Annotated in this window: 54 protein-coding genes and 1 tRNA gene (2 of these 55 cut by a window edge); 22 read left to right on the top strand and 33 right to left on the bottom strand. The window is 35.5% G+C overall.

Annotated features, from left to right (window positions below; translation table 11 throughout):
* Positions 1 to 631, top strand: partial view of a lipopolysaccharide biosynthesis protein gene (locus tag ACOCEA_RS14525; RefSeq protein ID WP_420756986.1) — the 3' end only. It extends 824 nt beyond the left edge of the window; 631 of the gene's 1,455 nt are visible here — the last part of the coding sequence; its start codon lies off the left edge, out of view; it ends in the stop codon at positions 629 to 631.
* A gap of 58 nt (positions 632 to 689) precedes the next feature.
* Positions 690 to 1,523 carry an RluA family pseudouridine synthase gene (locus tag ACOCEA_RS14520; protein WP_420756985.1) on the top strand — a complete coding sequence of 278 codons (834 nt, stop codon included), beginning with the start codon at positions 690 to 692 and terminating at the stop codon, positions 1,521 to 1,523.
* A 70-nt stretch (positions 1,524 to 1,593) separates the two neighbouring features.
* Here the strand turns inward: ACOCEA_RS14520 and ACOCEA_RS14515 are convergent, their stop codons facing one another.
* On the bottom strand, positions 1,594 to 2,736 hold the full coding sequence (locus ACOCEA_RS14515; RefSeq protein ID WP_420756984.1) for a hypothetical protein: 1,143 nt from the start codon (positions 2,734 to 2,736) through the stop codon (positions 1,594 to 1,596).
* Between the two features lie 150 nt (positions 2,737 to 2,886).
* Entirely contained in the window at positions 2,887 to 5,664 is a 2,778-nt protein-coding gene (gene uvrA / locus ACOCEA_RS14510; RefSeq protein ID WP_420757059.1) for an excinuclease ABC subunit UvrA, read from the bottom strand.
* Between the two features lie 245 nt (positions 5,665 to 5,909).
* Here uvrA and ACOCEA_RS14505 point away from each other — a divergent pair, with 245 nt between their 5' ends.
* The 3 genes from ACOCEA_RS14505 to ACOCEA_RS14495 all read left to right on the top strand — a co-directional run bounded on the left by ACOCEA_RS14505 (position 5,910) and on the right by ACOCEA_RS14495 (position 7,612).
* On the top strand, positions 5,910 to 6,491 hold the full coding sequence (locus tag ACOCEA_RS14505; RefSeq protein WP_420756983.1) for an RNA polymerase sigma factor: 582 nt from the start codon (positions 5,910 to 5,912) through the stop codon (positions 6,489 to 6,491).
* A 74-nt stretch (positions 6,492 to 6,565) separates the two neighbouring features.
* On the top strand, positions 6,566 to 6,709 hold the full coding sequence (locus ACOCEA_RS14500) for a hypothetical protein (RefSeq protein ID WP_420756982.1): 144 nt from the start codon (positions 6,566 to 6,568) through the stop codon (positions 6,707 to 6,709).
* A 321-nt stretch (positions 6,710 to 7,030) separates the two neighbouring features.
* Positions 7,031 to 7,612: an RNA polymerase sigma factor gene (locus ACOCEA_RS14495; RefSeq protein ID WP_420756981.1), complete on the top strand. Its 582-nt coding sequence runs from the start codon at positions 7,031 to 7,033 to the stop codon at positions 7,610 to 7,612.
* A gap of 233 nt (positions 7,613 to 7,845) precedes the next feature.
* Here the strand turns inward: ACOCEA_RS14495 and ACOCEA_RS14490 are convergent, their stop codons facing one another.
* Positions 7,846 to 8,508, bottom strand: coding sequence for an endonuclease III domain-containing protein (locus ACOCEA_RS14490; protein ID WP_420756980.1), 663 nt, complete (start codon positions 8,506 to 8,508; stop codon positions 7,846 to 7,848).
* 51 nt (positions 8,509 to 8,559) lie between these two features.
* On the opposite strand from ACOCEA_RS14490, the gene bcp reads away from it, so the two are divergent.
* Complete coding sequence (gene bcp, locus ACOCEA_RS14485; RefSeq protein ID WP_420756979.1) at positions 8,560 to 9,012, top strand: thioredoxin-dependent thiol peroxidase; 453 nt, start codon at positions 8,560 to 8,562, stop codon at positions 9,010 to 9,012.
* Positions 9,013 to 9,061: 49 nt separating this feature from the next.
* Here the strand turns inward: bcp and ACOCEA_RS14480 are convergent, their stop codons facing one another.
* Positions 9,062 to 10,525 (bottom strand): TonB-dependent receptor, encoded by a 1,464-nt coding sequence (locus tag ACOCEA_RS14480; RefSeq protein ID WP_420756978.1) that lies wholly within the window; start codon positions 10,523 to 10,525, stop codon positions 9,062 to 9,064.
* Positions 10,526 to 10,690: 165 nt separating this feature from the next.
* On the opposite strand from ACOCEA_RS14480, the gene ACOCEA_RS14475 reads away from it, so the two are divergent.
* Both ACOCEA_RS14475 and ACOCEA_RS14470 read left to right on the top strand, forming a co-directional pair.
* Entirely contained in the window at positions 10,691 to 11,467 is a 777-nt protein-coding gene (locus ACOCEA_RS14475; protein ID WP_420756977.1) for an MBL fold metallo-hydrolase, read from the top strand.
* A gap of 2 nt (positions 11,468 to 11,469) precedes the next feature.
* Positions 11,470 to 11,964 carry a hydrolase gene (locus ACOCEA_RS14470; RefSeq protein ID WP_420756976.1) on the top strand — a complete coding sequence of 165 codons (495 nt, stop codon included), beginning with the start codon at positions 11,470 to 11,472 and terminating at the stop codon, positions 11,962 to 11,964.
* Here the strand turns inward: ACOCEA_RS14470 and ACOCEA_RS14465 are convergent.
* From ACOCEA_RS14465 to ACOCEA_RS14445, 5 genes are all read right to left on the bottom strand, one after another.
* Positions 11,961 to 12,620 (bottom strand): alpha/beta hydrolase, encoded by a 660-nt coding sequence (locus tag ACOCEA_RS14465; RefSeq protein WP_420756975.1) that lies wholly within the window; start codon positions 12,618 to 12,620, stop codon positions 11,961 to 11,963. The two genes, ACOCEA_RS14470 and ACOCEA_RS14465, sit on opposite strands and share 4 nt — an antisense overlap.
* A gap of 4 nt (positions 12,621 to 12,624) precedes the next feature.
* Complete coding sequence (locus ACOCEA_RS14460) at positions 12,625 to 12,957, bottom strand: hypothetical protein (RefSeq protein WP_420756974.1); 333 nt, start codon at positions 12,955 to 12,957, stop codon at positions 12,625 to 12,627.
* The gene (locus ACOCEA_RS14455; RefSeq protein ID WP_420756973.1) at positions 12,958 to 14,217 is read right to left on the bottom strand and encodes a dihydroorotase; all 1,260 of its coding nucleotides are present in this window, start codon (positions 14,215 to 14,217) and stop codon (positions 12,958 to 12,960) included.
* A gap of 26 nt (positions 14,218 to 14,243) precedes the next feature.
* Positions 14,244 to 16,163, bottom strand: coding sequence for a BatA domain-containing protein (locus tag ACOCEA_RS14450; RefSeq protein WP_420756972.1), 1,920 nt, complete (start codon positions 16,161 to 16,163; stop codon positions 14,244 to 14,246).
* 95 nt (positions 16,164 to 16,258) lie between these two features.
* Complete coding sequence (locus ACOCEA_RS14445) at positions 16,259 to 17,266, bottom strand: glycosyltransferase (RefSeq protein WP_420756971.1); 1,008 nt, start codon at positions 17,264 to 17,266, stop codon at positions 16,259 to 16,261.
* Positions 17,267 to 17,416: 150 nt separating this feature from the next.
* Between ACOCEA_RS14445 and ACOCEA_RS14440 the strand changes: the two genes are divergently transcribed.
* Positions 17,417 to 17,501: transfer RNA gene (locus tag ACOCEA_RS14440), tRNA-Ser, on the top strand.
* 208 nt (positions 17,502 to 17,709) lie between these two features.
* Here ACOCEA_RS14440 and ACOCEA_RS14435 read toward each other — a convergent pair.
* The 7 genes from ACOCEA_RS14435 to ACOCEA_RS14405 all read right to left on the bottom strand — a co-directional run bounded on the left by ACOCEA_RS14435 (position 17,710) and on the right by ACOCEA_RS14405 (position 26,734).
* Complete coding sequence (locus ACOCEA_RS14435; protein WP_420757058.1) at positions 17,710 to 18,990, bottom strand: DUF3570 domain-containing protein; 1,281 nt, start codon at positions 18,988 to 18,990, stop codon at positions 17,710 to 17,712.
* Between the two features lie 57 nt (positions 18,991 to 19,047).
* On the bottom strand, positions 19,048 to 19,260 hold the full coding sequence (locus ACOCEA_RS14430; RefSeq protein WP_420756970.1) for a DUF4266 domain-containing protein: 213 nt from the start codon (positions 19,258 to 19,260) through the stop codon (positions 19,048 to 19,050).
* Positions 19,257 to 20,237 carry an FAD:protein FMN transferase gene (locus tag ACOCEA_RS14425; RefSeq protein ID WP_420756969.1) on the bottom strand — a complete coding sequence of 327 codons (981 nt, stop codon included), beginning with the start codon at positions 20,235 to 20,237 and terminating at the stop codon, positions 19,257 to 19,259. The genes ACOCEA_RS14430 and ACOCEA_RS14425 overlap by 4 nt, the downstream gene beginning before the upstream one ends.
* 1 nt (position 20,238) lies before the next feature.
* Complete coding sequence (locus tag ACOCEA_RS14420; protein ID WP_420756968.1) at positions 20,239 to 20,682, bottom strand: thioredoxin family protein; 444 nt, start codon at positions 20,680 to 20,682, stop codon at positions 20,239 to 20,241.
* Between the two features lie 86 nt (positions 20,683 to 20,768).
* Positions 20,769 to 21,917: an efflux RND transporter periplasmic adaptor subunit gene (locus ACOCEA_RS14415; RefSeq protein WP_420756967.1), complete on the bottom strand. Its 1,149-nt coding sequence runs from the start codon at positions 21,915 to 21,917 to the stop codon at positions 20,769 to 20,771.
* 7 nt (positions 21,918 to 21,924) lie between these two features.
* On the bottom strand, positions 21,925 to 26,256 hold the full coding sequence (locus tag ACOCEA_RS14410) for a CusA/CzcA family heavy metal efflux RND transporter (protein ID WP_420756966.1): 4,332 nt from the start codon (positions 26,254 to 26,256) through the stop codon (positions 21,925 to 21,927).
* Between the two features lie 79 nt (positions 26,257 to 26,335).
* Positions 26,336 to 26,734: a hypothetical protein gene (locus tag ACOCEA_RS14405; protein WP_420756965.1), complete on the bottom strand. Its 399-nt coding sequence runs from the start codon at positions 26,732 to 26,734 to the stop codon at positions 26,336 to 26,338.
* A 178-nt stretch (positions 26,735 to 26,912) separates the two neighbouring features.
* Between ACOCEA_RS14405 and ACOCEA_RS14400 the strand changes: the two genes are divergently transcribed.
* The 3 genes from ACOCEA_RS14400 to ACOCEA_RS14390 are packed head-to-tail and all read left to right on the top strand — an operon-like array spanning position 26,913 to position 29,291.
* Positions 26,913 to 27,263, top strand: coding sequence for a pyruvate kinase (locus ACOCEA_RS14400; RefSeq protein ID WP_420756964.1), 351 nt, complete (start codon positions 26,913 to 26,915; stop codon positions 27,261 to 27,263).
* A gap of 58 nt (positions 27,264 to 27,321) precedes the next feature.
* Positions 27,322 to 28,074 carry a sulfite exporter TauE/SafE family protein gene (locus ACOCEA_RS14395; protein ID WP_420756963.1) on the top strand — a complete coding sequence of 251 codons (753 nt, stop codon included), beginning with the start codon at positions 27,322 to 27,324 and terminating at the stop codon, positions 28,072 to 28,074.
* A gap of 20 nt (positions 28,075 to 28,094) precedes the next feature.
* Complete coding sequence (locus ACOCEA_RS14390) at positions 28,095 to 29,291, top strand: DegT/DnrJ/EryC1/StrS family aminotransferase (protein WP_420756962.1); 1,197 nt, start codon at positions 28,095 to 28,097, stop codon at positions 29,289 to 29,291.
* A 2-nt stretch (positions 29,292 to 29,293) separates the two neighbouring features.
* On the opposite strand, the gene ribB is transcribed toward ACOCEA_RS14390, so the two are convergent.
* The 11 genes from ribB to ACOCEA_RS14335 all read right to left on the bottom strand — a co-directional run bounded on the left by ribB (position 29,294) and on the right by ACOCEA_RS14335 (position 40,301).
* Complete coding sequence (ribB, locus tag ACOCEA_RS14385; RefSeq protein ID WP_420756961.1) at positions 29,294 to 30,436, bottom strand: 3,4-dihydroxy-2-butanone-4-phosphate synthase; 1,143 nt, start codon at positions 30,434 to 30,436, stop codon at positions 29,294 to 29,296.
* A complete protein-coding gene (locus ACOCEA_RS14380) occupies positions 30,426 to 31,868 on the bottom strand; it encodes an LptF/LptG family permease (protein WP_420756960.1) in 1,443 nt (480 codons plus the stop codon). The genes ribB and ACOCEA_RS14380 overlap by 11 nt, the downstream gene beginning before the upstream one ends.
* 74 nt (positions 31,869 to 31,942) lie before the next feature.
* A complete protein-coding gene (gene lolA1, locus ACOCEA_RS14375) occupies positions 31,943 to 32,587 on the bottom strand; it encodes an outer membrane lipoprotein periplasmic chaperone LolA1 (protein WP_420756959.1) in 645 nt (214 codons plus the stop codon).
* A gap of 7 nt (positions 32,588 to 32,594) precedes the next feature.
* Positions 32,595 to 34,967 (bottom strand): DNA translocase FtsK, encoded by a 2,373-nt coding sequence (locus tag ACOCEA_RS14370; protein ID WP_420756958.1) that lies wholly within the window; start codon positions 34,965 to 34,967, stop codon positions 32,595 to 32,597.
* A gap of 62 nt (positions 34,968 to 35,029) precedes the next feature.
* On the bottom strand, positions 35,030 to 35,395 hold the full coding sequence (locus ACOCEA_RS14365) for a diacylglycerol kinase (protein WP_420756957.1): 366 nt from the start codon (positions 35,393 to 35,395) through the stop codon (positions 35,030 to 35,032).
* A gap of 15 nt (positions 35,396 to 35,410) precedes the next feature.
* A complete protein-coding gene (gene tpx, locus ACOCEA_RS14360; protein ID WP_420756956.1) occupies positions 35,411 to 35,914 on the bottom strand; it encodes a thiol peroxidase in 504 nt (167 codons plus the stop codon).
* 120 nt (positions 35,915 to 36,034) lie between these two features.
* Positions 36,035 to 36,292 carry a DUF6952 family protein gene (locus ACOCEA_RS14355; protein WP_420756955.1) on the bottom strand — a complete coding sequence of 86 codons (258 nt, stop codon included), beginning with the start codon at positions 36,290 to 36,292 and terminating at the stop codon, positions 36,035 to 36,037.
* A complete protein-coding gene (locus ACOCEA_RS14350) occupies positions 36,273 to 36,587 on the bottom strand; it encodes a thioredoxin family protein (RefSeq protein WP_420756954.1) in 315 nt (104 codons plus the stop codon). Before ACOCEA_RS14350 ends, ACOCEA_RS14355 begins: the two co-directional genes overlap by 20 nt.
* Positions 36,588 to 36,661: 74 nt before the next feature.
* Complete coding sequence (locus ACOCEA_RS14345) at positions 36,662 to 37,306, bottom strand: peroxiredoxin (protein ID WP_420756953.1); 645 nt, start codon at positions 37,304 to 37,306, stop codon at positions 36,662 to 36,664.
* Between the two features lie 222 nt (positions 37,307 to 37,528).
* Positions 37,529 to 39,007, bottom strand: a complete 1,479-nt coding sequence (gene nhaC, locus ACOCEA_RS14340; RefSeq protein ID WP_420756952.1) for a Na+/H+ antiporter NhaC — start codon at positions 39,005 to 39,007, stop codon at positions 37,529 to 37,531.
* Positions 39,008 to 39,080: 73 nt separating this feature from the next.
* Positions 39,081 to 40,301, bottom strand: a complete 1,221-nt coding sequence (locus ACOCEA_RS14335; RefSeq protein ID WP_420756951.1) for an aminotransferase class I/II-fold pyridoxal phosphate-dependent enzyme — start codon at positions 40,299 to 40,301, stop codon at positions 39,081 to 39,083.
* A 150-nt stretch (positions 40,302 to 40,451) separates the two neighbouring features.
* On the opposite strand from ACOCEA_RS14335, the gene ACOCEA_RS14330 reads away from it, so the two are divergent.
* Both ACOCEA_RS14330 and lpdA read left to right on the top strand, forming a co-directional pair.
* Entirely contained in the window at positions 40,452 to 40,910 is a 459-nt protein-coding gene (locus ACOCEA_RS14330) for an Lrp/AsnC family transcriptional regulator (RefSeq protein WP_420756950.1), read from the top strand.
* Between the two features lie 48 nt (positions 40,911 to 40,958).
* Positions 40,959 to 42,365, top strand: coding sequence for a dihydrolipoyl dehydrogenase (lpdA, locus tag ACOCEA_RS14325; protein ID WP_420756949.1), 1,407 nt, complete (start codon positions 40,959 to 40,961; stop codon positions 42,363 to 42,365).
* A 55-nt stretch (positions 42,366 to 42,420) separates the two neighbouring features.
* Here the strand turns inward: lpdA and ACOCEA_RS14320 are convergent, their stop codons facing one another.
* On the bottom strand, positions 42,421 to 42,654 hold the full coding sequence (locus ACOCEA_RS14320; protein WP_420756948.1) for a CDGSH iron-sulfur domain-containing protein: 234 nt from the start codon (positions 42,652 to 42,654) through the stop codon (positions 42,421 to 42,423).
* 57 nt (positions 42,655 to 42,711) lie between these two features.
* Positions 42,712 to 43,896, bottom strand: coding sequence for a heparan-alpha-glucosaminide N-acetyltransferase domain-containing protein (locus ACOCEA_RS14315; protein ID WP_420756947.1), 1,185 nt, complete (start codon positions 43,894 to 43,896; stop codon positions 42,712 to 42,714).
* Positions 43,897 to 44,026: 130 nt separating this feature from the next.
* Between ACOCEA_RS14315 and ACOCEA_RS14310 the strand changes: the two genes are divergently transcribed.
* The 6 genes from ACOCEA_RS14310 (at position 44,027) to ACOCEA_RS14285 (ending at position 53,225) form a co-directional block, all read left to right on the top strand.
* Entirely contained in the window at positions 44,027 to 44,566 is a 540-nt protein-coding gene (locus tag ACOCEA_RS14310) for an NADPH-dependent FMN reductase (RefSeq protein WP_420756946.1), read from the top strand.
* Complete coding sequence (locus ACOCEA_RS14305; RefSeq protein WP_420756945.1) at positions 44,563 to 45,876, top strand: anthranilate synthase component I family protein; 1,314 nt, start codon at positions 44,563 to 44,565, stop codon at positions 45,874 to 45,876. Before ACOCEA_RS14310 ends, ACOCEA_RS14305 begins: the two co-directional genes overlap by 4 nt.
* A gap of 44 nt (positions 45,877 to 45,920) precedes the next feature.
* On the top strand, positions 45,921 to 47,237 hold the full coding sequence (gene tilS, locus ACOCEA_RS14300; RefSeq protein ID WP_420756944.1) for a tRNA lysidine(34) synthetase TilS: 1,317 nt from the start codon (positions 45,921 to 45,923) through the stop codon (positions 47,235 to 47,237).
* The gene (locus tag ACOCEA_RS14295) at positions 47,234 to 49,192 is read left to right on the top strand and encodes a protein-disulfide reductase DsbD family protein (RefSeq protein WP_420756943.1); all 1,959 of its coding nucleotides are present in this window, start codon (positions 47,234 to 47,236) and stop codon (positions 49,190 to 49,192) included. Before tilS ends, ACOCEA_RS14295 begins: the two co-directional genes overlap by 4 nt.
* A gap of 103 nt (positions 49,193 to 49,295) precedes the next feature.
* Positions 49,296 to 51,686: a penicillin acylase family protein gene (locus ACOCEA_RS14290; protein WP_420756942.1), complete on the top strand. Its 2,391-nt coding sequence runs from the start codon at positions 49,296 to 49,298 to the stop codon at positions 51,684 to 51,686.
* A 3-nt stretch (positions 51,687 to 51,689) separates the two neighbouring features.
* On the top strand, positions 51,690 to 53,225 hold the full coding sequence (locus tag ACOCEA_RS14285; RefSeq protein ID WP_420756941.1) for a YifB family Mg chelatase-like AAA ATPase: 1,536 nt from the start codon (positions 51,690 to 51,692) through the stop codon (positions 53,223 to 53,225).
* A 216-nt stretch (positions 53,226 to 53,441) separates the two neighbouring features.
* Here the strand turns inward: ACOCEA_RS14285 and ACOCEA_RS14280 are convergent, their stop codons facing one another.
* The 4 genes from ACOCEA_RS14280 to ACOCEA_RS14265 all read right to left on the bottom strand — a co-directional run bounded on the left by ACOCEA_RS14280 (position 53,442) and on the right by ACOCEA_RS14265 (position 55,539).
* A complete protein-coding gene (locus ACOCEA_RS14280) occupies positions 53,442 to 53,846 on the bottom strand; it encodes a hypothetical protein (protein WP_420756940.1) in 405 nt (134 codons plus the stop codon).
* 138 nt (positions 53,847 to 53,984) lie between these two features.
* Positions 53,985 to 54,218, bottom strand: a complete 234-nt coding sequence (locus ACOCEA_RS14275) for a hypothetical protein (RefSeq protein ID WP_420756939.1) — start codon at positions 54,216 to 54,218, stop codon at positions 53,985 to 53,987.
* 300 nt (positions 54,219 to 54,518) lie between these two features.
* Positions 54,519 to 55,079 carry a hypothetical protein gene (locus tag ACOCEA_RS14270; protein WP_420756938.1) on the bottom strand — a complete coding sequence of 187 codons (561 nt, stop codon included), beginning with the start codon at positions 55,077 to 55,079 and terminating at the stop codon, positions 54,519 to 54,521.
* 16 nt (positions 55,080 to 55,095) lie between these two features.
* Positions 55,096 to 55,539 carry a hypothetical protein gene (locus ACOCEA_RS14265; RefSeq protein WP_420756937.1) on the bottom strand — a complete coding sequence of 148 codons (444 nt, stop codon included), beginning with the start codon at positions 55,537 to 55,539 and terminating at the stop codon, positions 55,096 to 55,098.
* A 216-nt stretch (positions 55,540 to 55,755) separates the two neighbouring features.
* Between ACOCEA_RS14265 and ACOCEA_RS14260 the strand changes: the two genes are divergently transcribed.
* Together ACOCEA_RS14260 and pxpA are read left to right on the top strand one after the other, a co-directional pair.
* Complete coding sequence (locus ACOCEA_RS14260) at positions 55,756 to 56,940, top strand: Nramp family divalent metal transporter (protein WP_420756936.1); 1,185 nt, start codon at positions 55,756 to 55,758, stop codon at positions 56,938 to 56,940.
* Between the two features lie 9 nt (positions 56,941 to 56,949).
* Positions 56,950 to 57,671, top strand: the 5' portion of a protein-coding gene (gene pxpA / locus ACOCEA_RS14255; protein ID WP_420756935.1) for a 5-oxoprolinase subunit PxpA. 22 nt of this gene lie beyond the right edge of the window; only the first 722 of its 744 coding nucleotides appear in the window; its start codon is at positions 56,950 to 56,952; its stop codon lies beyond the right edge, outside the window.

Here is a 57,671-nt window from a genome sequence, read left to right as displayed (position 1 = left end):
ATATCCATTGACGGCCGAATTATTAAATAGAAGGGACTTACCAGCGTTAAAAGCTTTGTATCAAAAAAGTTCGCTAACCTTATTGATTGTTTCCGGAATTTTATTCTTGTTGATTGTTTTAAACTTAAAAGATTTATATCAAATGCTTCCGGAAGGATATAATAAAGGATTTTTAATTGTCTTCTGGATTGGACTGGCTAAAGTGTACGATTCTATTTTAGGGAACAACAATTCAATTTTATACAATTCTGATTATTATAGATCAGTATTGTTTTTTGGGGTTTTATTGGCATTATTGGCAATTGGTTTTAATCTTTGGCTTATTCCCGCCTATGGCATAAATGGTGCTGCAATAGCCAGTTTTTCTGCTTTTTTCATCTATAATACCTTAAAATTGTATTACGTAAAATCTAAGTTTAATATTCAGCCATTTACAAACGAAACCGCTAAAGTTATGCTATTGCTCCTAGGAATTGGAGCCATTTTTTACTTCATTAACTTTACTTTTCATCCAATAGTCAATATTATTTTTAAGAGTATGTTAATGTGTATTTGTTACTTGGTTATTTTATATCGATTTAGGATATCTGAGGATTTACATGGATTGATTTCTAAATATTTGGGTAAGTAAGATAAATAAAGAATTAAAAAAAGCCACTACGGAATTCAAGGAGACCCATATTGCCGATATGCAAATAAAACCAATTCGTTTGCAGGAATATGGCGTAGGTATTTTTAATACAATCTCTACCAAGTCCGGATTAAAAAAAGCGATTAATAAAAAGCTTATTCTTGTAAATGATAAGGTGGCAACCACTGCTATTTTTATCAACGGGGGCGAGGAAATTACCCTGCGGGGCGTTTTAGACAATAAAAAGCCATCAAGATTAATATTAGATTTAGAAGTAATTTATGAAGATGAACATCTTGCTGTTATAAACAAGCCTGCTGGACTTTTGGTAAGTGGTAACACATTTAAAACAGTTAGCAATGCTTTACCTCAAAACTTAACTAAAAGCACAGAAGTAGATGCTATTACTCCTAAACCAATCCATAGATTGGATTATCCGACAACAGGTTTATTATTGGTTGGTAAAACCGCGACTAGTATTGTATCACTTGGTAAAATGTTTGAGGATAAGGAAATCTACAAGAAATACCTTGCGGTTACTATTGGGGCTATGCCTGTTGAAGGTATTATAGATTTACCTATAGATAATAAAAATGCAGTATCAAAATATAGGGTTCTAAAAACTACTGTGTCTAAAAGATTTCATTTTTTAAATTTGGTCGAGTTAGAACCACTTACCGGTAGAAGACATCAATTACGTAAGCATTTGTATTCTATGGGCAATCCTATTTTGGGAGATAGGAATTATAATTTACCTGGTTTACTGTTGAAAGGAAAGGGACTCTATCTTCAGGCGAATATGTTAAAGTTTAAGCATCCTGTAACGGGAGAAATGCTACAATTTGAGCTTTCAATTCCTAAAAACTTTGCTAAAATATTCTTGAACAATTAATTAAAATAAAAGCCCTGCAGTAGATAAATCTACTACAGGGCTAAACAACTAACCAACCTAAAAACTATTTTTATTGTCTTCTACTACTTCTAGTAGTGGTAAACCTTGTATTACTTCTTGATGGAGCCTTACTTACGGATCTTGTATCCGTACTTCTTGAAACCGTACTGCTTGGTCTAGTCGGGGCTTTGTTTACAGCCTTACTTGTACTACTCCTGGTTGTTGTTCTTGTTTGTACAACCGTATGGCCATTGTTAGCTGGCTTTCTGTACGTTGTGGTATTTCTTTTTACTGTTGTACTACTTGGAGTTCTTGTTACCTCTCTCTTGGTAACGGTTTTACCTTGGGTAGCTCTTCCATTATTTCCATTGCTACGCGCTACCGTGGTATTGCGTTTTACCGTTGTTGTCCTTGAAACATCATTGCCTCTATTAGAGTGAGTATTGTTATTTACGACAGCCTTTCTTTGTGTTTTGTTACCTTCAGTTCTATTGGCAACGGTTCTATTGCTTCTGTAAGCATTATCACGCACGGCAACTCTTCTGTCATTTCTATAAATGTTTGCTCTTTCTTTACGTACTTGATTGTATCTATGTTCTTTGCCAATTTTCACATAAGCCCTTCTATTATTATATCTATAAGGACTATAATAGGTATATCTCACAGGAGCATAATACCTTCTATATGGTCTATTCAATACTAAACAAAGGTTTATTGCAGGTCTTGCAAACCATCTGTGATAAGGACGGTAAACATAATTCCTATTATAAATATTTATATATCCGGTGTGGTAGTCATAGAAACCATTGTTGTTGTAGTACACATACATGCCACCAACTCTACGGACCCTACCATTTCTGTAGTTGATATCCACATCACCAATTTGAGAAACACGACCGTAGTAATCATAAAAAATGGGAACATTCTCTACTTGTATTACAGCACCGTAATCATCATATTGTGCATAGGGACTATAGTCATAACCAGAGTTGAAGGTTATTCCATTTCTTCTTCCTGTTACATAATCTTCAATGTAAAAATCAAACTCACCATCTGGATAAACTGAAAACGTAATGCCATTTTCAACAAAAATAAATGAGTTGTTGTACCTATAAGCATTGCGTATTGCAACCTTATCTTCGTTTGTACCTGAGGCAAAGACACCTGTTGTGCCTAAAATCATCGCCGTAAAAAGGAGTACTAAATTTTTCATGATATAAGGTTTTAAATTCTAAGTGTAAATATTTACACTCGGTTTACTTATACCAAACAACGTGCCAAAAAAATAAAATTATTTTAACTAATTGATTTTCAATATTTTAAAATGTATTAATAATTCTAAATTAAAAATATGCCTTACATATTAAATCTTTTCTTTCAAATATTTTGCTGTAAATGAAGCTTTGTTTTGTACCACCTCTTCAGGTGTACCTTCCGCTAATAACTGCCCGCCATTCTCACCACCTCCAGGACCAAGGTCTATGATATAATCTGCACATTTTATCAGTTCAATATTATGCTCAATAACCACAATGGAGTGTCCTTTACCAATTAGGGCATTAAAAGATTTTAGTAGTTTTTGTATATCGTGAAAATGAAGTCCCGTAGTGGGCTCATCAAAAATAAAAAGCGCTTTATCCTTGGTAGTTCCCTTAACCAAAAAAGAGGCTAGTTTAATACGTTGAGCCTCACCACCAGATAGGGTAGAGGAAGATTGGCCTAGAGTAACATAACCTAAGCCAACATCTTGTAATGGTTTTAATTTAGATATAATTTTATTCTGTTCACCAGTAGTAAAAAAGTCAATTGCATCATCAATGGTCATGTTCAGTACGGCATCAATATTGGCATTGTTAAAAGTTACTTCTAAAACATCTTTTTTAAATCTTTTACCTCCACAAGTATCACATTCCAAATGCACATCTGCCATAAACTGCATTTCCACAGTTATTTCGCCTTCACCCTTACATTTTTCACATCTCCCGCCATCTACGTTAAAAGAAAAATGTTTTGCTTGGTAATTTCTAATTTTACTAAGCTTTTGACTGGCATATAAATTTCTTATGTCATCATAGGCCTTTATATAGGTAACTGGATTAGATCTTGATGAACGACCTATTGGGTTTTGATCAACAAACTCAACATGCTTTATATGTTTGTATTTCCCATAGACAGAAGAGAATTGTCCGGCTTTTTCACCGTAACCACCAATTTCTTTTAAAATTATAGGATAAAGTAATTTTTTAACCAAGGTACTTTTTCCACTTCCAGAAACACCCGTAACAACGGTTAGCATATCAAGCGGAAAGGTTACGTTGATATTTTTTAGGTTATTTTCACGACAGCCTTTAATTTCTATATAGTTTGTAGAGGTACGTCTTTCAGAAGGCACCTTAATTTCCATACTTCCGTTTAAGTAACTGGCCGTTAATGATGAGGATTTTAAAACTTCTTCCAATGTGCCTTGTGCAACAATATTCCCGCCATGAGTGCCCGCCTCCGGCCCAATGTCAATAACTTCATCCGCAGCTTTCATAATATCCTCGTCGTGCTCAACAACAATAACAGTGTTACCAAGATTACGAAGAGAAAGTAATACCTCAATCAGGTTTTCGGTATCCTTGGGATGTAGACCAATACTCGGCTCATCCAATATATACATAGAGCCTACCAAACTACTACCTAAAGAAGTAGCTAAATTTATTCGTTGACTTTCACCCCCTGATAATGTATTGGATTTACGATTTAACGTAAGGTAACTTAATCCAACTTTGTCCAAGAACCCTAAACGGGTGTGTATTTCCTTTAATAACCTATCTGCTATTTGTGAATCGTTATCACCCAATTCCAAAGCATTGAAAAATGCAATTAATTTTTCAATTGATAATCCTACAAGTTCAGAAATAGATGTGCCTCCAACTTTTACAAAATCAGTTTCCTGTCTTAAACGCTTGCCGTTACAACTATTACATTTGGTTTTACCCCTATAGCGGGACAGCATGACCCTATTTTGTATTTTATAGCTCTTTTCCTCTAGTGTTTCAAAAAACGAATGTAACCCTATGAAATGATCATTCCCGTCCCAAACCAGTTTTTTCTGCTCATCAGATAGCTCAAACCAAGGCTTGTGAATAGGAAAATCAAATTTATAGGCAGCGTTTACTAGTTGGTCCCTGTACCAACCCATACTTTCGCCACGCCATGGAAAAACTGCGTTTTCATAAATTGATAATGCCGTATTGGGTATAACCAAATCTTCATCAATACCTATAACATCACCATAGCCTTCACATTTTGGGCATGCCCCATAAGGATTATTAAAACTAAAAAGATGAATATTCGGTTCTAAAAACTGGATACCATCCAATTCAAATTTATTGCTGAACAATTGTTGTTTACCATTTTCCAAAACTTCTATAACGCATTGTCCCTTACCTTCAAAGAAGGCGGTATCCACAGCATTGGCCAATCTATTATAAAAATCTTCATCGTTTTTGGTTATAATTCTATCGATAACCAAATTAAATTTTTTTCCAATATTCTCTGGAGCCTGGTCTATTCGTATTACGTTGCCATTATATTTAATTCTAGCATAACCCTGCTTTGAGAATAACTGCAATGATTTTAAGGCATCCCTATCCTCCCTTATGGTAACGGGTGCCAATAGTAGTAATTTAGTATTCTCTTCAAATGATTTTACATGGTTAATAACATCGGACACTGTGTGTTTTTTAACCTCGTTACCGGATATAGGTGAAAAAGTATTGCCAATTCTGGCATATAGGAGTTTTAGGTAATCATATATTTCTGTTGTCGTGCCTACAGTTGACCTTGGATTTGTTGAGTTAACTTTCTGTTCAATTGCTATAGCTGGTGCAATACCTTTAATATAATCTACTTTAGGTTTATCCAATTTACCTAAAAACTGTCTCGCATAAGAAGAAAGACTTTCTACATACCTTCGCTGTCCTTCAGCATATAAGGTATCAAATGCCAAACTGGATTTCCCAGAGCCCGAAAGTCCAGTGATTACGACTAATTTATTCCTTGGTATTACAACATCAATGTTTTTGAGGTTATGCAATTTTGCACCTTTAATAATGATGTTTTCCTTTGGGTTTATTTCAGCAATTGAAGGCATAGAATTTTCTAATTTTGCAAAGATACGATAAGGGGCTTTTACGGCCATATAAATCTATTTTAACCATGATTAATCGTAATAAGTTTCACATTTTTTTTAGAGTATCAATTTTTTTTTATCTTTGGTTCCTATTAAAAACGCAATAAGCCTATAGCAAACATTTACTTTTTAAGTTAGAAAATAACCCACAGAGCCCTTATTCTATTGAATATGGGTCAAATTTTTAACCCACAAAAAGTAAAGCTATGGATTCAATTATTGAAGATTCCCAACTTGTTAAAGAATATATAGAAGGAAACGAAAGAGCACTAGAGGCACTTATTAGAAGACATAATGCTAGGTTAACTGGTTTTATTTATTCTAAAGTTGGCGACCGTGAATTAACCGAAGATATTTTCCAAGATACTTTTATGAAAGTTATAAGAACGCTTAAACGCGGTGCTTATAATGAGGAGGGTAAATTTTTGCCTTGGGTAATGCGTATAGCCCATAACTTGATTATAGACCATTTTAGAAAGAACAATAGAATGCCCATGTTTGAAGGTGCGGACAGTTTTAATGTATTTTCACTTATGGGAGATGATCGTCTGAACGCAGAAAAGCAATTGATAAAAGATCAAATAGACATGGATCTTATCAAGATGATCAAAGAACTGCCAGAAGATCAGCAACAAGTTTTAGAAATGCGTATATATAAGGATATGAGTTTTAAAGAAATATCCGACAATACCGGTGTAAGTATCAATACTGCATTGGGAAGAATGAGATATGCACTTATTAACCTAAGAAAGCTAGTTGAAGCCAATAGTATAGTTTTAACGAATTAATTGGCAGCAGGTCGACTGGTTTTATTATTTTTATTTCCTTTCCGTTCTTTAATTGAACCAAAAAAGAAGGTAATATGGAAAAAATTTACGCCAAGCAAAATGACCATTGTAAAATTGTAGAAACCAGACCAGAGACCATACAATTTTTATTGAATTATTCTAAATCATTGAAAATTACCGAAGTTGACGGTCACCAGTTTGAAAGCAACTTGAATTAGAAATAAACATAACTAATTATATAAGTCCACAAGGAAATCTTTTTCTTGTGGATTTTTTTTGGAATTAACCAGTAGCAAGAAAATTAGTGGGTAACCTTAATAAGCTTAAACACACTATTTCATAATCCCATGCAACTAGTTAAATAATCATTTATTGTACTGTAAATTATGTTTTCGTTGTTTCACATCAAAATAATGCGGTTTTACAACATACTTTTTCCTACAGGACTCCTTTTATATAGTTTTACTTCAGAATCAACAAACTAATAACAGGTACAAACCAAAACACCCAATCTATAACCGCCAAAGAAAATAACTATTATGGAATTACAAATTGAAGACTCAGAATTAGTAAGGGATTATATCAGTGGTGATGAAAAAGCACTGGAAGTTTTAATCAACCGTCATAATCAACGAATTACAAGTTTTATCTATTCTAAAGTTTTAGATAGGGATATAACAGAGGATATTTTTCAAGATACTTTCATAAAAGTTATCAAGACCTTAAAAAAGGGTACGTATAGTGAGGAAGGTAAATTTCTTCCTTGGGTAATGAGAATATCGCACAACTTGATTATTGATCATTTTAGAAAGAATAAAAGAATGCCAATGTTTGAGGGAAGTGATGATTTTAATATATTTTCTGTAATTGGTGATGATAAGTTAAATGCTGAAAAGCAGCTTATAAAGGATCAAATTGATACAGATCTAAGATATTTAGTAGAAGAATTACCAGATGATCAGAAAGAAGTTTTACTTATGCGTATCTATAAGGATATGAGTTTCAAGGAAATTTCAGAAAACACGGGTGTTAGCATAAATACGGCATTAGGTAGAATGCGTTATGCACTTATTAACCTTAGAAAAATAATTGAGAAAAACAATATTGTGCTTACCAATTAGTATTCTTAAAAATACACTCTGACAATATTTCCAATTTTGTTGCGTTAATTTAATGTAACAACATTGGAGATATGGAAAAAATTTACTCAAACAATTACCAAGAACAAACAGAGTTCAATAGAGTATGCCCAAAAACAATCAATTTTTTATTGAGTTTTTCACAGGCACTTTACGATATTGAATATAAGAACATGAGGTTTGAAACCTTTTTAAACTAAAATTAAAGTCTCGCTTTAGCGAGACTTTTTTGTTTTATAGTAGTCTGAAATTACAGTTTTACGGCCAATAGTTTTGGTAATGATATCTTTTTCTAAATTCCAGCCTCTTGCTGGGGAGTATTCCCTACCGTACCATATAATCTGTAAGTGTAAATCATTCCAGAGTTCTTTTGGAAACAGTCTTTTTGCATCCCTTTCTGTTTGTACTACGTTTTTTCCGTTGGTAAATCCCCATCTGTACATAAGTCTGTGAATATGGGTATCTACAGGAAATGCAGGAATGCCAAAAGCTTGCGATACGACTACGCTTGCCGTTTTATGACCAACGGCAGGTAATTCCTCCAATAAGGAAATAGCTTTTGGTACCTCGCCATTGTACTTGTCAATTAATATTTTTGAAAGTCCATATATTCCTTTAGATTTCATTGGGGATAGTCCTACTGGTCTTATAATATCCCTAATTTCGTCAACCGAAAGCTTAACCATATCAAAAGGATTATCCGCTTTTGAAAAAAGCAAGGGCGTAATTTGGTTTACTCGAACATCTGTGCTTTGTGCAGACATTAAAACGGCAATTAATAAGGTATACGGGTCTTTATGATCTAAAGGAACGGGTATTTCTGGATATAGTTCATTTAACTTTGAAATTGTAAAGGTTACTTTTTCCGCTTTAGTCATTATTTGTTTAATTTTACGTTAATTTACTTAAACACAATATAAAATACTACTATGAACACTTTAAAAGTTAATGATAAAGTACCTGAGTTTGCAGCAATAGATCAAGATGGCAATACTATTAATTTATCTGATTATTCTGGAAAGAAATTAATTGTTTTTTTCTATCCAAAGGCAAGTACTCCTGGTTGTACGGCAGAAGCTTGTAATCTTAGGGACAATTATGGGCAATTGCAAAATCAAGGTTACGAACTGTTGGGCGTGAGTGCAGATGCACCCAAAAAACAATTAAATTTTAAAAACAAGTACAATTTTCCGTTTCCTCTGCTGGCTGACGAAGATCATACGATACTAAATATCTTTGGTGTTTGGGGACCTAAAAAGTTTATGGGAAGGGAGTATGATGGTATACACAGAAAAACATTTGTTATTAATGAAGATGGCGTAATAACCAAAGTAATAGATAAGGTTAAAACTAAAGATCACGCAGCTCAATTACTAGATTAGGCAATTAAAAAAGCCCCATTATGGGGCTTTTTATATTTTTTTTATAGAATTAAGATTTGCTTTCTTCTTTGGTTACCAGTTCTTTCTTTGTAAAGAGTTTCTTCTCCTTAATGATCTCGGCAATACCTTCTGGGAGCATCGCTTCCCATCCTTCTTCATTGTTCATTATTTTCTTAAGTACATCCCTAGAGAATATATGCATAATCTCAGGTTCATAATCAATAATGTCCATCACCTTTCCGTTATATTTAAAGAACTTGTACAATTCCTTCATTCTTGGGTGCACCTTTACATTGTTGCTGGTCATCACTTGTCCTGTCTCAGGATTTTTCATCGGATAGAGATAAACTTGCAGGTCTTTGAAGAAGAGTTTACCAAAAGCCTCCAATATGCCACCACTTAAATGGCGATAGTATTTTTCATCGAAAATATCCACAAGGTTGTTTACACCCATCGTAAGCCCAATCCTATTCTTGGTGTAGTTATTAAAATATTCCACCAATTTGTAATACTCCTGGAACTTGGAAATCATTACAGAATGGCCAAGGGAACATAATAGCTCTGCCCTGCCCATAAAGTCTTCCTCATCTATTTCTCCGGATGCTTTAAGATTTGACAATGTAATTTCAAAAATTACAATACTATTAGCTTGATCTACTTGTGGATCTCGAATGAAAATATCATACGATTTTTGGAACATGTCCAAATTCACCTTGGTTACGGGTCTAAAACTACCTCTTAGGGCCAAAATATTCTTTTTATAAAGTACTGCTGCCGGTAAAAGGTTATTGCCATCTGGTCCAAACATAACCGCATCGGTCATATCATTTCTAATCAATTGTAGACTCATTAATCTATTGTCTACATCTTTAAAGTTAGGTCCAGAGAAATTGATCATATCTATCTCTAAGGTGTCCTTGTCTATATGGTCATACAAATATTTAAGCATTTTTTTAGGCTTATGATATTTGTAAAAAGCACCGTATATAAGGTTTACGCCAAGTATTCCTAATGTTTCTTGCTGTAGTCTCGCTTCATTTTGTTTAAAACGGATATGAAGAATTATTTCGTCAAATTCTTTTTGTTTGGGATCAAGTTGATATCGTATACCAACCCAGCCATGGCCTTTGTATCGTTTAGAAAAATCTATTGTTGCAACCGTATTGGCATAAGAAAAGAAAAGCCTATCAGGGTGATGTTCCCTGCTGATCCTTTCCTCCATCAACTCCATTTCGTACTTTAACATGGTCTTTAACCTAGCCTGGGTTACGTATCTACCATCTTTTTCCGTACCATAAATGGCATCGCTAAAATCTTTGTCATACGCACTCATGGCTTTGGCAATAGTGCCAGAGGCACCACCAGACCTAAAAAAATGCCTTGCAGTTTCCTGTCCTGCACCTATTTCCGCAAAGGTCCCGTAAATATCCGGATTCAAATTTATTCTTAAGGTTTTTGCCTTAATTGACGGAATATTTTCAAAAGCGCTTTCTCTTTTTAAAACTGAAGCCATTAGTATGTTTTTATTTAACAAATTTATAAAGAATGGATTACCTAGATAACAATAGGACTAAAAAAATACCATAAGTTTTTGTTCTTTCCATTAGCACCCCAAGAATATGTCTTTCTAATAAAATACCGTATTATTTTTTATGAAATAAGGATTACTTTTGAATACATGAAATCTGGATTGAAAATTACATTTTTAGGAACCGGCACCTCACAAGGTATACCAGTTATTGGAAGTACACATCCGGTTTGTTTAAGTAATGACCCGCGTGATAAACGCTTAAGGGTTTCTGTATTGTTGACATGGGAAGATTATAATTATGTAATAGACTGTGGTCCAGATTTTAGACAGCAAATGCTAACCAATAAGGTAGATAAGCTTAATGGAATTCTTTTTACCCATGAACATTCTGATCATACTGCGGGAATAGATGATATTAGGCCTTACTTTTTTAGACAAGGCGATATTCCAATATATGCCCATGAGCGTGTTATTAATTCCCTAAAAAGACGATTTGATTATATTTTTGAGGATGGAAATAAATATCCTGGTGCACCTTCTGTTGCCATAAACCAAATAGACAAGGACCTTATATTTGAAATAGGAAATAAGCAAGTAGTTCCCATTGAAGCTTTACATAATAGGTTGAAGGTATTGGGATACAGAATTGATAATTTCACTTATTTAACCGATGTGAAAACAATTGATAAGGAAGAAATTGAAAAAATAAAGGGAACCAAAATACTGGTAGTCAATGCACTACGACTAGACCCTCATCATTCCCATTTTAATTTAAAGGAAGCCTTGGAATTTGTGGCATTGATAAATCCGGAAAAAGCTTATTTTACCCATATTAGCCACCTACTTGGATTCCATGCAGAAGTTGAGCAGTGTCTTCCAGAAAATGTACATTTGGCATACGATAATCTGATAATTGAAATTTAATAATGAAAAAGAATATATTTCTTTACCTATTTGTTTTTACATCTCTTATTTGTCTTTATTTATTCGTTAGCAGTGATAAAATGGCAACCACAAATTATGAACAAATAGGTAGGCTACAAACTGAAAATATCAAGCTTAAGGATTCCGTTCAAAATTCTGAATTGAAAGTATTGGAAATGCAATATTTTTCTTTGGAAAATAATGATGATGCACTGGCATATTATGAGCATTTGGATTTGGAGAGCCCTGCCAGGTATATTGCGGATAAGTTATTGGAAACTAATGAAACCCAAGGCGATAATCCATTGGTTCCTTATGATGGAATGCAAAATGATTTTAAGATCAATAAAATTAAAGTATTGAACCATAAATGGATATTGGCTGATTTTTCTGATGGTAAATATTGGGGTGAATTGCTTATTAAATATGAATTAAAAGATGATTTAGGGGCAGATTTTACCTTAATAGACCATCTTCTTTATACCAGAAATAACTAAAGTTTATCGGACAACCATTTTTTAAAGGAATAAAAATTTTGAGGTATTACACCATGTCCGGAAGGGAATTCCTCATAGACATGGTCAATATTTAGATCACTTAAAATTTCAGGTGTTTTTTCCGCCCATTCTATAGGTATTACTTGGTCTACTTGCCCGTGGGAGGTATATATATGTAAATTGGTAAAATCATTATTTCTATAACCATCCTTTAAAATCCGTTCATTAATATAACCGCTTAAACCTATTACATTTTTTATTTTTTCAGGGTAGGATAGGGCAACAGCAAAACTTAAAATCGTACCCTGGCTAAAGCCTAATAAGGTGATTTTGCTCTCATCCAAATGATACGTAGCACATGCTTCATCAATAAAGGCTAGTATTTTATCCCGAGAAGAAATGGCTTGGTTGTCATCGCTCCATTTACCTTTTCCTTCGTCAAAATTTATGGCATACCAAGCATAACCAAATGGTTGAAGGGGATAGGGAGCCCTAACAGATATTATGCAAAGTTCTTTCGGAAGTTCTTGTGCAAAGGAAAAAAGGTCTTCTTCATTACTACCATAACCATGCAACATAAATAAAACTGCTGGTTTTTTATCGGTTACTGAAGATGGCTTAATGATATGTTCTAATGAAAGTGGGGCTAGGGTCATTTGTTTATTGAATAAATGTGAACCATTTTTGAAAATAAGGACCTACTATGGGCACCACTTGTTTTTTATTGTTAATAGCTCCTAAAAAACCATAAACCCATAATACTACGTAACACAGATAAAGTCCGTATAACGCATACTGACTATACCAAACGCTAGAAAATAAGGCAAAAGCGTGAAACATAAGGTGAAGACCAAAGGCTTGCCTAATATGAAAACGGGCAAAATCATTTTTAGGCTCTAAATTCATGAATATGGCTATTATGGCACCAATCATGGTCATATAAGCAACAAGACCTGTGGTTTTGCCTGGTATTGTATTTTGTTCCTGCATCATTTAAAAATTTAATTCGATCTTAGCATTAGAAATACATCCTAAAACTTTTCCTTTCATTTTTTCACCAAGAAATAGGCTGTTCTTAGAACTACTAAGAATTTCTTCTTCTGAAAACACATATTCCATATCTGGCTCAAATAGGGTTATGGAAGCTACAGTTCCTTCTTTAAGTTGTGGTTCCTGAAGTCCGAACATTTCTCGTCCGTTTGTTAATATGGATATGGTCTCCTCTATTGAAAAGATGGTGTTTAAAGCTCCAAAGCTACTTTCCAAGCCTATAGTGCCATAAGAAGCATGATCAAACTCTATTTGTTTTAATTCGATGTTGAGTGGTGTATGGTCTGTGGTCACAAAATCAATTGTACCTGCTTTTATACCCTTTATAAGCTCCTTGTTGTCCTTTGCAATACGTAAAGGTGGGAGAACCTTATATTTTGTGTCAAAATCTTCCAAAACATCATCGGTAAATATAAGGTTGTGCAGGGCAACACTACAGGTTACATTTAAACCTTTTTTCTTGGCGTCTGCAACTAATTTTACTGAATTGGCAGTACTAACGGTAGGGATATGCAATTTACCTCCCGTATATTCCAATATAAATAAATCCCTTGAAATTTGAAGTTCTTCAGCAAGAGCCGGAATACCTTTAAGTCCTAATTTAGTGCTGTTGACACCCTCGTTTACAATGCCTTTACCAGTAATGTTTTGATTTTGGGGAAATGAAAAAACAATACCGTCAAAATTTTGGGCATACTGTAATGCTATTTTTAATAGGTTGGCATTCTCTATGGGATGTTTAAAGTCATAAAACCCCACTGCACCTGCATTTTTCATGTCATAAAGTTCTGCAAGTGCCTCGCCATGACCACCAACAGTTAAATTACCAAGAGGATGTAAATTGGTGAGTTGGTCCTTGGAAGCATTCTTAAAATATATGATATCTGAACTTGTATCTGGTACGGGAAAGCTACTAGGGTTTAACACTACATCTGTATAACCACTTTTTGCCGCACATCTTAAACCATTCGCTATAGTTTCCCTTTCTTCGTATCCCGGTTCACCAAAGCTAACTCCAGAATCAAACCAACCTAAGGAAACATGAAGGTTTTTATGGGTTATTACTTTTGTTTTTGAAGGTGCCTCAATAGATGGAGCAATTTTTTCTATAATGCCATTTATTATTAATATATCCCTTTTTTTTAAATGAATATCCTTGTTGGCTACATTTATGATTTTGGCCGATTTTAAAAGTATGTTCATTTGCCTAGTTATTGTTCATTAGAAGGTTATTTTAATAAGCGCTGTAACAGTGTTTCAATTATCACAAATGTTAATGCTAAAATAGCAAACCATTTCCAAAACTCCTTTATGCTGTTCGCTTTTAAGGTTTCATCAAAATAGTCGTTGACCGTTTCAAAAGGTCTTCCGGTATTTGAATCGCCTATAGTTAAATACGTTAAATCACTTTCAGACCTGTTATAATTAAAACTAATGTCCTTTAAAGAGGTGCTATTATTTTTAATGGTGTAAATACCATCCAAGGTTGGAATTTCAGTAAAGGTCAATTGTACTTTTTTTGACATGGACCGTTGTTCTGGTATGAACTCTACTTCGTTATTGGATAGTTTTAGGATATTGTCCTTAGGCAATGTAATGGGAATATCTATGGATACCTTATTGCCTATGGTATGATAAATTTCTGATTGTTTTAAACTACCAATCGCCATATTATAAAAAGTAGGCACTATTAAAGGGGAATTTTTAAAATTGCTATTTTCAGTTGATAATGAAGCCGTGAAAATAAATATATCGTCATTGCCAAGTAAAAAGGGTTCATTATTTTGAAAGCTAATAGCTGCTGGTGCCAAAGAGCTCGTCCTGTAAAAATAATTTACTTCTGGAAATTGAAAATTGCTCACACTTTTTTCAAAGACATTGCTAAACAATGGATGCTCAAAATTAATATTGGCGATAGCTATTTCCTGATTAATTTTGTCCGTGTATTTCGTGGAAAAATATGAAGTTAATAAGTAGTTGTAGCTACCATTTTCAATGTTGGCACCGGGAATAACTACCAAACTGCCACCATTACTATGAAAAGATTGTAATGCAGCAACCAATCCTGTTGGGACAGATTCTAGTTCGTTCAAAATAATGATATTGTAGTTTTCTAACGCGCCATAATTTAATTGTGGTAAGCTAACATTGGTATAGGTGAATTCGTCACTACCATATATTTTTCTTAAAAATGTATTATCAACGCTTCCAACGGATAACACCTTTATTTTCTCTGTTCGGCCTATGTTAAAGTAAAATTGATTATCATATGCCAATCCTTTATCTGAAATAGCAATTCTGCCATGAACAGCTTCATTATGTGGCAAGGTAAAAAGTACGTTCGCTTTTTTGCCATTATTGAAATTGGCGGCGGTCTTGGCTATTAATTTCTCTTCATCGTAAAGCGATACTGCTATTGTTTCTAAATTTTTATTACTCGATAATAGGGCAACCAAATCTAGGTTCTCGCCACTATTGGTATTAAGATATACAGAATCAATGGCAATGTTGGAAATATCAGGAACTGACACCTTAATAAAATCGGTAATATCACTGGTTGGGTCTGTAGGGGTATCACCTATATAGCGCTGAAAATCACTAATAACAACGGTATTTTTTATAGACTGGTTATCCCTCGTAAATAATGTGTTTGCCTTTAGCGTTATTTGCTGTAGCGTAAGTTGGTTCACAGAATGTTCTAGGGTAATAAGATCGTTCTGTATATCTTTAATGCTAATATCTTTGTAAACACTGTTGTTGGTAAAAAGAGTGAACGTTTCGTTTTTAGGTACTCCTTTAATGAATTCTTGAACTGTATTTTGTAGTAGGGTACCGTTTTCGGTTTTAGCCTCCATACTAAAGGAATTATCTAAATAAAATACGGTTTCCCTATTTTTTAATGCATTAAGATTTGCACTATACGGTTGGGCAAAAGCTATAATTATTGAAGCAAAAATTCCCAAACGGCTTAAAAGCACCAACCATTTTTTAATCGCACTACTTCTTCTTGATTCAGAAAGTACCTTTTTAAGCAATTTTACATTGGTGAAAGGGGTCTTTTTAAACCGTCTTAATTGAAAAAGATGAATAATAATAGGAATTAAGAGTAGTAGAAGGGCCCAAAGAATTTCCGGATGTTTAAACTGCATTCCCATTTATGATTAAGCAAAGATAATTAATTTGGGATTAGAAGGCTGTTGCTTGCCCTATAATCTATAGGATATTTAACAACTCAAAAAAACGACTAACAGAAAAAAAAGTAGTCTAGCATAGGTAGCCTATTTTGCTTTTTAAAATACACCATGATTTCTTCCTGAGCCTCAACATTGGCAACGGTTATAATACTTTGTGATGATTTAATTTCATTTAAGACTTGAAACGATTGCATTTCTTTGCCATAAATCTCTTTTCCAATTTTCTTAGGATTATCACACACCCAATGAAAATCAATGTTTTGTTCCAATAAAACTTTGGCAATAGTCTTTCCTTTATTGCCGGCACCCCAAACCACTAAAGTTTTTAGCGGTTGATAGTCCAGTTTTAGAAAGTAATGTAGTTTAATATCAAGAAAATAATTTTGGGCGTAATGTTCACTCGTTCTTGAGGTCCTGGTGTCGTAATCTCGCCAATGAAGCAAAATAGTATCGCATGGAATCACCTTTAATTTATTGGCATAGAACCTAAATGCAAGGTCATAATCCTCTGGATATCTATCAGATTCAAAAGCATTACAGTAATCCAAATCTTTTCTGGAGACCATCCAACAAGGCGAGGGAATTACACATTCTTTATAAATTTCAGTAAAGTTGTTTCCGCTTATAGTCAAGTTATTTAGCCACATTGCGTAGCGTTCATAACCATTGCTAATCCCTCTATTAGAAAAGTATTTTACCTGACCTACGGCTAAATGACGATTACCTTTTTCTAATAATGCACGCAGCATAATAAGCAGCCGTTCTGATGTCATCATGTCATCAGAATCCATTCTTGTGATATAATCACCAGTACTTAGATTATACGCCGTTCTTAAGGCATTTATTATACCAACGCCATCATTATTGAACACCTTGATTCTTTCATCTTTTGCTTGATATGACTGTAATGTTTCTAAACTGGTATCTGTAGAATGGTCATTTATGGCAATTACCTCCCAGTTGGTATAGGTTTGGACAAGGATTGAATTAATACATTCCGGAAGAAACTTAGCAGTATTCTTGAAAGGAATTAGTATACTGATTAAGGGCTGTGACATAAATTTCCACTTCATTTAGTTCGGCAGAAAATACAGTAGATTATAAGAATACCCAAAAACTATCAGTAAATATTTTACATGTATTTCAAATTAAATTATTGAAAACGCTTTATTAGAAAGAAAAAGCTTTCTATATTTGCAGCCGCATTAGGAGAAATGGCAGAGTGGTCGAATGCGGCAGTCTTGAAAACTGTTGAGGGTCACACCTCCGGGGGTTCGAATCCCTCTTTCTCCGCAAAAAAAACCCGGAACGAAAGTTTTGGGTTTTTTGTTTTTTTAAGCTTTAGCTTTTGCCAAATGAGTAATAAGTGTTCTAAATAAACTCCGTGATTATAGTGTCATTTCTACTATACTCAATGACCTGATTATTCGCAATAATCCTCTAATTGAAATAATGTATTGCTACTGGGTTGTTACTATGATGAAATTAAACTTGTCTTACCTTAATCCATCACAAATTTAAAACCAGTGGTAATAATGCTTGAGCTAAAGGTGGTGTCCCTGTCGTATTTATAGAATTTTAAATCGATGCTCTTTAAACCAAATTTCCAGATATGTGCCTTGGTAAATATATCTGTGTACGAAACACCGAAACCAATTTGATTGGCAGCATATTTAGAAAGGTCATAATCGGAGGTGTAAAATACTTCCGTGGATATATGTGTTTCATACGGAGCAAAGTAGTCTGCCGCTGTTTGATTATAAAATCTATAGGAGGGATATACCGTGAACTTATCGGTTACTTTTACAGGAATCTCTATACTTGCGGTATGGGAGTTTACTCCCCAATTATCAAAATAATAGCGATAAAAAGTTCTTACGGTGATCAGTTCATTCAAAAACCAATTTAACCTACCACCTACCGCCACTTTAAAACGGCTGTCCGGTAATCTTTCTATATCGTCCGCTAGCTGAAAGTTCTCAATAAAGGAATCTGCAATATCGTTAAAATATACACGCTGAAAAGGGGTAGAAAGTAGACCTTGTTGCTGTACGAAATCTACAGCCAAAGAACCTTGAACGTTTTTATGCAAAATCTGTGAGAATCCAAGACCTACCGAATAGGAATTTCTACCTTCACTATCAAACCTATTAAAATTTGGGTTGTAATTAGTGTTGCCCGTTATTTCCGATGGTCTAAACGAACCACTTCCGTTTTGGGCAAAAGGCCTTAATTCCGTTGGATAAATAGCATTCCATGTATCTAGATAAATACTGGCCTTCGCACTTAGTTCTGTGTTTTTCTCATTAAACATTTTGGTAAAGCCCCCACCAAAACCCAAAGAAAAATAATCATATTCCGATGAGATAGATAGATTGGCCGACACAATCGTATTTCTATCATCAGAACTGTGTACATAAGAACCTGATAGGTTGGCCCAAGTATCTGAACTCGAAGCCCCAGAACTGGCTATAAACGCATCTGCTTGCTGACCGCCATCAAAAGGATTTATATTACTGGATGATGCAGAGGTATAGGCAGATACGCCAGCGTCTATGGTAAGTATATCGTCATCATTTAACGGAATGGATACCACAAATGTTCCGGTTACATCTGTAAGTTCCTCTGTGCCAATACCTCCACTAACAGCGGCATTGTCCCCATTTTGGGAATAATAACTACTTAGGAAATCAACTTCTGTTGTCTCCAACACCCGTTTTTTATACCCAGTACCATCGTTGTTGTCTTGTTGGGCAAAAGTGGCAAACGCCATCATTACCATAAAAATTGAGTAAATATATTTTGATGTTTTCATATCGTGTAAAATCAATCTTTATACTTAGTTACAACCACAACCTCCACCGGTTTTACCTCCATTACCTCCAGCTGCAGCTTCCCTATACGAATGCATGGTAGTAACATTTCTGTCACATTTTTTATCTGCTAGAATCATATCAGGGTCATTGATATTTACTTTTTCATATTCCTTAACAACTACGCAGCTACTTAAAAAACCGATAGTTAAGACAAGTATCAGAATTCTTTTACTCATAATTTTTCAATTTCAATATGTTTGGATGTGGTAATATTTCCCTTATCATCAATAATGATACATTCCACATTTGGTAACTGATTAATGCGATCAATTCCAGTTTCCTTACCCATAACAAAAACGGAAGTGGCCAAAGCATCTGCCAGTTCCGCCTTTGGTGCAAATACCGTCACACTTATTATACCGATAGATGGATATCCGGTTCTAGGATCGATAATATGTGAATATCGTTTTCCGTCAAATTCTACAAATTTTTCATAATCCCCGGAGGTTACCACGGCACCATTGGTGATTGGCAACAAGGCAAATACTTTATTTTTATCCATAGGGTTGGTAATGGCAACCTTCCAATCTTCGCCGTTAGGTTGTTTGCCCCAAGTATTCATATCGCCAGAAGCATTTATGATACCTGCCGTTACCCCATGTTGTATTAAAAGTTCTTTGGCTTTATCGGCGGCATATCCTTTTCCTATGGCACCAAAACCAATCTTCATTCCTTTTAGCTCTAAGAATACGCTGGTTTCACTTGCATTTAACAAAATATGTCCTGCCCCAACTTTAGCCACAGAATTTAAGACTTCTTCTTCGGTGGGCATTTTGCTTAAACTGCCATCAAATTTCCAAATACGATCCATGGATGCATAACTAATATCAAAAGCACCATCCGTTAGTTTTGAAATACCCTGAGCCCTCTTAATTAAATCAAAAAGTTCACTGTCAACTATTACTGGTGTAATACCTGCGTTAGCATTAATTTTTGAAGTTTGTGAATTGGGGTCCCAAGATGATATTAATTGTTCTATTCGTTTGATTTCCCCAACCGCAATATCAATAAAGGCATTTGCTTGAGCGGAATCTTTGGCTACCACGGTAAGATCAAACCTGCTACCCATTAGTTTTTGGGTTCGATTATAGGTTTGCTGCGAAATGCCAACCGCAGATATGAGCAAAATAAAAAATGTGAAAAGGTTTTTCAAACTATTTTATAAATCGGTTTAGTTCTTCAACATAGGCTTGGGCACTCATTTTTTTGTAACTGGTTTCGCCTAAAACTTTACCATTTTTATCTAAAACTACAACAAAGGGGAAAATACCATTCTTATTATACATTCCAGCTAATTGTGCATTCGCTTTTGCCTGTGCTTCTGGTAAGGCATTACTTTTTCTCCTAGGGAAATCGGCCTGCAACATAACAAAATGCTCGTTAGCATAGTTTTTGAAAAAATCGGTACTCCATACTTCACGGTCTAGTTTTATGCATGGGGCACACCAATCTGACCCCTGAAAGACCAATATAATGGGCTTGTTTTCGTTAGTGGCAATTTCTTTTGCTTTGCTAATATCTTGTTGCCAGTCTTGTGCAAATAGGGTATTTAAACCCATTAACACAACTAATGTAATATGTATTATTCCTTTGTTCATTTTAAATATTAAATATGATACTACTCATTACTAGTCATTGAAAAATCTAAATCCTTTCAAAAAAGGTAAGTTACTTTTATGGTTTTTTAGTCGCCCAACAAATTATAAACACCTTTAGTCAAGAAATTACTTTCTTTTTCAAAATCCAATGCATTTTCAATCCTTGTATAACCATTGTAGCTTTCTTTTATTTTAACTTCCTTTTGGTTAAAATAATAGGTGTTGTCCAATTTTTTATCGAATTGTAATACAAAAGGTGTGCCATCTACTTCAATAATAGCACTGTCCGGCAGCGCTATGGCACTTGTAGAATCAGTTATGATATTCGCTTCCACGAACATGCCGGTCAAGAAATTAACTTTGGATTCATCTTCTAAATGGCCATGTACCTTAATAGTCCTGTTCTCATCTATTGAAGTACCAACAAGATGGACTTTAGCGTTAAATGTGTTTTTTGAGGCTTCTGGAATACTAAATTCAATGGGTTGCCCTTTGGAGATTTTCATAATATCCTTTTCAAAGACCGATAGCTCTAAATGAATGTGGTCATTGTCAATAATCTCTAGAATAGAGGTAGCTGGTGAAACATAAGTACCCTTGCTAACATTTACCTTTGTGATACTACCCGTTATTGGGGCAGTAATCGTTACCGTTGAGGCTATGTTGCCTGCCTCAACATTGGCCGGAACAATGTTCAACATGCCAAGTTGTTTTTTTAAGCCCTCATGTTTGGCAACAGCGGAGCGATAGTCACTTTCAGCTTTCAGAAAATTTTTCTGGGAGGTAATCTGCTCTGCTTGCATAATCTTATGTCGCTCATATTCTGCCTTTAAATAGGCGAGTTGTTCATGAACCTCTAAATAGTTTTGTTGTAGTGATATATATTCAGGATTTTCCAGTGTAACTAGTATCTGACCTTTTTTTACTTGGTCCCCAATAAGGTATGGTGTGGTTTTAATATAACCACCCATGGTTGCATTTACTACGGCCCTGTTTTCTGGCGGTACATCAATCATACCATTAACACTGATTTTTTTAGAAAATGACTTTTCTTCCAACCCCCCAATTTCCATTTGTAATTGATCAAATTGCTCTTGGGTAATTAAAACTTGGGATGGGGTTTCGTTTACTGTTTCTTTAGTAAGTTCTGCTTTGCTTTTTTCTTTATCGGAACAGCCAAAAAAAATAAAAACAAGGCTTATTAGAGTTATTTTATAGTTATGTATGTACATCATCTAAAGTTTATAATGTTAGGTAATTAATGGAAATGACTGTTTGGTTGTATTCGTTGAGCTTATCCAAATAGTCTAATTTTAGCTCATAAGCGCTTTCAAGACTTTGTATATATTGGAAAAAGTCTATTTCCCCATTCTTGAAAGCACTATTTGCTGTTTTTAATATTTCATCTGAAAGTAATTTTCCTTCATTTTCATAGTATGCCAAAGATTCAGAAAGTGTAGTCCAACTGGCAATAAGACTTTGTAATTTGGAGTTTATTTGAATCTCGTAAGCTGTGGATTCCTCCTTTGAAATATCTTGAGCCATTCGAGCACTTTTTATTCTGGAAGATTGACCACTGAAAAATAAAGGGATTTTAACCCCAAGTTGATAGCCGTATAAATTTCCATTTAATTGGGAGTTGGTACCCTGAAAATAATTTATTCCAATATCAGGCAATAATTTTTGTTTTTCAAGACCACGATTTGCCCTTAAAAAGGATTCTTGATTTTGATAATAAACCATTTCGGGGCTGTTTTCCATATCTGGCAGTTGCATAGGGATTTTTAGCTGCGTTGTATTTGCTATGATTATAGTGTCTTTTGCTTGTATAGAACTAAGAAGCACCTCGCGTGCAATGGTTACATTTTTCTTTGCATCGGAGAATTTTAATTGTATTTGTTTTTGTTTTGAGCTGGCTGTTATTTTTTCCAAATAATTGGTCTCACCTAGTTCAAAACGCCTTTTTGCAATATGGGCAAAGCTCAAATACAGGCTGTCCAAAACCTTATAGACCAATACCTTTTCATTAGCAATCTGATAGGCATAGTATTCATTGGTGACTTGCCGTTCCAATGCTTTTTTCTGAATAAGATATTTGCTTTCTACTAAACTATATTTCGCTTTGTTCACTTTCTTTTCAGAAAAGTAAACCGTGGGAAATTGGAAGTTCTGTTGCACACCAATTACCCGTAAGGGCTCATTGTTTGGTGCTAAATTGTTTTCATCAAACTCATAGTAAATATTTGTTTTTTCAAAGTCAAAAGCACTGTTTATCAAAATACCGGATTGCTCTAATTGTAGTTTATACGCTTTAAGCCCAGCATTATTTTCTATTGCCAATGGCATTAATTCACTTAAATTTTTTGGTGTTTCTTGAGCTTTTAAATTCGGTGACAAGATTAAAATTAACAATCCAATTCCTTTTATCACCTTTGTTTTATGGGCATTTTCTGCTGCTGGTTTATTGTATAAATAGGCATACAAAACCGGTAAAACGACCATTGTTAACAATGTAGCTGTAATTAGACCACCAATGACCACGGTTGCCAACGGCCTTTGTACCTCTGCACCTGCATTTGTGGAAATAGCCATAGGCAAGAATCCCAGGGCAGCAGCAGATGCAGTAAGGAGCACGGCCCGTAACCTATCTTTTGTGCCTTGCTTTATTAAAGTCTCCATATCTTCAAATCCTTCTTTTTTTAATTCCTTAAAATGTTCAATTAGAACAATGCCATTTAAAACAGCTATACCGAACAACGCAATGAAACCTACGCCAGCGGAGATACTAAATGGCAAGTCCCTGATCCATAATAGTAGAATGCCACCTACGGCAGCCAAGGGTATGGCAGAATAGATCATGAGGGCTTCTTTAACAGATTTAAAAGCGAAGTATAATAGAATGAATATAAGCACCAAGGCAATCGGCACGGCAATCATTAATCTGGATTTTGCACTTTGTAGGTTTTCAAATTGTCCTCCGTACGTAATGGTGTATCCCACGGGTAGTTTTACATTATTGTTTATGAGTGCCTGGATGTCATCCACTACCGATTGCAAATCCCTATTACGGACATTGACGCCCACTACTATCCTTCGTCTAGTGTCATCCCTTGATATTTTAGCGGCACCTTTTTTAAGTGTAATTTCTGCTAGTTCGCTTAATGGTATTTTACCTCCATTTGGAAGATCTATGTATAGATTTTTTATATTGTTGATATCCATGCGTTTTGCTTTATCTAACCTCAAGACAAGGTCAAAATTCTTTTCGCCCTCAAAAATGTTTCCCGCAACTTTTCCGGCAAAACCCATGGATATCATATCATTTAAGTGCTGGATATTTAAACCGTACCTAGCAATTTTTGAGCGATTATAGGTGACGTTCATTTCAGGTAGGCCCACAATTTTTTCTACAGAAACATCTGCAGCCCCTGGTACATCCCTTATTAACGCCCCAATCTCATTCCCCTTTTTAGCAAGAATATCTAAATCCTCACCAAATATTTTAATGGCGATATCTGCTCGCACACCAGTGATAAGCTCATTAAACCGCATTTCTATGGGTTGTGTAAATTCTACCTCCATACCCGGAATTACGGCTAATGCCTCTTTAAATTTATCGGCCAATTCATCTTTGGAAGAGGCAGAGGTCCACTCGCTTTTGGGTTTTAAAACAATGATAACATCGCTTTCCTCCATAGACATAGGGTCTGTAGGCACTTCTGCAGCACCAATACGCGTTACCACTTGATTAATTTCCGGAAAATTGTTTAGCAGAATATTTTCTATTTCTGTTGTAATTTCCACGGTATTGCTAAGGGATGTACCCGTTTTTAACACAGGTTGAATTACAAAATCACCTTCATCTAAAGTGGGTACAAATTCTGAACCCATAGTAGCATATAAGTAAATTGAAGAGGCCAATAAGGCGGTGGCAATACCTAAAACAACTTGTTTATGAATTAAGGCCCAATGAATTATAGGTTCATATCGCTTATTTAACCACTTCATTAATCTAACAGAAACATTTTTATCGCTCACTTTTACAGGCTTCAAGAAAATGGATGCTATTACCGGTACATAGGTAAAACATAACAACATGGCACCTAATAGGGCAAAGCTAAACGTAAGTGCCATGGGTTTGAACATTTTACCTTCAACACCACTTAAGGAAAGAATGGGAATAAATACGATAAGAATGATCAGCTGGCCAAAAATGGCCGAATTCATCATTTTGGTAGCACCATTAAAGGTAATCTTGTCTTTTAAAACTTGCTTTTCATTGTTTGTTAAAGCGTCCAATTCAGATTTCTGTCGTGTAATTTGAAAAGCAATAAATTCTACTATAATTACGGCACCATCGATTATTATCCCAAAATCAATTGCACCTAGGCTCATAAGATTTGCATCCACCCCAAAAATATACATTAGGGATAGGGCAAAAAGCAAACAAAGCGGAATAACCGATGCCACCACCAAGCCAGACCTAAAATTGCCTAAAAGCAGTACGACTACAAAAATCACTATCAAACAACCTAAAATTAGATTTTCGGTAACAGTAAATGTTGTTTTGGCAATGAGCTCACTTCTATCCAAGAAAGCATTGATATACACGCCTTCTGGCAAAGATTGAGCTATTGTTGCCACACGTTCTTTTACCGCTTCAATTACTTTTTTAGAATTGGCACCCTTCAACATCATTACCTGGCCAAGTACTTTCTCACCTTCCCCATTTCCTGTAATAGCACCAAACCTTGTGGCGTTTCCAAAGCCCACTTTTGCAACATCCCTTATGTAGACGGGGATGCTACTTGTATTTTTTACAACGATATTTTCAATATCCCTTAAAGATGTTACCAGTCCTTCACCTCTTATAAAGTAGGCCTGATTTACTTTTTCTATATAACCGCCACCAGCAACGCTGTTGTTCTGTTCCAAAGCAGAAAAAACTTCTGTTGCCGTAATGTCCATGGCGTTCAGCTTTTCTGTATTGATAGCCACTTCATATTGTTTTAAAAATCCACCCCAAGTGTTTACTTCAATAACTCCGGGAATACCAGATAACTGCCTTTTTACAATCCAATCTTGAATGGTCCTCAGTTCTTCCGCGTTATATTGGTCCTTATACTCTGGTTCTACATCAAGGATATATTGGTAAATTTCTCCCAAACCAGTAGTAATAGGGCCCATTTCTGGCGTGCCAAAGCCTTGTGGTATTTTCTCAGAGGCAGATTTAATCTTTTCGGCTATCAATTGTCTAGGTAAGTAGGTGCCCATATTGTCTTCAAAGACAATGGTAACCACCGATAATCCGAATTTGGAAACAGAACGAATTTCTACAACACCAGGTAAATTAGCCATCTCCAATTCCACTGGATAGGTTATGAATTGCTCAATATCTTGTGTTGAAAGGTTGCGCGATGTGGTTATTACCTGAACCTGGTTGTTGGTAACATCAGGAACAGCGCCAATAGGAATTTGGGATAAGGAATACAATCCACATCCTATTATAAAACAGGTGAATAACAGAACAATAAATTTGTTCCTTATACTAAAATTGATAAGTTGGGATAACATTTTTCATAAAATAATCAACGTTAATAATCCATACTCAATTACATTGATATGGTGTTTTAAAAAGAATCGTCTAATTTATTTATGATTGCCGGGGGGGCTGCAAAATACCTCGTGTATGTAATGATGAGGAAGGCGCTTGGTAATGAAAGTTAGTAGTGCTTAATTCCAAGTTTACAGGGGACTTAATAGTGGAAGCAATAGCATTTACGTTAAAAACCACTAAAGAGGTTAACTGACAGTGATGTTGAAAAGGCAATTGTTCGTGGTCTTCTTGCTCTTCTTGATGTTCCTGTTCATGGGCAGCCTTCAATTCGCCATAGTGTTTAGAAATAAAAACTATAACATTGTCACCATACTGTTCGCTATGAAATTGGGCATGTTCAATAAACTCATCTATTTGAACAAGGTCATTAAAATGAAGCCCAAAGCTTTGGAGCAATAGGACAAATGAAAATGATATGGCGAAAAGTTTACTCACTGCAACAAATTTAAAAAAATAGTATTGTATTTGTACTCTTTGTCTCATTTTATTTAAAAAACTGGAAATAAGCAGCTTACATCTTGTTTTGATGGTTTTGTTTTTTTGTTGATAATTAGAGGGCATTTTAACGCCGTGATGGGTATACCAACGGTTATTTTTGCGCTTTTTTAAATGTATGGAACAACTTAAGATTGGGGATAAAGTATATAACACAACCCAGAACGGTTTTACAGATTTTATCAGATATTCATTTTCCGAGGTGGTTGGGTTGACTAAAACCATGGCTATTCTTAAAAATGGAGTAAAACTTATTAATCAGCCAAAAGTTTCCTATATCACAGAGGATGTTGGTTATTCCGTATCAAGAAAAAAAGGGATGCACTGGCATTTGGTTTCCCTTTCCGCTATAAGAAAAGCGCAGTTAGAGAATGAAAAAATTAAGGCCCATGATTGGTTTGAATCCAAGGAGTTTACTTTAGGGGAAAAGCAAATAATATATAATTTATTTACGGGTCAAGATAAATAAAGGGTAGGAATCCCATTTTTTACGTATTCATTTCCTGGGCAAGACTTATTTTTACAAGATGGAAGAATGGTACCATTATCTATTGTTGATTGTTGTTGGTTTTGCCGTTGGTTTCATTAATACAGTAGCAGGCGGCGGATCCTTACTATCTCTACCGGTACTCATATTTTTAGGGTTACCCGCTAACTTGGCAAACGGAACAAATAGGGTAGCCATTGTGATACAGACGGCCATTGCGACAGCAGGTTTTAAAAGCAAAGGGGTTTCTACGTATCCTTTCAATGTTTATTTAGGAATTTCCGCATTTTTAGGCTCTATTATTGGGGCATATATTGCCGTAGATATCACTGGGGACTTATTCAAACAAATATTAGCTATCATTATGATCGGTGTAGTCTGTTTGATAGTTTTTGGACCTAAATTAAGCCTTCAAGTAGTGGAAGAAAGACTAACTGGGAAGTACCTTTGGTTGGGGATCATTGTTTTCTTCCTTTTTGGGATATATGGAGGTTTTATAAATGCTGGACTAGGATTTTTAATGATTCTTTTTTTACATTATGTTAATAGAATGTCTTTGGTACGTTCAAATGCGACCAAAGTTGCAGTGGTCTGTATGTATATGATATCCGCCTTAGTGGTTTTTATCCTTAATGACCTTGTAAATTGGAAGATTGGTTTAATTTTAGCCATTGGCAACGGTAGCGGTGCATGGTTCGCAAGTAGATTTTCTGTAAGCAAGGGTGATGGATTTATAAAGACATTTTTAGTGGTTATGGTAGTGATAATGGCTGTAAAATTGTGGTTTTTTTAATTTTAGATAGACAAAAAAATATGCCTGGATTTGAATTATTTGGTGAGCAAGAAAAAAAGGAAGTTCAAGATGTGTTGGATTCCGGTGTTCTGATGCGTTATGGTTTTGATGGAGTGCGTAACGGTCATTGGAAAGCTAGGGAACTAGAGGTTTTGCTAGCCAAACGTATGCAAACTAAATATGCCCAAGTCGTTAGTAGTGGCACTGCAGCTTTAACTGTAGCACTTGCCAGCGCAGGAGTAGGGGCTGGGGATGAGGTCATAATGCCAACCTTTACCTTTGTTGCCAGTTTTGAATCTATTCTAGCAATTGGTGCCGTTCCTATTTTGGTTGATATTGATGATACACTAACCTTAGACCCACTGGCAGTTAAAAATGCCATTACTGATAGGACAAAAGTGGTTATGCCTGTACATATGTGTGGTTCTATGGCCAATTTGAGAGTATTGAGAGCAATATGTGATGAACATAGTTTATTGCTTTTAGAAGATGCTTGTCAGGCAATAGGAGGTAGTTTTGAAGGGAAGCCATTAGGAAGTTATGGTGATTTAGGGTGTTTCTCTTTTGATTATGTTAAGACGATTACTTGTGGTGAAGGTGGTGCGGTAATTACCAATAATAAAGAATATTATACCAACGCAGATAATTACTCAGACCATGGACATGACCATATAGGTAGTGACCGTGGTGCAGAAAGTCATCCGTTTTTAGGGTATAATTTTAGAATATCCGAGTTAAATGCTGCTGTTGGCTGTGCACAAGTGCAAAAATTGGATTCATTTTTGGAAATCCAGAAAAACCATTATCAAATTATTCGAACCGGTTTGGAAAAAGTAAATGGGGTTACCTTTAGGAGCGTTCCTGAAGGAGGAGTGGAAAACTATTCATTTTTAAGTTTCTTTTTGCCAAGTGAAGAATTGACAAGAAAAGTACATGCGGCATTGGGTGAAAATGGAGTCGATGGTTGTTTTTATTGGTTTGATAATAATTGGCATTATTACAGAAAATGGGAACATCTTAGCAACTTGACCTCATTAGGTAATCTTCCAAAAGAGGTAAAAGATCGGTTGCCAGATTATGCTAAAACTAATTTTTCATCCTCAGACCATTGGATGGGAAGGACAATATCTGTACTGATCAAGTTAAACTGGACGAAAGAAGAAGCACGGCAAAGAGCTGATAAAATTGCAAAAACTATTGCAGATTGTTTTAATTGACCTTAATAGGTAACGTAATCGACAATTTCTAGGCCGTACCCAACAATACCCACTCTTTTAGTTTGTTCACTATTGGTAAGCAATCGCATTTTTGTAATGCCTAAATCATGAAGTATTTGTGCGCCAATTCCAAAATCACGATTATCCATCTCAATTTTAGGTGCTTTGTAAATGCCTTTTTTCTGAAGTTCCTCCAGTTCTGCCAATCTGGAAAGTAGATTTAAGGATTCATAATCTTGATTTATGAAAACTATGGCTCCCTTACCCTCGATGTTTATTGCATTGAACATGTTCTCAAGCTTTTTATCTGGACTATTGGTCAAGGTTCCTAAGATATCATTATTGATCAATGTAGAATTTATCCTAGTCAATACCTTTTCCTCTCTGGACCATTTGCCTTTTGTCAAAGCAATATGAATGTGATTATTAGTGGTTTGTTTATAGGCTCTTAATCTGTATTCCCCAAATCGGGTTGTAATTTCAAAATCACTTTCCTTATGAATAAGGCTGTCATGTTCCATTCTATAGGCAACCAAATCTTCAATGGAAACAATTTTCAAATCAAATTTTTTGGCAACTTCAACAAGTTGCGGTAAACGTGCCATACTACCATCCTCATTCATAATTTCAACAATGATCCCAGCTGGCTTTAGTCCTGCAAGTCTAGCAAAATCAATGGCAGCTTCGGTATGCCCTGTTCTTCTTAAAACGCCACCATCCTTTGCCACCAAGGGAAATATATGTCCTGGTCTTGCAAAATCATGTGGTTTTGTAATCTCATCTGTCAAGGCACAAACCGTTTTTGCCCTATCAGAAGCAGATATTCCAGTGGTCACACCTGCACCTCTTAAATCTACAGATACGGTAAAAGCCGTTTCCATGGGGTCAGTGTTATTGCTTACCATCATATGTAACCCTAAATCCTTGCATCGTGCTTCGGTTAATGGGGCACAAATAAGTCCTTTGCCATGTGTGGCCATAAAATTAACAACCTCCGGCGTGGCTAGTTCGGCAGCAGCCAAAAAATCCCCCTCGTTTTCCCTATTTTCATCATCTACAACTATAATAACCTTACCCGCTTTTATATCGGCTATGGCTTCTTCAATTGTATTTAATTTTATGCTTTCCAACTTGCTAGTGATCATCAGTTATAGTTTTATCTTTCTTCTTAAAAAGACCTTTGAAAAAATCCGTTATTACCCCAAAATTCATCATTCCCTTATCCGCGGTAGCCCTTTTGGTTAAAAAGATACCCAAGGGTAACATTATCATTGTTGAGACCCATGCACCAAGCATTGGGTGAATATTTCCTTCTTTGGCATAGTTGCTCGCAAATACACCTATAAAATAGTAAATTAAAAATAGGATTATGGCAACCACCATGGGTAGGCCCAACCCGCCTTTTCTTATAATAGCACCTAACGGTGCGCCAACAAAAAACAAAATAATACATGAAAATGCGAGCGCATATTTATTGTGAAGGGATAAAATATGCATGTTGTATATTTTATAACGCTTTTGCATTTCGTCTTTCTTTCCTTTTACCGAGCCCAAAACTCCTGTAATTGAATTTTTTGCAGCACTCATAATTTGCATTTTCTGCCATTCTGGAAACAAATGTAAAAAGTCTTTATTGATAGAATCCTGTTTTTGCTTATTGGCCTTTATCAATACTATTTTAGCATTCCTTATTGAATCCTTTTGCAGCATGGCAGCACTAAGCACTGTAAGGGTATCTTTTTGTTCCAGTGGTGTAAATACCCCCATTCTGGTCCCAATATTTTTAGAAAAGGCCCTGACTATATTATAATTATCCGTTTTCAAGGAATCTATGTCCTTTGATAAACGTGAAATATTTTTCATTTTATCCGTACTTATATCACGTTCTGCCTCTAAATCTTCCTGATTGAGTTCAGGAATTTCTATATTCATGATGTACGTATCAAAATTTGCTTTTGCAAAAGGATAGTTTAATTTGCTATTTTTTGAATTGACTTCCTCATAATAATGACCATCTGTAAGGACCAATTGGATAATATCGGATTCTTCGCTACTAATTAGCTCCCCTTGATTGGATTTTATGACCGTACTATTTATATTGTTCTGATTTTTAATATGAATAATAACGTTTTTTAAGTACCTATCATTCTCACCATATTTTTCATCCACCTTAATATTCATGCCCTCAAAATCACTAAAAACCCCTTCCGCTACTACAGCGGCAGGCTTCACCTTGGCAATATTTTTCCTTAGGTTGTAGATTTTTCTCTGGGACAATGGTATCACTGTATTTGCAAAGAAAAACGTAACACCCCCAAGAACGGTTACAAAAACAATTAGGCTTAACATGGCTCTTTGTAATGAAATTCCAGAAGCTTTCATCGCAGCAAACTCATAATTTTCAGCAAAAGCACCAAAGGTTAAAATAGAGGATAATAGCACGGTCAAAGGCAAAACCTTTTCAGTTAAATCAGGCATTAAGTAAAAGAGAAATTTACCAATGATAATTACGTCCAAGCCTTTACCTGCCAAATCATCAATAAAAAGCCAGATCGTTTGAAATATGAAGATAAACATCAATATTACAAACGAACTGAAAAAATTAAATACAAACCTTGATAAAATATATCGGTCTAATATTCTCAAACCATCTAATTTCTTATGGTGAAGTAGCCTTCTTCCTCATATTTATTTGCATCAAAAGTAAATAAGGTAGACGACAACGGTTGATTTGTTTTAAAAGAATTAACAGTAATGGTGGTTTTAGTACCATTTTTTCCTATTTCTATTAATTTGTAAATATGTTTTGTGCCTACATCGATTCCTAATAATCTAGATTGGATCTCAGAATTTGAATCTATTGGCGTAAGCTTTACAAACTGTATTTTTCTTCCTTGGACATCTTGTAAAATATCCCAAGCGTACTTATGACCTTCCTTGTAAAAAGTAAGCATTTTAGATGGGGTCATGGCATTTTCATCATCTGATTGGTCTTCAATGGTAACCTCTTCGTTTTCTGGTACAATGGTGTATACTTTTTTGCCATCAAATAGTTGTTTTGCACCTAAATAATTAAAAACATATTTATTGCCAGATAAGGTTACGTCTCCACGTGTTTCTTGGTTTATGCCAGCTTCAGTATTTTTAAGGTCAAACTTAAAATCCACGGCAATGTTGTCATAACTCATTACTTTGTTGTAAACCTCATCTAACAATGCCTTTGCTTTTGCCTCACCTTGTGCCTTTGCCAAGGTTGTTGTGAGTACTAATGCCAATATAAAAACTACTTTTTTCATTTCTTTATTAATTTGTTTCATTGTCTAATAAATGTTGTAGGGCCACCATGTCCGATACCAATACCTGTCTTGCCTTACTGCCTTCAAAAGGACCAACGATACCAGCGGCCTCCAGTTGATCAATTATTCTACCTGCACGGTTGTAACCTAATTTCAATTTACGCTGTATCAATGATGCCGAACCTTGTTGGGCAATGACAATTACCTCTGCCGCTTCCCGGAACATTTTATCCCTATCGGCAATATCATAATCAACACTCGTGCCAGAATCTTCGCCCACATATTCTGGCAGTTCATGTGCTTCTGGATAAGCTCTCTGGCTGCCAATATATTCTGTGATCTTCGCTACTTCTGGAGTATCCACAAAAGCACATTGGATACGTGTAACATCATTACCCTGTGTGTAAAGCATATCACCACGGCCAATTAGTTGGTCTGCACCTTGCGCATCTAAAATGGTTCTTGAATCTATCTTTGAGGTTACCCTAAACGCAATTCGAGCTGGGAAATTTGCCTTAATAATACCTGTTATGACGTTTACCGATGGTCTTTGCGTAGCCACGATCAAATGTATCCCAATTGCCCTTGCCAATTGAGCCAATCTGGCTATTGGTGTTTCTACCTCTTTACCAGCGGTCATGATCAGGTCTGCAAACTCATCAATGACCAAAACGATATAAGGTAAAAATTTATGACCATCGTTAGGGTTAAGCTTACGTGCCTTGAATTTAGTATTGTATTCCTTTAGATTACGAACCATGGCTAATTTCAACAGTTCATATCTATTGTCCATTTCAATACAAAGTGAATTTAATGTATTGATTACTTTGGTATTGTCTGTTATTATCGCTTCTTCGGAATCTGGAAGTTTTGCCAGGAAATGACGTTCAATCTTATTATAAAGTGTTAATTCTACTTTCTTGGGATCTACCAGTATAAATTTAACCTCTGCTGGATGCTTTTTGTAAAGTAAGGAGGTCAGTACAGCATTTAACCCTACTGATTTACCCTGCCCTGTTGCTCCTGCCATTAATAGGTGAGGCATTTTAGCCAGGTCTACTACAAACGTTTCATTGCTAATGGTCTTTCCAAAAGCTATGGGTAATTCCATTTCAGCTTTTTGAAATTTACTTGATGCAATTACGGAACGCATGGAAACTATAGTTGCATTTTTATTAGGTACTTCAATACCAATAGTTCCTTTCCCTGGAATTGGCGCAATAATTCGTATTCCCAGTGCTGCGAGTGACAGTGCAATATCATCCTCTAAATTTTTAATTTTAGAAATTCGGATACCAGCCTCTGGTACAATTTCATATAAGGTTACCGTAGGACCAATTGTGGCTTTAATCTGCGCAATTCCAATTTTATAGTTCTTAAGCGTATCTACAATTTTGTCCTTATTTTCTTCTAGTTCCGCTTGGTTAATTGTAATACCGCCGCTTACCCCATGTTGGTCTAAAAGCTCTATAGTTGGGAACTTGTAGTTACCTAATTCCAAGGTTGGGTCAAATTCTCCAAAATCATCAACCAGTTTATTGGCAAGTAAATCTATTTCTTCAACTTCTTCTACAATTTTTTCTACCTCCATAGCCAGTTGCTCTTCCTCTTCAGGTTCCTCTGGTACGGAAATTTCAAAATCATTAATAGTATCTTGCTTTTTTAAGTGTGGTATTTCGGTCTTGTGGGTATAGGTGTCTATTATTACAGGAGTTTCTTCCTCGGTAGGTACTATAATGTCATCAGATTCGGCTTTATTTTGGCGTTTAAACTCTGATGAGAGCCCCTGTTTTTTAGATTTAACAAAGTTGACGACACTATCGGGAGTCATTTTAAACAGGCGAACCATAATAAAAATCAATCCAAAAACCAATACCAATAAAACACCTATTTTACCAATATAATCTTGAAGAAAATCGTTCATTTCATAACCCACCAAACCACCAAGCAATGGGCTGTTATAAGCGAAAAAACCTAATGTAATGGAAATCCAAATAACGAATATCAGGCCCCATATCCATTTTCTTAATAAGCCTTTTTTATCTAAGCCCAGAAACATATAAATCCCTGTTAGACACAGTAAAAAAGTGAAAATAAGTGAGGCTATGCCAAAACCTTTATAAACGAAAATGTGGCTTATACTTGCGCCAAATTTGTTTAGTAGATTTTTAGCCTCTTCATTCCGATCCTTAAATTCTGTTAGTAGGCTTTGGTCATCTTGCCAAGTGAAATAAAAGGAAACAAATGAAAAGAATAGTGCTATGCTAAAAAGTATTAACAGGCTACCAAGAATAATTTTATTCTGTTTGGATAACCTAAATGGTTTACTTTTTGTTTCTGATTTTGCTTTTGGCTTTGTTTTCCGTGCCTTCTTTGCCATGAAATCTTCTCTTCTAGGGGCTAAAATACAAATTTAGCCATTTTGCCTTGAGCATTGTTGTTTTAAAAAATCTTTGGTAGGTAAATAATACATCCTATAATACTGGCAGCTATGGATACCAACATTACCGCACCAGCCGATATGTCCTTGATAAATCCAATTTTTGAATCAAACTCTGGTTGCACAAAATCTGATATTTTCTCAACCGCGGTGTTCATACCTTCAATACCTAATACTAAGGCAATTGCGAATATTTGAAGTATCCATTCTGTATTGGATATCTCAAAATAAAATCCAGCAAATGTCATTATAACGGTAATGAAAACTTGAATTTTTATACTCGCCTCAGTTTTTATTAATAATATGGCTCCACGTAACGCAAAACCAATGCTTTTAAATCTATTGACCAAGAATGATTCTTTTGGCATTTGTTCAGTGGTTTCTTATTTAATTAATGCCTCTAATGCGGCTTTATAGTTAGGCTCATCTGCAATTTCAGGAACCTGTTCTGAATAAAGTACAAAACCATTTTCATCTAAGACCACAACAGCTCTGGAGTGTAAACCAACAAAAGGTCCATCTATAAATTCAAGATTATAGGATTTGCCAAAACTACCATCCCTAAAATCGGAAAGCATTTCTACGTTATCAATACCTTCAGCGCCACAAAATCGTGTTTGTGCAAAAGGTAAATCCTTAGAAATACATAAAACAATGGTACTCTCCAATTTAGTAGCTTCTTCATTAAATTGTCTTACCGATTTTGCGCAAGTACCCGTATCTACACTAGGAAATATGTTTAAAACCAGTCTAGACCCTTTATAGTCAGAGAGTTTAATAGATGATAAATCTTTCTTGGTGAGCACAAATTCTGGCGCTTTACTGCCAGTAGATGGTAACGTTCCTATGGTATTAATTTCATTTCCTTTTAAGGTAACCGAAGCCATTATCTTATGATATAAAAATTGAAAGCATGAAATTATAAAATATAAAGATGAATAGTTAGCTAATGTCATAAAAAAAGTCCTTCCAATTTTGAAAGGACTTTTCATATTGCGGTGATAAAATTAATTGTCTATAGCACCCATTACCCGTTGCATGAATAGATTCATGGCTTCCTTTTTCGGTGTGCCTTCTTGAATGCTTTTAGCTACATCCAATGCTCCATACATATTAGAGATCAATTCACCAATGACATCTAATTCTTCATCTTTTAAAGAGGAAACTTCTGTTAAGGCTTCTAAAGTCTCAATAGTCTCTATAATGTAATCACTATCGTTCTCCTCAATAAAATTGGTCAAATGTTTAATTATTGGCAACCTCACTTATAAGTTCTTTTAAAAGATCATATTTATTGGTCTGCACTTGATTTTTAAACTTGCCTTGTTCAAATGATGCAAAAGTTGGCAAATTATCTACATTGGCAAGTTTTCTGGACTCAGGAAATTTTTCTGCATCCGCGATAACAAACGTAATGTTTTCATGAGCAGAAGCCTCTTTTTTAAACTTAGGCTTCATAATACGACAGTTACCACACCAACTAGCTGAGTATTGAACGACAACATTGGTGTTGCTGTCTATTATTTCTTGTAAGTTGTCTTTTTCTAATTCCAAGATCATATCAATTTCTTGTATTACGTTATTTAATTGAATATGGAGTGATTGGTTCCATGTTCATTTACTTTAAAATATGATTAGTTGGCGTGTGCAGATAGATAACTAGCCACCCCTTGCCTGTTTGCAGACATGGCCTCTTTTCCTTCTTCCCAGTTAGCAGGGCAAACCTCACCTTTTTCCTGTACGTGGGTATAGGCATCAATTAAGCGAAGGTATTCATTTACGTTTCTGCCCAATGGCATATGGTTAATACCCTCATGGAAAACAGTTCCTTCCTCATCAATTAAATAGGTAGCTCTGTAAGTAACGTTATCACCTTCTACGGTAACGATGTCGTTTTCCTCATCGTAATTTTGGTTGGTGATATCCAAAATACCCAATGTAGCGGCTAAATTTCTATTACTATCGGCCAATAAGGGATAAGTAATACCTTCAATTCCACCATTATCCTTTTCCGTACTTAGCCATGCAAAATGTACTTCTGCAGTATCACAAGAGGCGCCAATTACCAAAGTGTTCCTTTTCTCAAATTCACCTAAAGCAGCTTGAAAAGCATGAAGTTCTGTTGGACATACAAAAGTAAAGTCTTTAGGATACCAGAAAAGAACTACTTTTTTATTATTTTTTTGAGCTTCTTCTAGAACATTAAGTTTAAACGTGTCCCCTAATTCGTTCATTGCATTAACACTAAGATTTGGAAATTTTCTCCCTACAAATGCCATAATTTATTATTGTTTTATAATTATTTAAAACACAAAATTAAGCTATGAAAAGGTCTTTGAGGATTTTATAAATTAGTATTTTCAATAGACCAATAACTATTTTGAATAGTTAAAATAAAATCCCTTTATAGGAGTAGGGTATCAAATTATAGGGGCCTATTTTTACAATATTATCAGAATAATTAAAATTCATTATTAATCCGATAAAAGGAAAAGTGAGCTTTAGTTAGAAGTAAGCTTTTTTATCTTAATATTTAGGGCTGCAAAGATAAATGTCATTATGGGGCTTAGCCAGTTAAATATGGCATACACAAAATATTCTGCTACTCCCACGCCTAAAACCCCACTATGATATGCACCACAGGTGTTGTAAGGTATTAACACTGAGGTTACCGTTCCGGTATCCTCTAAGGTCCTACTTAAATTTTCAGGTGCCAAGCCTCTGTCATGGAAGGCTTTTGCAAACATTTTTCCGGGTACTACTATTGCCAAATACTGATCTGACGCAGTGCCGTTCAAAACAATGCAACTAACACCTGTACTGAAAAATAAGCCAAAAGTCGACTTTGCTAAACTTAATAAAGCTTTCGTAATTCTAGAAAGTGCCCCTATACCATCCATAATGCCACCAAAAACCATAGCACATACTATTAACCAAATAGTACCCATCATACCTGCCATACCTTTAGCGGAGAATAAGTCACTTAATGCCTCATTGTCTGTAGGAACATCTGTACTTACCGTAATCGCCTTAAGTATTCCTTTATAACCCGATTGAAAATCCAGCTCTTTTGTACCCGTTAATCCGGCAATAACTTCTGGTTGAAAGATAAGTGCAAAAAGTGCACCTAATAAAGTTCCTATTAATAGGGCTGCCAATGGAGGTGTCTTTTTTACAATAAGGACCACAACCGCAATTGGAACAATAAAAAGCCACCCATTAATGTTGAAAGAAGCATCAATTGAGGTCAAAATTGCATCAATATCTGCCACTCCACTTGTTTCTATGTTTAGACCAATGATTATAAACACTATTAAAGTGACAGAAATGGTTGGTACCGTTGTCCATAGCATATATTTAATGTGATTGAACAATTCACCGCCAGCCATAGCCGGGGCTAGGTTGGTTGTATCGCTTAATGGCGATAATTTATCACCAAAGTATGCTCCCGAAAGGACGGCGCCAGCTGTCATTCCCAAAGAAATTCCTAAAGCCTCACCAATACCGATTAAGGCAATGCCAACCGTGGCTGAAGTTGTCCAGCTACTACCGGTAGCTATGGAAATAATGGCACAAATTATAACACACGCCGCTAGAAAAATGGTAGGATTCAAAATTTGAAGTCCATAATAAATCATAGCGGGAATAATACCACTTACCAACCAAGTTCCGGCCAAGGCCCCAACCATTAACAGTATAAGCAAAGCACCCGTAGTCGATTTAATATTTTCTGCTACTTCAGCCAACATTTGTTTGTAGGATATTTTATTGAAAAATCCCACAATGGCCGCTACGGCACCACCCAATAACAAGATAAACTGGTTAGAGCCACTTAGGGCATCATCACCAAAAACATATACATTATAGGCCAACATCGCCACTAAAGCAATAACCGGTATCATGGCCTGAAGAATACTCAACTCCGTGTTTTCAACTATATGTTCGTTTTCCCTATACTTATTGGTACCGTTATCTGACATTAAAATTTTTGTTTGGATATCTGGTAATATTACGATTTAAGTAACGTTTGTGCAAACCAGTTGATTTGGTAACTTAATTTCTGGCAGGCTTAGCATTTAAAATCCCTAATTCCAACATGCATTCCTTCATTAACAAATAGGTTCTTTCTATATCATCGTCTAAACCAATGGAAAAACGAATGAGTCCATTTGTAAGTCCCATTTGCTCCTGCTCCTTAATAGGTATCTCGGATGATGTGGAAGTTCCCGGTGCACTGAACAGCGTCTTGTAGAACCCAAGGCTAACAGCTAAATATCCTAATTTTCTCTCCTGCATTAGCTCCATTAGGGCATTTGCGTTTTCTAAAGAGCCTACATCCATTGTCATGAGTCCCCCATAACCATATTGTGGGTTCATTTGGTCTTCCATAATTAAATGTCCTGGATGGGACATCAAACCGGGATATACAATCCTTAAACCATCTTCTTGAAACTTTTCTGCTAAAAATTGGGCATTTTCACTATGTTTTTTAATTCGAATATGTAAGGTTCTCATATTCTTTAAAATAGAGGCGCCACGCAGACTATCCAACGTACTTCCCAATAACATACCGGCACCACTGTTCACGTCCTTAAGGCTACGACAAAACGCCTTTGTACCGCATACCACCCCAGCAACACAATCGCTTGTGCCATTTATGAACTTGGTTAGGCTATGAATAATAATATCCGCACCCAGTCTGGCAGGCGTGATAGACAAAGGGGAAAAAGTGTTGTCCACTACTAAGGGGATATTATTTTCTTTTGTTATTCTGGATAAAGCGGCAATGTCCGCAACCTCTAGAAGTGGATTGCTAATACTCTCACAATAGATCATTTTGGTATTTGGGGTAATGGCCTTTTGAACAGATTCCAAATCGGTAATATCCAAGAAGGTTGTGTTTATATTGAATTTTTTTAAAAAGTTCTTCATAAAGGCATAGGTGCCACCATAAATGGTCCTACTGCTTATGATATGGTCACCCGCATTACATAATTGCAAAATAACGGCTGTGATTGCTCCCATACCACTTGCGGTAACATTTGCGGTTTCTGTTCCTTCAATGGCAGCTAAGGCTTCTCCTAAATACAGATTGGAAGGGGAGGAGTGTCTACTATATAAATAACAACCTTCAGTATTGCCCTCAAAAGTATCGAACATGGTCTTCGCAGAGAGAAAGGTATATGTTGAAGAGTCCGATATTGATGGATTTACACCACCGTATTCACCAAAGTATTGTAAGTCCTGTAAATCGTTTGCCGCTTTTTTACTCATCTTATTTTTTTATCATTAAAAATATAGTAAAACTGATGTATTGTCAATATAAAAGTTGTATTATAGATTTTAAATCTAAAATTATTAGTATTTTAGATTATTATAAGTAAAATCGATAATTTAAGTTAAAAACTTCGAAAAATTATCTTTATGAAATTAGATGATACGGATTTTAAGCTTCTTGGCCTGTTGCAGACCGATAGTAAAAAAACCACTAAGGAATATGCCAATGTGTTGGGTTTGTCCGTAACCGCAGTTTACGAAAGGATAAAAAGACTTGAGAAAAACAATATTATTAAGAGTTATGTGGCCTTGGTTGATAAAAAAACGGTAAACAGAAATTTCACGGTCTTTTGCCATGTGAAACTAGTTCAGCATACCCATGAAAATATTAAGCAATTTGAACGTGAGATCTTAAAATTGGATGAGGTTGTAGAATGTCATCATTTAAGCGGCGATTTTGATTACGTATTAAAAATTCATGTTCAAGATATGGAGGCTTACAGAGGTTTTATGGTTGAGAAACTTACAGCAATCAACCATATTGGTAGCACCCAAAGTTCCTTTACCATAAAAGAAGTGAAGCATTCCACTGCAATTCCGCTATAAAAAATTAAAAAAGCACTAATTTTACAGCTGTCAAAAAAATAATAATTTATGAATCAATATGATGTAGCCATTATAGGCTCGGGTCCAGGAGGATATGTTGCGGCAATTCGTTGTGCACAATTAGGAATGAAAACAGCAATAATTGAAAAATATTCCACTCTGGGTGGCACATGTCTTAATGTAGGCTGTATCCCATCTAAGGCCCTATTGGATTCATCACATCATTATGAGGATGCGGTCAAACATTTTGAAGAACATGGTATTGAGATACCTGGAGAAATAAAAGTGAACCTTGAGCAGATGATTGCGAGAAAACAAGGTGTTGTTGATCAAACAACAAAAGGCATCCAATTCTTAATGGATAAAAATAAGATTGATGTTTATGAAGGTATGGGTAGTTTTAAAGATGCTACACACGTAACTATTAAAAAGAATGATGCTAATACAGAAACAATTGAGGCCAAAAATGTCATCATTGCTACAGGCTCTAAGCCATCTAGTTTACCATTTATCACTATCGATAAAGAAAGAATTATTACCTCGACCGAAGCTTTAAAGTTAAAGGAAATTCCAAAACACATGATCGTTATTGGAGGTGGTGTTATTGGCTTGGAATTAGGTCAAGTTTATAAAAGGCTTGGTGCGGAAGTAACGGTAGTGGAGTATATGGACCGCATAATTCCTGGTATGGATGCCGCACTCTCTAAAGAGTTGACCAAAGTAATGAAAAAACAAAAAGTGAAATTTGCACTTTCACACAAAGTTAAATCTGTAGAACGTAAGGGGGATACCATTACGGTTAAGGCAGATGATAAAAATGGAAATGAAGTGGTTTTTGAAGGGGATTACTGTTTGGTGTCGGTTGGTAGAAAACCGTATACAGATGGTTTGAATATTGAAGCTTCGGGGGTTAAGTTAGACGACCGAGGTAGGGTTGAGGTAGATGCACATTTAAAGACAAATGTTGATAATATTTATGCCATAGGGGATGTAATCAAAGGAGCTATGTTAGCCCATAAGGCAGAAGAGGAAGGTACTTTGGTAGCAGAACAATTGGCTGGTCAAAAACCACATATAGATTATAATTTAATACCTGGGGTGGTCTATACTTGGCCAGAAGTTGCTGCGGTTGGTAAAACCGAGGAAGAACTTAAGGCAGCTGGAGTGTCATATAAAACAGGTCAATTTCCTATGAGGGCACTTGGGCGATCAAGGGCAAGTATGGATTTAGATGGATTTGTAAAGATTTTGGCAGATAAGGAGACCGATGAAGTTCTTGGTGTGCACATGATAGGCGCTCGTTGTGCAGATTTAATTGCAGAAGCTGTAACGGCCATGGAATTTAGGGCGTCTGCCGAAGATATTTCACGTATGAGCCATGCTCACCCAACTTTTGCCGAAGCAGTAAAAGAAGCTGCATTGGCAGCTACGGAAGATCGAGCACTGCACATTTAATTCATAAATACACAGCATAAAAAAAGCAGTTGAATTTCAACTGCTTTTTTTATGCTTATAGCTCTTTATGGCTACCATCACAATAAGGTGGATTGCTTGTTTGTTTGCAGGTACATAAATAAGCTTTTTTATCTTCATCTACGCTAAAACCTAAAGAGGGTGGTTTGTTATGTGCACGGTGTGCGCCATCACAAAATGGCTGATTGGCACTATGGCTGCAGGTGCACCAAGCATAACGCTTATTTTTCTCTAGGTCAACCGCAATAGGAGAATAATTTTTATCGTTCATAAACACTAAATTTTTTATCAATTTACTGTAAACCGATGACAAATAAGATTGGAGCTTTTAATTTTTAACGAATCCAAATAGTCTAATAATACTATTGAACAGTGATCTAAACATATCAAGACTTATGAAAAGTATTTTTTCCAATTGAAACTTAGCTATATTTAAAGCATGGGCCGCAGATTGTTTTATCCTCACTTTATGGTCCTCATAACGCAAGGCCAAATAGGAACTAATTATCATAAATACTACTGCTCCAAGTATGGCTATGATTGGATGCAATGAATGATGAAAAAACCGGTATAAGCCTAAACCTGTTAGGCTGCCATACAAAATCATAAAATGTATTACATAAATGGATAAGGTACTTTGACCAAGTCTCAATCCAGTCTTGTTTGTCAAAAATTGTCTGAATAACATAAAAACCGAAAAGACCAAGAGCACATTGCCCAAGCGTATGAATAAATAATTATTGTAAAATATATCGCTAAAAAGTGTAATACCAGAATAGTTGGAAAGTGCTAGAAAGAAGTCTGAGGAATAAAAAATTAGCGTCAAACCTATTATCATGAATAAACTTATGCTACCGGTATAAAGATGTTTATGGTCTTTGTATTTTGCAAAAAGAATAGAAATAAAACTTCCAAAAGCAGTATATCCAAACCAAGGTATAATTGTAAATACAGAACCATTCGTTTTAGTAAAGTAATTTGCCAACCATTGCGGAAATAAACTAAAACTCTGGGTTTTGTAATAGGGTTCAAAAACAAATAAGATAAGGGTTGATATAAGCAGCAATGATGGAAATAGCCACTGCTTACCTCTGTTGGAAAGTAAATAAATAGCAAGAATCCCTAAAATAGAAAGCCCAATACAGTGTAACACATCTACAAGGTAAAAGGATTCATAAATTTCACCTTTTAGGAGGCCTAAAAAATTCATTCTTAAAAGGTAACCAATGACAAGTAGCTCAATTCCCCTTTTTATTCCCTTCTTAACCCTTGGATTTGCCCAACCGGTCTGTGGTACTTTTATTAAAAGGTAGGTAAAAATAAATCCGGAAACCGTAAAGAAAACTGGTGCGGTAATACCTCTAAAATATTTCCAAACACTAAAAAAAATGTTTGAATTATCACGAAACGTATTGTCCAGTAAGCCATCGATAAAGTGACCTTGGAGCATCATTAATATAGCCCAAGCCCTAATGGCATCTATAAAATAAAGTCTCGTTGTACTCTTGTTCATTTTATTTTACTTAACCTTATATACTTAATTTTCAGTATAGTTGGATCTTTAAAAGGGCAAAATTATATAAAATACTGGCAACTCCTTAGGAATTCGACTATTTTCGTATACATAATCTTATTTAAAACATATGTCATTTATTTTAGGTTTTGCCGGTAGTAATTCTTCAACTTCCATTAATTATAAATTGGTACGTTATACCGCCACATTAATTAAAGACCCGCAAGTAAGGTTAATGGACATGGCACATTGTCCGTTTCCAATGTACAGTGAAGATTATGAGAAAGAAAATGGCTTTTCAAACTCGTTAATTGAGTTTAAGAATGACCTACAAATATCAAAAGGTATAATCATTTCTGTGAATGAACATAATGGAAACCCTTCAGCATACTTTAAAAATCTCATCGATTGGCTATCTAGATTGGACCGCAATTTCATTAAAGACAAGAAAGTACTATTAATGGCCACTTCTGGTGGTAAGAGAGGGGCTATTGGTTCTTTAGAAGTAGCAGAGAAAATGCTCTCTAGATTTGGCGCAGATATTACAGGAACATTTTCTCTACCTAATTTTTTTGATAATTTTGATATTGATAAGGGAATATTGGACGATGAATTGGCAGTAGAACATGCAAATGCACTAAAAGAATTTCTTGCAAAGATTACCGTTTGAGAACTACCGTTGTACGTGATATTAAATGTATCAGTGATTTTAAGGAGTGTGTATTACAATGGGCACAGCAATTTGATGAAGTGGTTTGGTTAGATAATAATCAACATAAATCGGAATATAGCTCGTTTGAAGGATTATTGGCTGTTGATGGTTTAACTGCCATTTCTACTGATAGTCAAAATGCTTTTGAGGATTTAATTGAGTATCAAAACCGAACCAATGATTGGATTTTTGGTTATTTATCCTACGATCTAAAAAATGATACAGAAAATTTACAATCAAACAATTTTGACGGACTTAAATTCCCCGACCTTTATTTTTTTCAGCCAAAAAAAATTATAAAAATCTATGGGAATAAAGTAGAGTTCGTCTATTTGAATTTGGTTGCTGATGAAATTGAAATTGATTTTAATGAAATCTGTGATAACCCTCAATTTGAAAATGTAAAGCAGAATGCAGCAACGTTTCCACATATTAAAATGCGAATATTTAAGGATGAGTATTTTAATCGTGTTGGCGAGTTACTTTCATATATACACCAAGGAGATGTTTATGAAGCTAATTTTTGTCAAGAATTTTATGCTCAAGATTGTAGTATAGATACCTTTTCTGTTTATAAACACTTGAACAAGATTTCAGAAGCTCCTTTTTCTACTTATTTAAAGCTTTTTGATAAATTTCTGCTATCTGCAAGCCCAGAACGTTTCATAAAAAAAGTTGGAAACAAAGTAATTTCACAACCTATTAAGGGAACGGCTGCTCGCTCAAAGGACCTTGTATTGGACAATGCGTTAAAATATGAGTTGGAACATGATGTAAAAGAGCGTTCGGAGAATGTTATGATTGTTGATTTGGTACGTAATGATTTATCTAAAACTGCTTTAAAGGGGACTGTAAGTGTAGAGGAGCTTTGCAAAATATATTCTTTTAAACAGGTACACCAAATGATATCTACTATAACATCGCGAGTTAAGAAAGACCAAAATCCAGTTGATATAATTAAGGATTGTTTTCCTATGGGTAGCATGACCGGTGCCCCAAAAATCTCAGCTATGGAGATAATAGAAAAATTAGAGTCATTTAAAAGAGGTTTGTATAGTGGGGCAGTAGGCTATTTTACACCTGAAAATGATTTTGACTTTAATGTGGTTATACGTAGTATTCTTTACAATGAATCTGAAAAATATCTTTCCTATGCCGTGGGTAGTGCTATCACTGCCAAATCCAATCCACAAAAGGAATATGAGGAGTGTCTTTTAAAGGCAAAAGGGATGCGACAGGTATTAGGTTTGGGCGTTACTAATGAATAGTCCGTATTTTAATTCTTGATTGGCTAATTACCTACCTTTGCACTATGCTTAACGATTTTGAAGCGCATATTAATAAGAATTTTCCGGAACTTCTTTCCAGTACCTTTCTTTTGACCTGTAGTGGTGGTTTAGATAGTATTGTTTTGGCACATCTTTGCCATAAATGTAAAATGAATTTTGCTATTGCCCATTGTAACTTTGGGTTAAGGGGAGAGGCCAGTGATGGCGACGAAATTTTTGTTAACCAATTAGCAAAACAATTAAACAAGCAATTCTTTGTCACCTATTTTGATACTTTTGGGTATATGGCCAAAAACAGAATTTCTTTACAATTGGCCGCCCGTGAACTCAGATATGATTGGTTCAGGGAGATTTTAAAGGAAAATGGGATTGATTTTCTGGTTACCGCACATCATGCAGATGATAATTTGGAGACCTTTTTAATCAATTTATCACGTGGTACAGGTATTGACGGATTAATTGGTATTCCGTCTAAAACAGCGGATATTCGAAGGCCTCTTTTGTCCTTTTCTAGAGCACAGATTTTAGAATTTGCTGAAAATAATTCCATTGGTTGGCGAGAGGATGTGAGTAACGAAGATGTCAAATACTTACGTAATAAAATTAGATTAGAAATAATTCCAAAATTAAAGGAACTACACCCTAACTTCCTCACCAATTTTAAAAATACATTAGAATATTTGAGTGAGACCAATGAGATTTCAAGGCATAGGTTGTTCTATGTAAAACAACAGTTATTTGTTGAGGAAAACGGTATGATAAGTATTTCTATTGATTCTTTAAAAAAATTGGTGCCATTATCTGCTTATTTATATGGTTTGTTTAGTCCGTACGGCTTTAAGGAAGTTGGTCAGATAGAGGAATTGTTGGAGCGTATGAGTGGTAAGTATTTGGAATCAAAGACGCATAAACTTTTAAAAGATCGGGAATGTTTGTTATTGATGGAAATCGCCAATACGTCAGTTGAAAAGGAAATTTATACCATACCAGATGGTGTCATGAATGTTAAAGAACCGTTGGATATCAATTTTACTGTTGTGGATTACAGAAATGATAATACACAAAATCTAATTTTTGTTGATAAAGCTGCGTTAAAATTTCCTTTAACATTAAGGAAATGGAAAAATGGCGACTATTTTCATCCAATAGGTATGAAGGGTAAAAAGAAACTGGCAAAATTCTTTAAAGATGAGAAGATCAATAGTTTTTCAAAAGAAGAACAATGGTTGCTATGTTCAGATGATAGTATTGTTTGGGTGGTTGGCAAAAGGGCAGACAGTCGTTATAAAGTTACAGAGGATACCAAAGTAATAGTAAGAATTGAAGTGAAGAATATATGAGAGTTTTATTGGTAATAGTATCATTGATTAGTGTTTTGGGCTTTTCCCAGAGCGATGAAAACCCTGTTGTCTGGAGTCAAGAGGTGAATCAAGTTTCAGATATAGAATATGAGTTGGTTATTAAAGGGGCCATCTTTGATGGCTGGCATGTGTATTCCCAATATACGGATGAAGGTGGTTCTTTACCAAGTGAGTTCTCATTTGTTGGTGCCGGTACAGCCTATGAATTGATTGGCGCAACCAATGAAAGTAAAACCGTTAAGGAATTTAGTGAGATTTTTGAGGTAGAAGAGACCTACTTTAAGAAAGAGGCCATTTTCAAGCAAAAAATAAAACTGATTGATCCAGCAACAAAGCAGGTGAAAGTGAATTTGTTTTATCAGGTATGTAAGGAAGTTTGTATTCCTGTAGATACAGATTTTGTTTTTTCATTGGATGGTAGCTTAGTAGTTGAGGAAACAATCGCTTTAGATGATAAGAGTACAGCCCTTACGGCCAAATTAAAACTAGATTTAAAAAATAGGGAGCTCCTTACCCAAGGTCAAGAGAATATAGGTGTCGGTTCCAATTTATGGGTAATCTTTGCATTAGGATTTTTAGGTGGTTTAATAGCATTGTTAACGCCATGTGTTTTTCCTATGATACCCTTAACCGTTTCTTTTTTTACCAAACACTCCCAGAAAAAATCAAAAGGTATAGCCAATGCTTTGCTGTATGGTTTTTTCATAATCTTAATATACTTTCTTTTAAGTCTTCCTTTTCATTTATTTGATTCGGTAGACTCTCAAATCTTAAATACCATAGCAACCAATATTTGGCTTAATATTATATTCTTTGTGATTTTTGTCTTTTTTGCATTTTCATTCTTTGGGTATTACGAACTCACATTACCAAGTTCTTGGGCTAATAAAATGGATGAGGCTTCATCAAAAATTGGTGGCGTACTGGGAATCTTTTTTATGGCCGTCACTTTGGCTATAGTTTCTTTTTCTTGTACTGGCCCTATTTTAGGTGGGTTACTTGGTGGAACAACTTTGGCAGAAGGTGATGTAGCTGTGAATCTAACAGCGGGTATGACCGGTTTTGGCGTGGCGTTGGCATTCCCATTTGCTTTGTTTGCCTTATTCCCTGCATGGCTAAATTCATTACCTAAATCAGGTGGTTGGATGACAACCGTTAAAGTTGTACTTGGCTTTTTGGAAATCGGGTTAGCATTAAAATTTCTTTCCAATGCCGATTTAGTAGGGCATTGGGGAATATTGAAAAGGGAAATCTTTTTGGGAATTTGGATCATAATTGGATTATTAATGACACTTTATCTTTTTGGTGTATTCCGCTTTCCTCATGATGGTCCAAAACAAAGATTAAGTACAGGAAGAAGGGCGTTTGGCGTTTTTAGTGCGCTGTTTACTATTTATTTGGTTTTGGGGATAAGCAATGTCACCAATCTAAAATTACTAAGTGGTTTTCCTCCGCCTGCATTTTATAGTGTATTTGAACAAGAAAGCGACTGTCCCCTAGGTATTGATTGTTTTAAGGATTTTGACAGTGGCTTGGCCTATGCCAAAGAAAACAATAAACCAATTCTCCTAGATTTTACAGGTTGGGCATGCGTTAATTGTAGGAAGATGGAAGAAAATGTATGGAGTGAGCCGGACATTTATTCAATTTTAAAAAATGATTATGTTTTAATATCCCTATATGTTGATGATAGAAAAGAATTGTCAGAAGAAGAACAGTTCAATTTTCAATATGAATCTGGCCGAATTAAACAAATAACCAATATCGCCCAAAAGTGGGGTACTTTTCAGGATTTCAATTTTAATGCGGTCTCACAGCCGTACTACGTACTTTTGTCTCCTGACTTGGAAGTGTTGAACACGTCTATACAAAACTCAGATGCCAATACGTATCGTACTTGGCTATTAGTAGGTTTACGTAATTTTAAAGGGTAAATTGAAAAAGTAAAAGGTTACTTGTTCTTAATAAAAGTAAGGGCTTACATTTTTTTTTAAATTTAATTATAACTTAGGGTTAAATTCCCCCTAAATTATAGAGATGAAATTTTTAAGAAAATTTGGTATTTACACCTTCTTGATTTTACTGATATTGGCGCTTAGTGTATTCGTATTTGTACAAACGCTCAAGCCTGATTATTCCGGAGACAAAACTTTGGTTTCCTTAGAAAACAAAGTAGAGGTGTATTATGATGATTTTGGAGTTCCACATATTTATGGTGAATCTGAAATAGACGCTTTTAGGACCTTAGGTTATGTGCATGCCCAAGATAGACTTTGGCAAATGGAACTACTGCGCAGAATTGGAAGTGGCGAGTTGTCAGAGGTCTTTGGCAAAGATTTATTAGGTACTGATAAGTTTTTCTTGTCATTAGGTATTAATGATGCTTCTGTAGAAAGCGTTTCCAAGTTAAAGAAGGACAAAACAGCTGTTACATTGGCCAATGCCTATTTGGATGGTGTCAACCAATTTATTGTTGAAGGGCCTACGCCAATCGAGTTTTACTTAACAGGAATTGATAAATCGGAATTTACCTTAAAAGATATGTACAACACTATGGGGTATATGGCGTTTAGTTTTGCCATGGCCCATAAGACCGATCCTTTTCTTTCCAATATTAAAGATAAGTTGGGCACAGAATATTTGAAGGATCTTGAGATTTTTTCTAATTGTGATTTGGAATGGATCAAGAATGCACCGGATGGATCTTTAAAAATCAACACTACCTTAACTTCAATGGTCAATGATGCCTTGTCTACTATAAATTTACCTCTTTTTGAAGGCAGTAATAGTTGGGTTATTGGTCCTGAAAAAACAAAAAATGGAAAAGTAATTTTTGCCAATGATCCCCATATTGGCTTTGCACAGCCATCCGTTTGGTATGAGGCCCATATAGAAACCCCTACATATTCCAAATATGGGTATCATATTGGAGGCATCCCATTTCCAGTTCTTGGCCACAATAGGAAATTGGCCTATGGTATGACCATGTTTGAGAATGATGATGTGGATTTTTATTATGTAGAAAACAACCCTGAAAATGAAAATCAGTATAAAACGGAAAAGGGTTGGAAGGATTATGAAATTGTTTCAAAGCGGATAAAAGTTAAAGATTCGGGCATTGTTGATTTCACTTTTAAGAAATCTGTTCATGGACCCGTATTGAACGGTATCGCAAATCAAGATACTGGAGAAAGACCAATAGCTATGTCTTGGATATATACTCAAGGCGAAAATCAGGTGATAGATGCTTTTTATGAATTGTCCCATGCGAATAATTTAAATGAATTTAAAGGAGCTCTGCCCAAAATTCATGCTCCAGGACTTAATATTATGTATGGGGATGCTGAGGGTAATGTAGGCTGGTTTGCAACGGCACAATTATATGAAATCCCGGATAGTGTACATACAAAAATGGTATACGAATATGGTAAAGGGTTATCATCAGAAAAGAAATTATTGGAATTTACAGATAACCCACAAGCTGTAAATCCACCTTGGAATTATGTGTATTCTGCCAACAACCAACCAGATTCCATTGCAGGAATGTTATACCCAGGTTATTATTTACCAGAAAATAGGGCCAAAAGAATTGTTGCATTGCTTGACGCCAAAGCTAATTGGGACATAAAAGAGGCCAGTGAGATGATTTTGGACATTACATCACCGGTAAATGAGACCGTAGTTAAGGATTTGACCAAATTAATGGATATTGTCAAATTGGAGGATAAACAAATCAAAGCATTAGATTACTTACGAACTTGGAAAGGGGATTACCCAATTGGTTGTGTTGCATCTACTATGTACACCAGATGGATTTACTTTTTCTTGTCCGATACCTTTAAAGACGAATTAGGGGAAGAAATGTTTGAACAATTTTTGGCTACACATCTACACAAACGGTTAATTGCCCCAATGGCGGCCAAACCCGAATCTGTTTGGTGGGATAACGTGAATACTTCGGATACGGTTGAAAGCCAAGAATATATTGTCCAAAAATCATTTATGAAAATGATGTCATCATTGGAAAAGGATTTTGGACCTGATATGAAAAAATGGACTTGGGAGAAAGTACATACGTTAGAGCATCCACATCCAATAGGTCAAGTAGAAGTCTTGCGTTCTTTTTTTAATGTTGGCCCTTTTCCTGTTAGTGGCACCCGTGAGGTAATTAATAATATGGCTTTTCCTTATGATGAAAGTGGATTTTACAAAACAAGCTCTGGACCTTCTACAAGAAGGGTTATAGACTTCTCCGATATTGAGAACAGTATCAGTATTTTACCAACAGGCCAATCTGGTAACCCATTTAGTAAACACTATGAAGATCAAGCTGAGATGTATGTAGAGGGAAAATTCAGAAAAATGATGATGAACGAAGCTGAAATTAAAAAGAGTAAAGAAATCCTTACATTTAGACCAAAGGATTGATACATGCTTACAAAAGTTTATGGGAGTGCAGTTTTTGGGGTAGAGGCCACTACCATAATAGTTGAGGTAAATATAGATAAGGGAATTGGGTACCATTTGGTAGGTCTTCCTGACAATGCTATCAAAGAAAGTAATTATCGTATTGCCGCTGCCTTACAGAACAACGGATACAAAATACCGGGTAAAAAGATTACCATAAATTTAGCACCAGCTGATTTGCGTAAGGAAGGTTCCGCTTATGACCTTACTTTGGCCCTAGGTATCTTGGCTGCCTCTGGACAAATAAAATCCCCAGAAATTGAAAAGTATATTATCATGGGCGAACTGTCCTTAGATGGTAGCCTGCAACCTATAAAAGGAGCGCTTCCCATTGCCATTAAGGCGCAGGAAGAAGGATTCAAAGGGTTTATTTTACCAACACAGAATGCTAAAGAAGCTGCTATTGTTGGTGATTTAAAAGTATATGGGGTAGATAATATTAAACAGGTGTTAGAATTTTTTGATAATGACACTCCATTGGAACAGACTATTATTGACACTAGAGAGGAGTTTTATAAGAGTCTGGATTTTCCAGAATTTGACTTTTCAGATGTAAAGGGACAGGAGAGTATTAAGCGCTGTATGGAAATAGCCGCTGCAGGTGGACATAATATTATTTTGATAGGTCCGCCAGGAGCTGGTAAAACCATGCTCGCAAAAAGATTACCTTCTATTTTGCCACCTATGACGCTGCATGAGGCATTAGAGACCACCAAAATACATAGCGTGGTCGGTAAGATTAAAAACATGGGCTTGATGAGTCAACGACCGTTTAGAAGTCCGCATCATACAATTTCAGATGTCGCCCTCGTAGGTGGCGGTGCCTATCCCCAGCCAGGAGAAATTTCCCTTTCACATAATGGCGTTTTGTTTTTGGACGAATTACCAGAATTTAAACGTGGTGTGCTAGAGGTAATGCGACAGCCTTTGGAGGATAGGGAGGTTACCATTTCAAGGGCTCGCTTTACGGTAACCTACCCCAGTAGCTTTATGTTGGTAGCAAGTATGAATCCTAGTCCCGGTGGATATTTTAACGACCCAGATGCTCCAGTTACTTCCTCCCCGGCAGAGATGCAGCGGTACTTAAGTAAAATTTCTGGACCGTTGTTGGATCGTATTGACATTCATATAGAAGTAACCCCAGTACCTTTTGAAAAATTATCAGAAGAGAGAAAAGGGGAGAGCAGTGTAGATATAAGAAAACGGGTTACATCAGCAAGAGAGATACAGACCTTACGATTTTCTGAATTAGAGAATGTACACTACAATGCGCAAATGAACACAAAGCAAATTCGAGCCTATTGTAAATTGGATGACGCATCAAAAAGTCTTCTAAAAAATGCGATGGAGCGATTAAATCTTTCTGCCCGTGCATATGACCGGATTCTAAAAGTAGCGCGAACCATTGCAGATCTTGGAGGTGCTACCGATTTAAACGGAGACCATATTTCGGAAGCAATCCAGTACAGAAGCCTAGATAGAGAGGGGTGGTTGGGGTAATCTAAAAAGCCATAAGTATTTCCTATGGCTTTTTTTATTAATGGTATCAATTTAGTTCGTTATCTATCAATTCTATTAATTTTCTTATTTCTTCGTTGGTTCTATCTCTAAATCTCCATTACGCTAGGTCATAGTATCGAGTTGAACCTAAATTTCGTGAAATTCATTATTTTCTAAAATGGGTTTAATGGGATAACGGCCATTTAGATGTCCTCATCATACCATATTGCATATAATGGAGTGTTTAATTGGGTAATAAAATGAGTCTGTCCTTGAAATTTCTATATCTATTCTTTGAATAAACCTATCAATGGATTCGATTGAATTATGAATCAAGTGTCCTTGCCAGATGCTCTCAAACATTACTTCTTTTAATGCCGCTGTAGCCTCAGGCGATTCAGTAAGCAAGTTTATGGGGTTTTCATTGGTTTCAACATCAAATATCAATGCACCTTGCTTTCGAAGTGATTCACGCCATCTATTAAGCACGTCAACATATTTAATAGTAGTCTCTGAATTCCATAAGTCATAATGCCTGTTAAGGTCTATTTTGAGAGAATCATTTTGGATTTTTGAAAACAAACCACTAGTAATCAGTTCTTCAAATATGGTGGTGTTCAATTTAAACGTAAATGGTCCGGATCCAGCTATTTCGAAAACAGTTTCTATAAATTCCCTATCTAGTTGATTCGGATACGGACCAATCCAGATTTGGGTTTCTTTATCAGGTAGAACATATAGCCTTTGCCAACGTCGGAACTAGTTAGTAGGTATGCTGGCCAATTCTAGGACCCGCTTTATCCCATAAATTCTAAATGTTACGATATCGATGTTTGACTGTAAACGAACTCTATCGGCTTGCCTCACCTTAACTTGGGATTTTAGTTTCTCGGTTAGCGTATTATGCGCAATCCGGTCCTCATTCCAATTGTTAATATTTAATGCAATCAAAATACCAATAACCACTAGTGCAATTTCACCAATGGCATACATTACGTATTTATTGATTTTTTTTCAGTAAGTAATCTTTGACGGATTTTACGGTAGAATTTGAACATAGAAGGAATAGGTCGGCGGATTCCTTATCAATGTACGGAAATATTTAATTCATAATTTTCATGATAGAAAGTAATGAGTATTATTGCATACCAAGGATTATTAAAGTGTTGAAATAGGTTTCGGTTTCGTGTATTTCTGACTTACACATTAGGGTGAATCACCAAAGCCATTCAATATCGTAGTTTGGATAGGGAAGAGGGGTGGGTTAAAAAGGTAAAATGATAATTATTTTTATCATAATAAAAGCTCTTCGTTATTCTGGTTGGGTTTGTCTTCTTTAGTAGGGTTAAAGATATCCTTAAGTATATAAGCAGTTACAATGGTTAAGCCAACAGTTAATGTTGGAATGGCAAAATCCCAATTCAAAAGATGCATAAGACCCCCGGAGATAATGGTTAAAACACCGACGACCATGGCAAAATTCCATATAATTTCTAAATTACTATTTTTAGACTTGCGGTCATTGTCCATAAAATAGGATGTGCCTTCCATGGCAAACCATGCTATAAATGTAATAGCTGTACCAATTTGAAAGAAAATGGTATATGGGAAATCTAAAATTCTAAGGAGTCCATTGGTTGTCCAGAAAAGTACTAAAACCATTTTGATATAGGCCACTGGTTTTTTATCCACTTTTTTACTAAAGCGTAACGAATAAAGAATACCAATGGTTAAAAACGAAGTAAAAATGATACCCGGGGCAAATGGCACATGCAGAATTCTCATTAGAAATCCGATCAGTAAGGTTACCAGTGCTACCCTAATAGGGGTTTTTAAGGCTTTGTCTTTTTTCATGGTATTAGTTTTTAAGTTAAATCACCTTGATATTGGCTTTAAGGCCTTCCATAATACCTAGAATATTCTTCACGGTTTCTTTTAGGTAATATCGTACAACAATATGTGGTATACGTATTGTAGTAAAACCATTTTTAAACGAATGCATAGCTTCCTCTAAGTTGTTTATGGCTTGCTCTTCGGTTAGTTTTTCATATTCAGAATCTATCTCAATATTCAATTTTACTCTTGAAATGGCGATATCAATTGATTTTTTACCATCCCACCATTCAAGCATAGCTTTTACGCCAACTTCTCTAAGACCATAGTATAGCTGAATGGCTTCTAAAGGAGTATTGTTTTGTTGTATTAATTTTTGCATTCGCTCATGATGAGGTTGACATAATTCTACACCTAGACTATCCATTGCATTTTTGTGGTCTAAATAGTCAAGCTCTTTTTTACATTCTAAACAAATCATTAAGTAGGTTAAATTTTTGGTTTGGGGATAATAATAACCTATGTTTTTTTGAATTATTATGTTCTATCGATGAATGACACCTTAGTTTTAGACGAACGGTAATATTTTAGATAAACGGTAAATGAAAATGTTAAAACTGTTGTGAATTTCACTTCTGTTATGGAGTCGGTTTTACATAATTGCAATTATATTTACAGAACAACTTAAAGTTTATACATGTTCAAAAAATCAGGTCCTGGTGTATTGATCGCGGCTGCATTTATTGGTCCTGGAACTGTCACAGCATGTACATTGGCAGGTGTTGGTTTCGGTAATAACCTACTATGGTCTATGTTGTTATCAATAATCGCTACCCTGGTGTTACAAGAAATGTCCGCAAGATTGGGCGTTATTACCCAAAAGGGATTAGCTGATGTAATTAAGCAAGAATTATCCAATACTTGGTTAAGGAATGGTATTATAGGGATTATTCTTGTAGCCATAATTATTGGGAATGCCGCATATGAAGCCGGGAATATTGGCGGAGGGACTTTAGGTCTAGAGGCAATGTTTGGTGATACTTATATAGGCTATTACCCTTTTGTAATTGGTGGATTGGCTTTTTTGTTATTATATATTGGCAGTTATAAATTTTTGGAGAAGGTATTTGTATTACTTGTATTAATTATGAGTCTTTCATTTGTGATTACGGCCATAATAACCAAACCAAATATAGTTGAGGTTTTTGAAGGGTTGTTGGTGCCAAATGTACCGGAAGGTAGTATAATTACCATTATTGCCCTGGTAGGTACTACTGTAGTGCCCTATAATTTATTTTTACACGCCTCTATTGTAAGTGAAAAATGGAAAACTAACGATGGACTTAAATTTGCTCAAAGGGACACCTATATATCCATTGCATTAGGTGGTTTGGTGTCTATAAGTATTATTATTGCCGCTTCTTCAATTGGTGAAATAGAAGTACAAAACGTTATGGATTTGACAAAGGGTCTAGAGCCATTGTATGGCTCGTTAGCTAAATATTTTATGGGGACTGGATTGTTTTCTGCAGGTGTAACATCGGCTATTACAGCACCTTTGGCAGCTGCATATGTTGCAAAAAGTTGTTTTGGATGGAAATTAGACTTGAAAAGCACAAAGTTTAGAATGGTTTGGATAGTCATCTTAATGCTTGGCGTGTTTTTTTTATCGTTTGGTATAAAACCTATAGAAATAATAAAATTTGCACAGGTTGCAAATGGTATGCTTTTACCCGTTATTGCCATATTTTTACTTTGGATTGTAAACAAAACCTCGGTAATGGGAAAGTTTAGGAATACACGCTTTCAAAACATAATAGGTATTGGTATAATACTTTTATCCTGTTTTTTGGGAGTGAAAAGTATTCTAAAAGTATTTTGATTGTTCTAAATGGAGAAAATTTTAATTGATATTAATGCTGATGTAGGGGAAGGGATAGGTAATGAATCTCAATTGATGCCATTCTTAAGCTCATGCAACATTGCTTGTGGTGGACATGCTGGGGACATAGATTCCATTAAGGAAGTTGTTGTTTTGGCAAAAAAACACAATATAAAAATAGGTGCTCATCCTTCCTATCCAGACAAGGCTAACTTTGGAAGAATATCAATGGACTTAAGTCCTAAAGAATTTGAAGATACAATCCAATCTCAAATAGCTGTTTTAGTTTCTATTTGTGAAACAGAAAAAGTACAGTTAAACCATATAAAACCACACGGTGCACTGTATAATGACCTTGCATGGAAAGAGAATTTGATATTGCAATTTTTAAAGGTTGTAGAAAAATATAAATCCAGCTGCTTATTATATGTCCCCTATGCTTCTGTTATGGAAAGGATGGCTGTTGAACAAAACTTCAAAATAAAAAGAGAGGCATTTGGCGATCGTAATTATAATTCAGATTATAGTTTAGTTTCGAGAGCCAATGCCAATGCGGTTATTGTTGAGCCCTACAAAGTGGTGGAACATCTTATAGCGATGATTAGATATAACCACGTCAACACCATTTCAAAAGAAAAAATTAGGATGAAAGCAGATACTTTCTGCATACATGGGGATACACCCAATGCTTTGCAAATATTAACGTATCTTTCCAATGAATTGCCTAAACA

The organism is Maribacter luteocoastalis (assembly GCF_048890225.1).
In the GTDB taxonomy this organism is placed as follows: Bacteria; Bacteroidota; Bacteroidia; order Flavobacteriales; family Flavobacteriaceae; genus Maribacter; species Maribacter luteocoastalis.
Note: the sequence above shows the minus strand (reverse complement) of the source record. Positions and strands in the feature narration are given on the sequence as shown.

Coding starts and splice junctions, on each gene's coding strand:
- ACOCEA_RS14260 (WP_420756936.1), top strand. CDS start 55,756: ATGTTCAAAAAATCAGGTCCTGGTGTATTGATCGCGGCTGCATTTATT.
- uvrA (WP_420757059.1), bottom strand. CDS start 5,664: ATGCCTTCAATTGCTGAAATAAACCCAAAGGAAAACATCATTATTAAA.
- ACOCEA_RS14320 (WP_420756948.1), bottom strand. CDS start 42,654: ATGAACGATAAAAATTATTCTCCTATTGCGGTTGACCTAGAGAAAAAT.
- ACOCEA_RS14445 (WP_420756971.1), bottom strand. CDS start 17,266: ATGTCACAGCCCTTAATCAGTATACTAATTCCTTTCAAGAATACTGCT.
- ACOCEA_RS14490 (WP_420756980.1), bottom strand. CDS start 8,508: ATGACTAAAGCGGAAAAAGTAACCTTTACAATTTCAAAGTTAAATGAA.
- ACOCEA_RS14475 (WP_420756977.1), top strand. CDS start 10,691: ATGAAATCTGGATTGAAAATTACATTTTTAGGAACCGGCACCTCACAA.
- ACOCEA_RS14435 (WP_420757058.1), bottom strand. CDS start 18,990: ATGGTAATGATGGCGTTTGCCACTTTTGCCCAACAAGACAACAACGAT.
- ACOCEA_RS14460 (WP_420756974.1), bottom strand. CDS start 12,957: ATGATGCAGGAACAAAATACAATACCAGGCAAAACCACAGGTCTTGTT.
- ACOCEA_RS14350 (WP_420756954.1), bottom strand. CDS start 36,587: ATGATCTTGGAATTAGAAAAAGACAACTTACAAGAAATAATAGACAGC.
- ACOCEA_RS14290 (WP_420756942.1), top strand. CDS start 49,296: ATGAAATTTTTAAGAAAATTTGGTATTTACACCTTCTTGATTTTACTG.
- tpx (WP_420756956.1), bottom strand. CDS start 35,914: ATGGCTTCGGTTACCTTAAAAGGAAATGAAATTAATACCATAGGAACG.
- tilS (WP_420756944.1), top strand. CDS start 45,921: ATGCTTAACGATTTTGAAGCGCATATTAATAAGAATTTTCCGGAACTT.
- ACOCEA_RS14420 (WP_420756968.1), bottom strand. CDS start 20,682: ATGAACAAAGGAATAATACATATTACATTAGTTGTGTTAATGGGTTTA.
- ACOCEA_RS14415 (WP_420756967.1), bottom strand. CDS start 21,917: ATGATGTACATACATAACTATAAAATAACTCTAATAAGCCTTGTTTTT.
- ACOCEA_RS14470 (WP_420756976.1), top strand. CDS start 11,470: ATGAAAAAGAATATATTTCTTTACCTATTTGTTTTTACATCTCTTATT.
- ACOCEA_RS14365 (WP_420756957.1), bottom strand. CDS start 35,395: ATGCCAAAAGAATCATTCTTGGTCAATAGATTTAAAAGCATTGGTTTT.
- ACOCEA_RS14395 (WP_420756963.1), top strand. CDS start 27,322: ATGGAAGAATGGTACCATTATCTATTGTTGATTGTTGTTGGTTTTGCC.
- ACOCEA_RS14370 (WP_420756958.1), bottom strand. CDS start 34,967: ATGGCAAAGAAGGCACGGAAAACAAAGCCAAAAGCAAAATCAGAAACA.
- ACOCEA_RS14430 (WP_420756970.1), bottom strand. CDS start 19,260: ATGAGTAAAAGAATTCTGATACTTGTCTTAACTATCGGTTTTTTAAGT.
- ACOCEA_RS14495 (WP_420756981.1), top strand. CDS start 7,031: ATGGAATTACAAATTGAAGACTCAGAATTAGTAAGGGATTATATCAGT.
- ACOCEA_RS14335 (WP_420756951.1), bottom strand. CDS start 40,301: ATGAGTAAAAAAGCGGCAAACGATTTACAGGACTTACAATACTTTGGT.
- ACOCEA_RS14410 (WP_420756966.1), bottom strand. CDS start 26,256: ATGTTATCCCAACTTATCAATTTTAGTATAAGGAACAAATTTATTGTT.
- ACOCEA_RS14465 (WP_420756975.1), bottom strand. CDS start 12,620: ATGACCCTAGCCCCACTTTCATTAGAACATATCATTAAGCCATCTTCA.
- ACOCEA_RS14455 (WP_420756973.1), bottom strand. CDS start 14,217: ATGAACATACTTTTAAAATCGGCCAAAATCATAAATGTAGCCAACAAG.
- ACOCEA_RS14520 (WP_420756985.1), top strand. CDS start 690: ATGCAAATAAAACCAATTCGTTTGCAGGAATATGGCGTAGGTATTTTT.
- ACOCEA_RS14480 (WP_420756978.1), bottom strand. CDS start 10,525: ATGGCTTCAGTTTTAAAAAGAGAAAGCGCTTTTGAAAATATTCCGTCA.
- ACOCEA_RS14265 (WP_420756937.1), bottom strand. CDS start 55,539: ATGATTTGTTTAGAATGTAAAAAAGAGCTTGACTATTTAGACCACAAA.
- ACOCEA_RS14330 (WP_420756950.1), top strand. CDS start 40,452: ATGAAATTAGATGATACGGATTTTAAGCTTCTTGGCCTGTTGCAGACC.
- ACOCEA_RS14275 (WP_420756939.1), bottom strand. CDS start 54,218: ATGTATGCCATTGGTGAAATTGCACTAGTGGTTATTGGTATTTTGATT.
- ACOCEA_RS14505 (WP_420756983.1), top strand. CDS start 5,910: ATGGATTCAATTATTGAAGATTCCCAACTTGTTAAAGAATATATAGAA.
- ribB (WP_420756961.1), bottom strand. CDS start 30,436: ATGATCACTAGCAAGTTGGAAAGCATAAAATTAAATACAATTGAAGAA.
- ACOCEA_RS14310 (WP_420756946.1), top strand. CDS start 44,027: ATGTCATTTATTTTAGGTTTTGCCGGTAGTAATTCTTCAACTTCCATT.
- lpdA (WP_420756949.1), top strand. CDS start 40,959: ATGAATCAATATGATGTAGCCATTATAGGCTCGGGTCCAGGAGGATAT.
- ACOCEA_RS14315 (WP_420756947.1), bottom strand. CDS start 43,896: ATGAACAAGAGTACAACGAGACTTTATTTTATAGATGCCATTAGGGCT.
- ACOCEA_RS14270 (WP_420756938.1), bottom strand. CDS start 55,079: ATGAAAAAAGACAAAGCCTTAAAAACCCCTATTAGGGTAGCACTGGTA.
- ACOCEA_RS14400 (WP_420756964.1), top strand. CDS start 26,913: ATGGAACAACTTAAGATTGGGGATAAAGTATATAACACAACCCAGAAC.
- ACOCEA_RS14295 (WP_420756943.1), top strand. CDS start 47,234: ATGAGAGTTTTATTGGTAATAGTATCATTGATTAGTGTTTTGGGCTTT.
- ACOCEA_RS14515 (WP_420756984.1), bottom strand. CDS start 2,736: ATGAAAAATTTAGTACTCCTTTTTACGGCGATGATTTTAGGCACAACA.
- ACOCEA_RS14380 (WP_420756960.1), bottom strand. CDS start 31,868: ATGTTTATCTTCATATTTCAAACGATCTGGCTTTTTATTGATGATTTG.
- bcp (WP_420756979.1), top strand. CDS start 8,560: ATGAACACTTTAAAAGTTAATGATAAAGTACCTGAGTTTGCAGCAATA.
- ACOCEA_RS14390 (WP_420756962.1), top strand. CDS start 28,095: ATGCCTGGATTTGAATTATTTGGTGAGCAAGAAAAAAAGGAAGTTCAA.
- ACOCEA_RS14450 (WP_420756972.1), bottom strand. CDS start 16,163: ATGCAGTTTAAACATCCGGAAATTCTTTGGGCCCTTCTACTACTCTTA.
- ACOCEA_RS14345 (WP_420756953.1), bottom strand. CDS start 37,306: ATGGCATTTGTAGGGAGAAAATTTCCAAATCTTAGTGTTAATGCAATG.
- nhaC (WP_420756952.1), bottom strand. CDS start 39,007: ATGTCAGATAACGGTACCAATAAGTATAGGGAAAACGAACATATAGTT.
- lolA1 (WP_420756959.1), bottom strand. CDS start 32,587: ATGAAAAAAGTAGTTTTTATATTGGCATTAGTACTCACAACAACCTTG.
- ACOCEA_RS14500 (WP_420756982.1), top strand. CDS start 6,566: ATGGAAAAAATTTACGCCAAGCAAAATGACCATTGTAAAATTGTAGAA.
- ACOCEA_RS14285 (WP_420756941.1), top strand. CDS start 51,690: ATGCTTACAAAAGTTTATGGGAGTGCAGTTTTTGGGGTAGAGGCCACT.